Annotated in this window: 23 protein-coding genes and 5 pseudogenes; 21 read left to right on the forward strand and 7 right to left on the reverse strand. The window is 70.6% G+C overall.

Translation table 11 applies throughout. From position 1 onward, the window contains the following. The 8 genes from AB0C46_RS26285 to AB0C46_RS26320 all read left to right on the forward strand — a co-directional run. Window positions 1-6,299, forward strand: a 6,299-nt coding sequence (locus AB0C46_RS26285; RefSeq protein WP_362830732.1) for a type I polyketide synthase, incomplete at its 5' end; no start/stop codon positions are given. A 69-nt stretch (window positions 6,300-6,368) separates the two neighbouring features. After that, a complete protein-coding gene (locus AB0C46_RS26290) occupies window positions 6,369-22,199 on the forward strand; it encodes a type I polyketide synthase (protein WP_362830844.1) in 15,831 nt (5,276 codons plus the stop codon). Window positions 22,200-22,245: 46 nt separating this feature from the next. Continuing rightward, complete coding sequence (locus AB0C46_RS26295; RefSeq protein ID WP_362830733.1) at window positions 22,246-33,141, forward strand: type I polyketide synthase; 10,896 nt, start codon at window positions 22,246-22,248, stop codon at window positions 33,139-33,141. A gap of 307 nt (window positions 33,142-33,448) precedes the next feature. Continuing rightward, the gene (locus AB0C46_RS26300) at window positions 33,449-34,696 is read left to right on the forward strand and encodes an activator-dependent family glycosyltransferase (protein ID WP_362830734.1); all 1,248 of its coding nucleotides are present in this window, start codon (window positions 33,449-33,451) and stop codon (window positions 34,694-34,696) included. Window positions 34,697-34,762: 66 nt separating this feature from the next. Continuing rightward, a complete protein-coding gene (locus tag AB0C46_RS26305) occupies window positions 34,763-35,830 on the forward strand; it encodes a glucose-1-phosphate thymidylyltransferase (RefSeq protein ID WP_362830845.1) in 1,068 nt (355 codons plus the stop codon). Between the two features lie 108 nt (window positions 35,831-35,938). Next, window positions 35,939-36,940, forward strand: a complete 1,002-nt coding sequence (rfbB, locus tag AB0C46_RS26310) for a dTDP-glucose 4,6-dehydratase (protein WP_362830735.1) — start codon at window positions 35,939-35,941, stop codon at window positions 36,938-36,940. 26 nt (window positions 36,941-36,966) lie between these two features. Continuing rightward, on the forward strand, window positions 36,967-37,980 hold the full coding sequence (locus tag AB0C46_RS26315) for an NAD(P)-dependent oxidoreductase (protein WP_362830846.1): 1,014 nt from the start codon (window positions 36,967-36,969) through the stop codon (window positions 37,978-37,980). Between the two features lie 10 nt (window positions 37,981-37,990). Then, entirely contained in the window at window positions 37,991-39,220 is a 1,230-nt protein-coding gene (locus AB0C46_RS26320) for a macrolide family glycosyltransferase (protein ID WP_362830736.1), read from the forward strand. A gap of 73 nt (window positions 39,221-39,293) precedes the next feature. Here AB0C46_RS26320 and rfbH read toward each other — a convergent pair whose 3' ends face one another. Then, window positions 39,294-40,595, reverse strand: a complete 1,302-nt coding sequence (gene rfbH, locus AB0C46_RS26325; RefSeq protein WP_362830737.1) for a lipopolysaccharide biosynthesis protein RfbH — start codon at window positions 40,593-40,595, stop codon at window positions 39,294-39,296. 775 nt (window positions 40,596-41,370) lie between these two features. On the opposite strand from rfbH, the gene AB0C46_RS26330 reads away from it, so the two are divergent. From AB0C46_RS26330 to AB0C46_RS26340, 3 genes are all read left to right on the forward strand, one after another. Continuing rightward, window positions 41,371-41,808 (forward strand): cold shock domain-containing protein, encoded by a 438-nt coding sequence (locus AB0C46_RS26330; RefSeq protein WP_362830739.1) that lies wholly within the window; start codon window positions 41,371-41,373, stop codon window positions 41,806-41,808. Window positions 41,809-42,113: 305 nt separating this feature from the next. Beyond that, the gene (locus tag AB0C46_RS26335) at window positions 42,114-43,322 is read left to right on the forward strand and encodes a macrolide family glycosyltransferase (protein ID WP_362830740.1); all 1,209 of its coding nucleotides are present in this window, start codon (window positions 42,114-42,116) and stop codon (window positions 43,320-43,322) included. Window positions 43,323-43,449: 127 nt separating this feature from the next. Next, on the forward strand, window positions 43,450-44,475 hold the full coding sequence (locus AB0C46_RS26340) for a methyltransferase (RefSeq protein WP_362830741.1): 1,026 nt from the start codon (window positions 43,450-43,452) through the stop codon (window positions 44,473-44,475). 190 nt (window positions 44,476-44,665) lie between these two features. Here the strand turns inward: AB0C46_RS26340 and rfbC are convergent, their stop codons facing one another. Then, window positions 44,666-45,292, reverse strand: coding sequence for a dTDP-4-dehydrorhamnose 3,5-epimerase (gene rfbC, locus AB0C46_RS26345; protein ID WP_362830742.1), 627 nt, complete (start codon window positions 45,290-45,292; stop codon window positions 44,666-44,668). A gap of 776 nt (window positions 45,293-46,068) precedes the next feature. Between rfbC and AB0C46_RS26350 the strand changes: the two genes are divergently transcribed. Both AB0C46_RS26350 and AB0C46_RS26355 read left to right on the forward strand, forming a co-directional pair. After that, window positions 46,069-46,797, forward strand: coding sequence for a VC0807 family protein (locus AB0C46_RS26350; RefSeq protein WP_362830743.1), 729 nt, complete (start codon window positions 46,069-46,071; stop codon window positions 46,795-46,797). Between the two features lie 310 nt (window positions 46,798-47,107). Further along, the gene (locus AB0C46_RS26355) at window positions 47,108-47,878 is read left to right on the forward strand and encodes an alpha/beta fold hydrolase (protein WP_362830744.1); all 771 of its coding nucleotides are present in this window, start codon (window positions 47,108-47,110) and stop codon (window positions 47,876-47,878) included. Between the two features lie 263 nt (window positions 47,879-48,141). Here AB0C46_RS26355 and AB0C46_RS26360 read toward each other — a convergent pair whose 3' ends face one another. The 3 genes from AB0C46_RS26360 to AB0C46_RS26370 all read right to left on the reverse strand — a co-directional run bounded on the left by AB0C46_RS26360 (window position 48,142) and on the right by AB0C46_RS26370 (window position 52,510). Continuing rightward, window positions 48,142-49,245 (reverse strand): Gfo/Idh/MocA family oxidoreductase, encoded by a 1,104-nt coding sequence (locus tag AB0C46_RS26360; protein WP_362830745.1) that lies wholly within the window; start codon window positions 49,243-49,245, stop codon window positions 48,142-48,144. Between the two features lie 417 nt (window positions 49,246-49,662). Further along, on the reverse strand, window positions 49,663-51,078 hold the full coding sequence (locus tag AB0C46_RS26365) for a DEAD/DEAH box helicase (protein WP_362830747.1): 1,416 nt from the start codon (window positions 51,076-51,078) through the stop codon (window positions 49,663-49,665). Between the two features lie 481 nt (window positions 51,079-51,559). After that, window positions 51,560-52,510 (reverse strand): SDR family NAD(P)-dependent oxidoreductase, encoded by a 951-nt coding sequence (locus tag AB0C46_RS26370; RefSeq protein WP_362830748.1) that lies wholly within the window; start codon window positions 52,508-52,510, stop codon window positions 51,560-51,562. A gap of 313 nt (window positions 52,511-52,823) precedes the next feature. Here AB0C46_RS26370 and AB0C46_RS26375 point away from each other — a divergent pair, with 313 nt between their 5' ends. Further along, window positions 52,824-53,252, forward strand: coding sequence for a VOC family protein (locus AB0C46_RS26375; protein ID WP_362830749.1), 429 nt, complete (start codon window positions 52,824-52,826; stop codon window positions 53,250-53,252). 246 nt (window positions 53,253-53,498) lie between these two features. Here AB0C46_RS26375 and AB0C46_RS26380 read toward each other — a convergent pair whose 3' ends face one another. Continuing rightward, window positions 53,499-54,092 (reverse strand): helix-turn-helix domain-containing protein, encoded by a 594-nt coding sequence (locus AB0C46_RS26380; protein WP_362830750.1) that lies wholly within the window; start codon window positions 54,090-54,092, stop codon window positions 53,499-53,501. 100 nt (window positions 54,093-54,192) lie between these two features. On the opposite strand from AB0C46_RS26380, the gene AB0C46_RS26385 reads away from it, so the two are divergent. From AB0C46_RS26385 to AB0C46_RS26405, 5 genes and pseudogenes are all read left to right on the forward strand, one after another. After that, entirely contained in the window at window positions 54,193-54,882 is a 690-nt protein-coding gene (locus tag AB0C46_RS26385) for a nitroreductase (protein ID WP_362830751.1), read from the forward strand. A gap of 155 nt (window positions 54,883-55,037) precedes the next feature. Continuing rightward, window positions 55,038-55,190: pseudogene (locus tag AB0C46_RS26390) on the forward strand (IS701 family transposase); the annotation flags it as partial. Between the two features lie 187 nt (window positions 55,191-55,377). Continuing rightward, window positions 55,378-55,686 carry a hypothetical protein gene (locus AB0C46_RS26395; RefSeq protein WP_362830752.1) on the forward strand — a complete coding sequence of 103 codons (309 nt, stop codon included), beginning with the start codon at window positions 55,378-55,380 and terminating at the stop codon, window positions 55,684-55,686. Window positions 55,687-55,729: 43 nt separating this feature from the next. Further along, a pseudogene (locus tag AB0C46_RS26400) lies at window positions 55,730-55,981 on the forward strand (transposase family protein); the annotation flags it as partial. Window positions 55,982-55,986: 5 nt separating this feature from the next. Further along, a pseudogene (locus tag AB0C46_RS26405) lies at window positions 55,987-56,350 on the forward strand (IS1380 family transposase); the annotation flags it as partial. A 126-nt stretch (window positions 56,351-56,476) separates the two neighbouring features. Here AB0C46_RS26405 and AB0C46_RS26410 read toward each other — a convergent pair. Next, on the reverse strand, window positions 56,477-56,920 hold the full coding sequence (locus tag AB0C46_RS26410) for a cupin domain-containing protein (protein ID WP_362830753.1): 444 nt from the start codon (window positions 56,918-56,920) through the stop codon (window positions 56,477-56,479). A gap of 246 nt (window positions 56,921-57,166) precedes the next feature. On the opposite strand from AB0C46_RS26410, the pseudogene AB0C46_RS26415 reads away from it, so the two are divergent. Next, window positions 57,167-57,530 (forward strand): annotated as a pseudogene (locus tag AB0C46_RS26415) (transposase family protein); the annotation flags it as partial. Between the two features lie 27 nt (window positions 57,531-57,557). Beyond that, window positions 57,558-57,632: pseudogene (locus AB0C46_RS26420) on the forward strand (IS5/IS1182 family transposase); the annotation flags it as partial. Window positions 57,633-57,671 lie beyond the last annotated feature (39 nt).

Consider the following 57,671-nt stretch of genomic DNA (forward strand, 5'->3'; position numbering starts at 1 on the left):
CGTTTGAGCGGGCGGGGATTGTTCCTGGGTCGTTGCGTGGTTCGCGTACGGGGGTGTTTGCGGGGACGAATGGTCAGGATTACACGGGGTTGTTGATGGCGTCGGGTGAGGAGGATTTGGGGGGGTATATCGGTACGGGTAATGCGGCGAGTGTGGTGTCGGGGCGGTTGTCGTACACGTTTGGTCTTGAGGGTCCTGCGGTGACGGTGGATACGGCGTGTTCGGCGTCGTTGGTGGCATTGCATTTGGCGGTGCAGTCGTTGCGTGCGGGTGAGTGTGATGTGGCGTTGGCGGGTGGTGTGACGGTGATGTCGACGCCGGGGCTGTTTGTGGATTTCAGTCGGCAGCGGGGGTTGGCTGCTGATGGCCGGTGCAAGGCGTTTTCGGATGCTGCGGATGGTGCGGGGTTTTCCGAGGGTGTGGGTTTGTTGGTGGTGGAGCGGTTGTCGGATGCCCGGCGCAATGGTCATCAGGTGTTGGCTGTGGTGGCGGGTAGTGCGGTGAATCAGGATGGTGCGTCGAATGGTTTGACGGCGCCGAATGGTCCGTCGCAGCAGCGGGTGATCCGGCAGGCGCTGGCCGGGGCGGGACTGTCTGCGTCCGATGTGGATGCGGTGGAGGCGCACGGCACGGGGACGTCGCTGGGTGACCCGATCGAGGCACAGGCTCTTCTCGCCACCTACGGGCAGGACCGGGACGGGGACCGGCCGCTGTGGCTGGGCTCGGTCAAGTCGAATATCGGGCACACCCAGGCAGCCGCGGGCGTCGCCGGTGTCATCAAGATGGTGCTGGCCTTGCAGCACGGTGTCCTGCCGCAGACCCTGCATGTCGATGAGCCGTCGTCGCATGTGGACTGGTCGGCGGGCGAGGTGCGGTTGCTGACCGAGTCGGTGCAGTGGCCGGAGTCGGGTCGCCCGCGCCGCGCCGGTGTGTCCTCGTTCGGCATCAGCGGCACCAACGCCCACACGATCCTGGAGGAGGCCCCGTCCGGGGACGCCGCCCCTGCCGGGGACGCCGACCCGTCCGGGGACGCCGACCCTGCCGAGGACGCCGCCCCTGCCGGGGACGCCGACCCGTCCCGGGACGCCGACCCTGCCGAGGACATCGCCCCTGCCGAGGAGGTCCGGGCGGCAGCGGAGGTCTCTCCCGCCCCCTGGGTGATCACCGGTAAGACCAGGTCCGCCCTCCGTGCGCAGGCCGCCCGGCTGCTCGCACACGTGGAGAGCTTCCCGGCCCTGCGCACTGCCGATGTGGGGCTGTCGCTGGCCACCACCCGGTCGGTCATGGAACACCGCGCCGTGGTCCTCGGTACGGACCGGGACGAGCTGCTCCGCGGTCTGGCCGCCGTAGCGGCCGACGAAGCCGCGCCGAACGCCGTCACCGGCACGGCAAAGGCAGACGGCAGGCTGGCACTGCTGTTCACGGGACAGGGCGCACAACGGCTCGGAATGGGAGGGGAGTTGTACGGCGCGTTCCCGGCATTCGCGGACGCCTTTGACTCCGTCTGTGCCCACTTCGACAGTGAATTGGCATCGCCGCTGCGGAGTGTGGTCTTCGGTGACGAGGCTGAAGGGACGGGTAATGGGGATGCGGAGGCGCTGAACCAGACCAGTTTCACCCAGCCGGCGTTGTTCGCGATAGAGGTGGCGCTGTTCCGGCTCGCGGAATCGTTCGGAGTCCGGCCCGACTATCTGGTGGGGCATTCCATCGGCGAATTGGCGGCCGCGCATGTGGCGGGTGTCTTGTCGCTGGAGGACGCGTGCCGTCTGGTGGCGGCCCGTGGTCGCCTGATGCAGGCACTGCCGGCGGGTGGCGCGATGGTCGCGCTGCAGGCGACCGAGGATGAGGTGTTGCCGCTGCTGGAGGGCCAGGAGCAGCGGGTGAGTATTGCCGCGGTGAACGGTCCGAAATCGACCGTGATCGCCGGTGAGGAATCCGCCGTGGCGGAGATCGCCGGGCATTTCGAGTCCGAGGGGAGGAAGGTGAAGCGGCTCCAGGTGAGTCACGCCTTCCATTCCCCGCTGATGGATCCGATGCTCGACGAATTCCGTACGGTCGCGGAAAGCGTGTCGTACGAGGAGCCCCGTATCCCGGTGGTCTCGAACGTCTCCGGCACGCTCGCCACGGCCGGAGAATTGACCTCCCCCGACTACTGGGTGCGGCACGTCCGCGGCGCCGTCCGCTTCGCCGACGGCGTCCGGTGGCTGGCGGAGCACGAGGTCACCCGGTTCCTGGAGATCGGGCCGGACGGCACCCTGACCGCCATGGCACAGGGCTGCCTCGACGGCCACACGGACGCGGACCACCTCCTCGTCCCCGCCCTCCGCAAGGACCGACCGGAGGCGGCCGGACTGCTCACCGCCCTCGCCCAGGTGTTCACCGCCGGGACGCCGCTGACCTGGGAGGCCGCCTTCACGGACGGCGATGCCCGCCGCGTCGGTCTGCCGACCTACGCGTTCCAGCGGCACCGCTACTGGCCCAAGCCGCCCGTCTTGCCGACCGGCGACATCAGCTCGGCCGGACTCGGCTCGGCGGACCATCCGCTGCTCGGCGCGGCCGTCGAGGTGGCCGGTTCGGACGCCTTCCTCTTCACCGGAAGGCTGTCGCTGCACACCCACCCGTGGCTCGGCGACCATGCGGTGACCGGGACCGTCCTGTTCCCCGGCACCGGCTTCCTCGAACTGGCCGTCCGCGCCGCCGACGAGGTGGGCTGCGACCGCGTCGACGAGTTCACCATCGCCGCGCCACTCGTCCTGCCCGAGCACGGTGCGGTGCAACTGCAGCTCGCGGTGGAGCCGCCGGACGAGTCCGGACGGCGGACACTGAACCTGTACTCGCGTCCGGAGGATGACCTCGCCGAGCAGCCGTGGGTACTCAACGCCAGCGGCGTGGTGTCCACCGGAGCAGCGGCGGACCAGGACGAGCCGTACGACTTCACGGTCTGGCCGCCGCGTGACGCGGAAGCCACCTCGGTCGATGACTTCTACGGTCGTTTCGCCGAGGCCGGCTTCGCCTACGGTCCGGTCTTCCGCGGACTGAAGGCCGTCTGGCAGCGGGGTGACGAGATCTTCGCCGAGGTCGGACTGCCGGAGGAGCACGACGGGATGGCCGGTGCGTTCGGACTGCATCCCGCGCTGCTCGACTCCGCGCTGCACGCGATGATGTTTGTGTCCATGGAGGATGTCGGCCGCGGACGGCTGCCGTTCTCCTGGAACGGCGTGTGCTTGAAGGCCGCCGGAGCTATCGCCCTCCGTGTGCGCCTGGTGCAGGCCGGACCCGAGTCCGTCTCGCTCGAACTGGCCGACCCCTCAGGGGGTGTGGTCGCCTCCGTCGAGTCGCTGACGCTCCGTCAGGTATCCGGTGAGCAGATGAGCGGCGGCGCGGCCTACCACGATGCGCTGTTCCAGGTGGACTGGAACACCGTGCCGATGCCCACCGCGCAGTCCGACGAGCGGTGGGCGGTCGTCGGGGACATGGCTCTGGCCGTGGCCCTGGATGGCACCGGCGTACGGGTGGAGGCAACGGACGGCCTTGGCGAGCTCGCCGACGAGGTGCCCCCCGTGGTGCTGTTCAGCTCCACCAGGACAGCGGACCCGGCCGACGCGGCTGCGGGGGCGCACACCGCCGCCCACGACACGCTCGCGCTGCTCCAGAAGTGGCTGGCAGACGAGCGCTTCGCCGCCTCCCGGCTGGTCATCCTCACGCATGGCGCCGTGAGCACCTCGGACGCGGACCACCCGGACCCGGCGCAGGCCGCCGTCTGGGGCCTGGTGCGGGCCGCCGGGGTCGAAAACCCGGGCCGGTTCACGCTCCTCGACCTCGACGGCACGGCGGCCTCGGCCGAGGCCGTGCCCGGCGCGCTCGCGAGCGGAGAGCCCGAGGTCGCAATACGGGCGGGAGCGCTGCACGTACCGCGGCTGGCCCGGGTCGCGTCCACGGAGGCACTGCGCCGGCCCGACGCGGACGGGGACGCCTGGCGGCTCGACATCGCCGACAAGGGCACCCTGGACAATCTGCTCCTGGCCGAATGCCCGGAGGCGGAAGCCGAGTTGGCGGCCGGACAGGTACGCATCGGGGTGCGTGCGGGAGGCGTCAACTTCCGCGATGTGCTCAACGCGCTGGGGATGTACCCCGGCGAGGCCGGCGCACTCGGCAGTGAGGGCGCCGGGGTGGTGCTGGAGGTCGGTCCCGGAGTACCGGACCTGCAACCGGGTGACCGGGTGATGGGCATGTTCTTCGGCGCCTTCGGACCCCTGGCGGTGGCCGACCGCCGTCTGCTGGCCCGCATACCCGAGGACTGGTCGTTCGCGCAGGCCGCATCCGTTCCCGTTGTGTTCCTGACGGCGTACTACGCGCTGGTGGAACTCGGCGACGTGCAGGCGGGCGAGTCGGTGCTCGTGCACTCCGCAGCGGGTGGTGTGGGCATGGCTGCGGTGCAGTTGGCGCGGCATCTGGGTGCGGAGGTGTTCGGGACGGCGAGTCCGGGGAAGTGGGGGACGCTGCGCAGGTCGGGTCTGGACGAGGCGCATATCGCGTCCTCGCGTGATCTGGACTTCGAGGGAGCGTTCCTGGCGGAGACTGCGGGCCGGGGTGTGGATGTGGTGCTGGATTCCCTGGCGCGGGAGTTCGTGGACGCCTCGCTGCGGTTGCTGCCGCGGGGCGGGCGGTTCCTGGAGATGGGCAAGACCGACATCCGTGACCCGCAGGAGGTCGCGGCCGCGCACGAGGGCGTGCACTACCGGGCGTTCGACCTGTGGGAGGCCGGGCCCGAGCGGATCGGGGAGATGCTGACCGCACTCCTCGACCTCTTCGAGCGGGGCGCGCTGCGGCCCCTGCCGGTGACGGCCTGGGACGTACGCAGGGCCCCGGAGGCCTTCCGGTACCTCAGCCAGGCCCGGCACATCGGCAAGGTCGTGCTGACCGTGCCGGCTCCCCTCGACCCGCAGGGCACGGCCCTGGTGACCGGTGGTACGGGTGGTCTGGGCGCACTGGTGGCCCGGCACCTGGTGACAGAGCACGGCATCCGCCACCTCCTGCTGGCCAGCCGGCGTGGAGAGCAGGCGCCTGGTGTGGACGCACTGCGCGACGAACTCGCCGCCCTCGGCGCCGAGGTCACCGTCGCCGCGTGCGACAGCGCCGACCGCGAGGCACTGCGCGGGCTCCTGGACTCCGTACCGCCGCAGCACCCGCTGACCGCGGTCGTGCACACGGCCGGTGTGCTGGACGACGGCGTCCTGTCCTCGCTGACACCACAGAGGCTGGACACCGTGCTCGCGCCGAAGGTGGACGCGGTGAGCAACCTGCACGAGCTGACCCGGCACGAGGATCTGGCGGCGTTCGTCGTCTTCTCCTCGGTGGCGGGGACGTTCGGCAGCGCCGGGCAGGCCAACTATGCGGCGGCGAACGCCTTCGTGGATGCGCTGGCCTGCCGGCGCGGCGGGCTGGGGCTCCCCGCACAGTCGCTGGCGTGGGGTGCCTGGGCTCCCGGCGTCGGCATGACGGGCGAGCTGAGCGAAGCCGATATACAGCGCATGGCGCGCGGCGGCATGCTTCCGCTCACCCCGGAACAGGGGCTCGGCCTGCTCGACACCACACGGGACCTGGCCCGTCCCCTGCTGCTGCCGATGAACCTCGATACGGCGCCCCTGCGGGCGCATCCCGAGGCCGTACCGCCGCTGCTGCGCGGTCTGGTCCGGGCACCCGCCCGCCGCGGGACGGCGACCGCCGTTGCGGCGAAGGGTACGGAAGCATCGCAGGATCTCGCAGCGCGATTGGCCGCGCTGCCTCCGGCAGACCGCGAACAGCATCTGCTCGACCTGGTCTGCACCCAGGTGGCCCTCGTCCTCGGACACGGATCCGCCGAGGACATCGAACCCGACCAGGCCTTCAAGGAGCTGGGCTTCGACTCGCTGACGGCGGTGGAACTCCGTAACCACCTCAACGCGGCGACCCAGCTGAGGCTGCCCGCCACCCTCGTCTTCGACTACCCGACACCCCTCGTCCTGGTGCGCCATGTCCTGGACGAGATCGACCTGCCCGAGACCTCGGGGGCACAGCCGATCCTCGGCGAACTCACCCGGCTTGAGGCAGCGCTGGCCGGTGCCACGGTCGGTGACGAGGAACGGGCCGAGATCACCGACCGGCTGCGGGCGCTGACCGCGCAATGGCAGGGCGGAGGAAAGCAGGAGCAAGACGCGGATCCGTACACGGAAACCGATGAGGACGACGGCGAGCTGGCATCGGCATCGACCGCCGGCGAACTGTTCGACCTCATCGACAAGGAATTGGGAACGTCGTGACCGGACGCGGGGAACCGCTCGGCTCTGTTCGAGGATGTGACGTTGGTGGCTGCTGACGACGAGAAGTACATGGAGTACCTGAAGCGGGTGACGACCGAGCTCAAGCAGACCCGTCGCCAGCTTCGCGAAGCCGAGGGCAGGGACCAGGAGCCCATCGCCATCGTCGCGATGAGCTGCCGCTACCCCGGAAGCGTGCGTACTCCGGAAGACCTGTGGCAGCTGGTCGCCGAAGAAGGGGACGCTGTCTCCGGCTTCCCGGTCGACCGTGGCTGGGACGTCGACGCGGCCTACGACCCGGACCCGGAGAAGCCGGGCTCGATCAATGTGCGCGAAGGCGGCTTTCTCCACGACGCGGGGTACTTCGACCCGGCGTTCTTCGGGATGAGCCCGCGGGAGGCGCTGGCCACCGACCCGCAGCAGCGACTGCTGCTCGAAGTGGCCTGGGAGGCCTTCGAACGCGCGGGAATCGACCCGGCGTCGGTGCGCGGCTCCAACGGCGGAGTATTCGTCGGCGCCGCCACCTCCGGGTACGGCATCGGCGTCGCCGACCTGCCCGAAGGCGTTCAGGGGCTGCTCCTCGCCGGGAACGCCACCTCCGTGGCCTCCGGCCGGATCGCCTACACCCTCGGCCTCGAAGGCCCCGCCGTCACGGTCGACACGGCCTGCTCCTCCTCGCTGGTCGCTCTGCACTGGGCCTGCCATGCCCTGCGCCGCGGCGAATGCGATCTGGCGCTGGCCGGCGGGGTCGCCGTGATGTGCACCCCCGCCATGTTCTTCGAGTTCAGCAGGCAGCGCGGCCTGGCTGCCGATGGCCGCTGCAAGCCGTTCTCCGACGACGCGGACGGCACCGGCTGGTCGGAGGGCGCCGGCATGCTGCTCGTCGAGCGGCTCTCCGACGCGCGGAAGAACGGCCATCCGGTGCTGGCCGTCGTCCGGGGCACAGCCATCAACTCCGACGGTGCGTCCAACGGCCTGACCGCCCCCAACGGCCCCTCGCAGCAGCGGGTGATCCGGTCCGCGCTGTCCCGGGCGGGGCTGTCGGCGAGCGATGTCGACGCCGTCGACGCCCACGGGACGGGTACCTCGCTGGGTGACCCCATCGAGGCACAGGCACTGCTCGCCACGTATGGGAAGGACCGCGCGGACCACGGACCGCTGCGGCTCGGCTCGCTCAAATCCAACATCGGCCACACCCAGTCGGCGGCCGGTGTCGGCAGCGTCATCAAGATGGTGATGGCCATGCACCACGGGACGCTCCCGAAGAGCCTGCACATCTCCGAGCCGTCCCGCCACATCGAGTGGACGGCCGGCGAGGTCGAGGTGCTGAACGAGGCGATGCCCTGGCAGCAGGACGGTCGCCCGCGCCGCGCCGGCGTCTCCTCGTTCGGCATCAGCGGCACCAACGCACACGCCATTCTGGAGGAGGCACCGGAGGCCGAGGACGCCCCGGCAGCGGAGGACGGCGGCGAGCCCGCGCGCGCCCTGCCCCTCGTCCCCTGGGTGGTGTCCGCCCGCAGTGCGACGGCTCTTCGCGCACAAGCGGCACAGCTGCTGACGCGGGTCAAGCAGGACGAGCTGGACCTGACCGATGTCGGCCACTCCCTGACCACCACGCGGAGCGCATTCGAACACCGCGCCGTGGTACTCGCCGAGGACCGGGCCGCCGCCCTGCGCGGCCTGGAGGAACTGGCCACCACAGGCATCGAGGGACCGAACGCCGACGTCGTGGGCGGCCGCACGATGCGCGGTGCCACCGCCTTCCTGTTCACCGGTCAGGGCTCCCAACATGCCGGAATGGGGAGGGAGTTGTACGCGGCCTTCCCAGTCTTCGCCGCGGCATTCGACGAGACGTGCACGCTCCTCGACACCCATCTGGAGCGACGCCTGCGAGACGTCCTCTTCGGCGAGGACTCCGATGCTCTCCACCGGACAGCCTTCACCCAGCCCGCGCTGTTCGCCGTGGAAGTGGCGCTCTACCGTCTGATCGAGTCCTGGGGCCTCAAGCCCAAATACCTGGTGGGTCATTCCGTTGGTGAGTTGGTGGCGGCGCATGTGGCGGGTGTGTTGTCGCTGGAGGATGCGTGCCGTCTGGTCGCTGCCCGTGGGCGGTTGATGCAGGCGTTGCCGGCGGGTGGGGCGATGGTGTCGCTTCAGGCGTCGGAGGACGAGGTGTTGCCGCTGCTGGAGGGGCTTGAGCAGCGGGTGAGTGTTGCTGCGGTGAATGGTCCGGAGGCGGTGGTGGTGTCCGGTGAGGAGTCGGCGGTTGCTGAGATCGCCGGGCGTTTTGAGTCCGAGGGTCGGAAGGTGAAGCGGCTGCGGGTGAGTCATGCCTTCCACTCGCCGTTGATGGAGCCGATGCTGGACGAGTTCCGGGTGGTCGCGGAGAGCGTGGCGTATGCGGAGCCGCGTATCCCGGTGGTCTCGAATGTGACCGGTGAACTCGCCACGGCGGAGCAGCTGATGTCTCCCGATTACTGGGTGCGGCATGTGCGGGATGCCGTCCGGTTCGCCGACGGTGTCCGTTGGCTCGCAGAACACGGCGTGACTCGGCTCCTGGAGCTGGGCCCCGGAGGAACCCTGACCGCGATGGCACAGGCCTGCCTCTCGGACGCGGGGGACGACGACACCGAGCGGATGTTCCTCGCCTCCCTGCGGACAAACCGGCCCGAGACCACGTCGCTGATGTCGGCGATGGCCGGCGCCTTCGCGTCGGGCGCACCGATCGACTGGGCGGCGTACTTCGCGGGCACCGGGGCGCAGCGGGTGGATCTGCCCACGTACGCATTCCAGCGCGAGCGCTACTGGCTGGAATCGACGGGCGCCACACCCGAGCCGCGCGAGCAGTCCGTCGTGGACGGCTGGCGGTACCGGGTGGAGTGGAAGCCGCTGGTGGCGCAGCCGGGTGGGGTGCTGGGTGGTCGTTGGCTTGCGGTGGTGGGCGCGGGTGAGGTGTGGTCCGAGGCTGTGGTGGAGGGGTTGGCGGCGTGTGGTGTGGCGGTTGAGCGGGTGGAGTGTGTCGCGGGGGAGGTGGACCGGGGGTTGTTGGCTGAGCGGGTGCGTGAGGTGGCTGGTGGGGAGCCGGTTGCTGGTGTGTTGGTGGTGGGTGTCGCGGATGTGGTGCGTACTGCGGTGGTGGTGCAGGCGTTGGGGGATGCGTGTGTGGGTGGGCGTGTGTGGGTGGTGACGCGGGGGGCTGTCGCGGTGGGTCGGTCGGATGGTGGTCCGAATCCGGTGGGTGCTGCGGTGTGGGGTCTGGGTCGGGTGGCTGCTTTGGAGTTGCCGGATCGTTGGGGCGGTCTGGTGGATCTTCCGGAGACCGTGGACCGTAGGGCTCTTGATCGGCTCGTGGGTGTTCTGGCCGATGGTGGCGAGGATCAGGTGGCGGTGCGGTCGTCGGGTGTGTTCGGGCGGCGGCTGGTTCATGCTCCGGCTCCTGTTGTGGACGCGGAGGGTGGTTGGCGGCCGCGGGGGACGGTGCTGATTACGGGTGGTACGGGCGCGCTCGGTGCTCGTGTGGCGCGCTGGGTGGCCGAGCGTGGTGCGGAGCATGTCGTCTTGACCAGTCGTCGTGGTCTGGAGGCTCCTGGTGCGGTGGAGTTGGAGGCGGAGCTGTCGGCGCTCGGGGCGCGGGTGACGGTGGCGGCCTGCGATGTCGTGGATCGGGGTGCGGTTGAGCAGCTGCTGGCCGGGTGTGCCGTGGACGCCGTCGTTCATGCGGCGGGTGTGGTGGATTCCGTGCCGTTGGGGGATGCGGGTGCGGAGCATTTTGCTGAGGTGATGGGGGCGAAGGTTGCCGGTGCTGTGGTGCTGGATGAGGTGCTGGGTGACCGTGCGCTGGATGCGTTTGTGGTGTTCTCGTCGATCGCTGGTGTGTGGGGCAGCGGTGGCCAGGCGGCGTATGCGGCAGGCAATGCCTTCGTCGAGGGGTTGGTGGAGGCGCGTCGTGCGCGGGGTGTGGTGGGTTGTGCGGTGGCGTGGGGTCCATGGGCCGGCGGTGGGATGGCCGACGTGGAAGACGCGGAGGAGCACCTGCTGCGTCGGGGGCTGAGGGCTCTGGATCCGGCTCTTGCGGTGTCGGCGTTGGAGTCGGTGGTTGGTGCGGGTGAGGGTTCGGTAGTCGTGGCGGATGTGGAGTGGGAGCGGTTTGCTCCGGCGTTCACGAGTGCCCGTCCGAGTCCGTTGCTGGGGGAGCTGCCTGAGGTGCGGGCGGCGCTGGCTGACGGCGGCAATGCCGGTGGTGAGGGTTCTGGTGCTGGGGTGGTGGTGCGGGAGCGCTTGGCGGGGCTGTCGGTTGTGGAGCGGGAGCGGGCGCTGCTGGAGCTGGTACGTACCCACGCCGCAGCAGTCCTCGGCTACCACAAGCCGGAGTCGCTTGAAGCACGGTCTGCCTTCCGGGACTTGGGCTTTGACTCGCTGACCGCTGTGGAGCTGCGCGGCCGGCTGAACACCGAAACCGGTCTGCGGCTGCCCGCCACCGTCGTCTTCGACTATCCGTCGCCGGTCGATCTGGCGCGGTTCCTGGGCGATGAGTTGTTCGGGACCGGGACGGATGTGGTGTCCGGTCTGCCGGTGCTGGCGTCCACCTCGGACGATCCGGTGGTCATCGTCGGGATGAGCTGCCGGCTTCCCGGTGGGGTGGCCAGTCCCGAGGACCTATGGCGGCTGGTGGCCGGGGCCGAGGACGCGATCTCCGAGCTTCCTCATGACCGCGGCTGGGACCTCGATGCCCTCTATGACCCGACCCCGGGCCAGCCAGGGAAGAGCTATTCACGTCATGGCGGATTCGTCAGTGGCGTCGACCAGTTCGACCCGGCGTTCTTCGGTATCAGCCCACGTGAAGCGGTCGCGATCGACCCGCAGCAGCGACTGCTGCTGGAGTCCTCCTGGGAGGCGCTTGAGCGTTCCGGCATTGATCCGCAGACGTTGCGGGGGAGCCGGGCCGGGGTCTTCGTCGGCTCCAACGGCCAGGACTACCCCGCCCTGCTGCTGAGCACTCCGGAGGGCCAGGACGGCTACCTCGGTACCGGGAATGCAGCAGCTGTGGTGTCGGGTCGGGTGTCGTATGCGCTGGGTCTGGAGGGGCCGGCGGTGACGGTGGACACGGCGTGTTCCTCGTCGCTGGTCGCCCTGCACCTGGCCGTGCAGGCCCTGCGCTCGGGCGAATGTGATCTGGCCCTTGCCGGCGGTGTGACCGTGATGTCGACGCCGGGTGCGTTCATCGAATTCAGCCAGCAGCGTGGCCTTGCCGCTGATGGTCGGTGCAAGGCGTTCTCGGACGCTGCGGATGGCACCGGTTGGGCTGAGGGTGCTGGTGTGTTGGTGGTGGAGCGGCTGTCGGATGCGCGGCGTAACGGTCATCGGGTGTTGGCTGTGGTGGCGGGTAGTGCGGTGAATCAGGATGGTGCGTCGAATGGTTTGACGGCGCCGAATGGTCCGTCGCAGCAGCGGGTGATCCGGCAGGCGCTGGCGGGTGCCGGACTGTCGCCGTCGGATGTCGATGTGGTCGAGGCACACGGGACGGGGACGTCGCTGGGTGACCCGATCGAGGCGCAGGCGCTGCTTGCTACGTACGGGCAGGACCGGGACGAGGACCGGCCGTTGTGGCTTGGTTCGGTGAAGTCGAATATCGGGCATACGCAGGCGGCTGCGGGTGCGGCGGGTGTCATCAAGATGGTGCTGGCGCTACAGCACGGTGTGCTCCCGCAGACCCTGCATGCTGACGAGCCGTCGTCGCATGTGGACTGGTCGGCGGGCGACGTGCGTCTGCTCACCGAGGCTGTGGCGTGGCCGGAGGAGGAGCGGCTGCGTCGGGCCGGGGTGTCGGCGTTCGGAGTGAGCGGCACCAATGCGCATGTGGTGATCGAGCAGGCTCCGGTGGAGGAGAGTGCGGAAGCCGGGCCGTTGGATGTGCTCGGGGGTGTGGTGCCGTGGGTGGTCTCGGCGCGGAGTCGGGAGGGGCTGCGGGCGCAGGCGCAGCGGTTGTTGGCGCATGTGGAGGCCCGTCCTGAACTCGGCTTGTCTGAGGTGGGGTTCGCCCTGGCCACGACACGTTCGGCGTTTGAACACCGGGCTGTCGCCCTCGGCACCGAGCACAGTGCGCTGATTGACGGACTCAGGGCGTTGGCCACAGGGGGCGAAGCTGCTTCCGTAGTGAGCGGTCTGGCTGCGCCCGAAGCGCGACTGGCTCTGCTGTTCACCGGGCAGGGTGCGCAGCGGCTGGGGATGGGTCGCGAGTTGTATGACGCGTTCCCGGTCTTCGCGGATGCTTTTGACGCTGTCTGTGTGCACTTTGATGGCGAGCTGGCTTCGCCGCTGCGGGATGTGGTGTTCGGCGAGGATGCGGAGCGGCTGAATCAGACAGGGGTCACTCAGCCGGCGTTGTTCGCGGTGGAGGTGGCGCTGTTCCGATTGATGGAGTCGTTCGGTGTGCGGCCTGACTATCTGGTGGGTCATTCCATCGGTGAGTTGGTGGCCGCGCATGTGGCGGGCGTGCTGTCCCTCCCGGACGCGTGCCGTCTGGTGGCGGCGCGTGGCCGATTGATGCAGGCGCTTCCGGCGGGCGGCGCGATGGTCGCCCTTCAGGCCACCGAGGACGAGGTGCTGCCGCTGCTGGAAGGCCAGGAGCAGCGGGTGAGCATCGCCGCCGTGAACGGTCCGCGGTCGGTTGTGGTCTCCGGTGAGGAATCGGCGGTTGCCGAGATCGCCGGGCGTTTCGAGTCCGACGGCCGGAAGGTGAAGCGACTCAAGGTCAGCCACGCCTTCCACTCGCCGCTGATGAAGCCGATGCTCGACGAGTTCCGTGCCGTCGCGGAAAGCGTGTCGTACGCGGAGCCCCGTATCCCGGTGGTTTCGAATCTGACCGGCACGCTGGCCGCGCCGCAGGAGCTGACCTCCCCCGACTACTGGGTGCGACACGTCCGTGAGGCCGTCCGCTTCGCCGATGGCATCCGGTGGTTGGCGGAGCACGAGGTCACCCGGTTCCTGGAGATCGGGCCGGACGGCACCCTGACCGCCATGGCACAGGGCTGCCTCGACAGTGACGCGTACGCGGAGCCGGACGGGGAGCTCGACGCGGACTATGTCCTCATCCCCACCCTGCGCGGCGACGACCGCGGCGAGATATCCGCCGTACTCTCCGCCGCCGGACGGGCCTTCGCCCACGGCATCGCCATCAACTGGCAGACCTTCTTCCCCTCCACAGCCCCCGCCACCGAAAGCACTACCACCGAAAGCACCACCACCACTCCCACTCCCGCCCCCACCCCCATCGCCCTCCCCACCTACGCCTTCCAACACCAGCGCTACTGGCCCCGGTTCACGGGCCTGCCGGCCGGTGATCTCGGTTCTGCCGGGCTGGAGTCCGCCCAGCACCCCTTGCTGGGTGCTGCCGTCTCCCTGGCCGGCGGCGCGGACGGTACGGACGGCTTCGACTACGCCTACGGCTCAGCCGAGGGCGGCGCCGTGGTGTTCACGGGGCGGGTGTCCGTCGCTGCGCAGCCCTGGATCGCCGAGCATTGCGTCTCGGGCTCGGTCCTGCTCCCCGGTACCGCCTTCCTGGAGATGGCCGTCCGCGCCGGGGACCAGGTCGGCTGCGGGCAGGTGGAGGAACTGACGCTGCAGGCGCCGCTGGTCCTGCCGGAGCGGGGTGCCGTACAGCTCCAGGTGGCCGTCGGGGCCGCGGACGAGACCGGGCGCCGGACGCTGAACGTCTACTCCCGGCCGCAGGATGCGCAGGCCGGCCAGCCCTGGGTACGCCATGCCGTCGGTGTACTCGGCACGGACGGTGCGGCTCCCGGGGCCGACCTGTCCCAGTGGCCGCCCGCCGGTGCGGAGCCCGTCTCCGTCGAGGGGCTGTACGAGGGGCTGACGGCCGCGGGGTTCGGCTATGGCCCGGTTTTCCGTGGTCTGCGCCAGGTATGGAGCCGTGGTGACGAGTTGTTCGCCTCGGTCGAACTTCCGGAGAGCGCCGTCGCCGAGGCGGCCGGCTTCGGGCTGCACCCGGCATTGCTGGACTCGGTGCTGCACGCGCTCGGACTCGTGGAGTCGGACCGGGTGGACGAGGACCGGGTGGACGAGGACCGGGCGGACGAAGGCCGGGGCAGGCTGCCCTTCTCCTGGTCGGGTGCGACGCTGCACGCGTCCGGAGCGTCGGTGCTCCGTGCCCGGCTGACCGTGCACGGCCCCGACTCGGTCGCCCTGGAGCTGGCCGACGCCTCGGGCGGACCCGTCGCGACGATCGACTCACTGGTCCTGCGCCCCGTGTCGGCCGACGGGATCGCCCAGGCCAAGGCAGACGGGCAGGACACCGCGCTGCACACGATGGACTGGGTCCCGCTGCCGGAGCCCGCGGGGTCCGCCGGGTCCGCCGCACCCGCGGTAACCGTCGATGCGGCCATCGACCTGCGCGACGCCGCCGACCGCACCGACCGCACCGACCGCCGACTCGATCTCTCCGCGATCGGCGCGTCCGTCTACCCGGACCTCGGTGCGCTTCCCCAGAACGAAGTGCCTTCGCACGTCCTGCTGCGGTTGGATGCTCCTGACGGCGACCCGGCTGCCGCCGCACACACCGCGACCCATCGGGCGCTGGCGCTGCTCCACGCATGGCTGGCCGAGGAGCGGTTCGCCGCGGCCCGGCTGGTCGTCGTCACCCAGGGCGCGGTCACCGTGGACGAGCAGCGACCGGACCCGGCGCTGGCCGCCGTCTGGGGGCTCGTCCGGTCGGCGCGTTCGGAGAACCCGGACCGGTTCACGCTGGTCGATCTCGACGGGGCGGGCGAGTCCCTCGCCGCGCTCCCCGCCGCACTGGCCGGCGACGAGCCCGAACTGGCCGTACGTGCAGGCCAGGTGTACGTCCCGAGGCTCAGCAGGCACGTACGGCCCGATGCGCTGCCGGTGCCCGGGGAGAGCGGGGCGTGGTGCCTGGACATCGCGGAGAAGGGCACGCTGGCGAACCTGCGTCTCGCCGAATCACCCACGGCAGAAGCCGAGTTGGGCGCCGGGCAGGTGCGGATCGCGGTGCGTGCCGCCGGTCTGAACTTCCGTGATGTGCTGAACGCGCTCGGCATGTATCCGGGTGACGCCGTGGCCCTGGGGATCGAGGGTGCCGGAGTGGTCACCGAGGTCGGTCCCGGAGTGACCGGGTTCTCCCCGGGCGACCGGGTCATGGGACTGTTCACCCAGTCCTTCGGTCCGCTCGCGGTGGCCGATGCGCGGACCCTCGCCCGCATACCCGAGGGCTGGTCGTTCGCGCAGGCGGCGTCGGTTCCGGTGGTGTTCCTGACGGCCTACTACGCCTTGGTGGACCTGGGGGAGCTCCAGGCGGGCGAGTCGGTGCTGGTGCATGCCGCCGCGGGTGGTGTGGGGATGGCCGCGGTGCAGTTGGCGCGGCACCTGGGTGCGGAGGTGTTCGGGACGGCGAGTCCGGGGAAGTGGGGGACGCTGCGCAGTTCGGGTCTGGACGAGGCGCATATCGCGTCCTCGCGGGAGCTGGACTTCGAGGGAGCGTTCCTGGAGGCGACCGGTGGCCGGGGTGTGGATGTGGTGCTGGATTCCCTGGCGCGGGAGTTCGTGGATGCCTCGCTGCGACTGCTGCCGCGGGGCGGGCGGTTCCTGGAGATGGGCAAGACCGACGTCCGTGACGCACAGGAGGTCGCGGCCGCGCACGAGGGCGTGCGCTACCAGGCGTTCGATCTGTTCGACGCCGGTCCGGAGCGGATCGGGGAGATGCTGACGGCGCTCGTCGCCCTCTTCGAGCAGGGCGTGCTGCGGCCCCTGCCGCTCACCGCGTGGGACGTGCGGAAGGCGCCTGAGGCATTCCGTTACCTCAGCCAGGCCAAGAACGTCGGCAAGGTCGTACTGACGATGCCGGTTCCTCTCGATGCGGAAGGAACGGTCCTGGTCACGGGTGGGACGGGTGGACTGGGCGCGCTGGTGGCCCGGCACCTGGTGGCCGAGCACGGGGTCCGTCATCTGGTGCTGTCCAGTCGCCGGGGGCCGCAGGCTCCGGGTGCCGCCGCACTGCGCGACGAACTCGCCGCCCTCGGCGCCGAGGTCACCGTCGCCGCCTGTGACACCGCGGACCGCGAGGCACTGCGCGGGCTGCTCGGCTCCGTACCGCCGCAGCATCCGCTGACCGCGATCGTGCACACGGCCGGGGTGCTCGACGACGGTGTGCTGTCCTCGATGACGCCCGACCGGCTGGATGCCGTGCTCGTGCCGAAGGCGGACGCGGTGAGCGCACTGCATGAGCTGACCCGGGACGAGGACCTGGCCGCGTTCGTCGTCTTCTCCTCCGTCGCCGGTATGTTCGGCGGCTCGGGGCAGGGCAACTACTCGGCGGCGAATGCCTTCCTGGACGCTTTCGCCCAGGCCAGGCATGGTGCGGGGCTGCCCGCCACGTCACTCGCATGGGGGCCGTGGGCGCCCGGCGCGGGGATGACCGGCGAGCTGGCGGATGCCGATCTGCAGCGCATGGCGCGTGGCGGCATGGTGCCGTTCACCGCCGAGCAGGGCATGGCGGCGTTCGACGCCGCATTCCGTACGGCCGAAGCGGTCTACGCCCCCGTACAGCTCGATCATGCGGCGCTGCGGGCCCCGCAGTCCGCGCCGCCGGCACTCCTGCGTGGTCTGGTGACCGGGTCCGCCCGGCGCTCGGCCGCGTCGGCGGCCTCCGGTGACGCCGCGGAGGGCCTGCGGACCGGGCTGGCCGCGCTGCCGGCCGCCGAGCGGGAACCCGCGGTGCTGGAACTTGTGCGTGCGCAGGCGGCGCTTGTGCTCGGGCACGCCGGACCCGAAGCCGTCGAATCCACCCGGGACTTCCGTGGCCTGGGCATCGACTCGCTCACCGCCGTCGAGCTGCGCAACCGGCTGGGCGCCGCGACGGGTCTGCGGCTGCCGGCGACCCTTGTCTTCGACTACCCGTCGCCGACGGCGCTGGCCCGCCAGGTGTGCACCGAACTGTTCGGGGAGGACGAGGCGGCCGCCGCCCCGGGGGCCGTGGCCGGCCGACCGGCGACCGGCGAGGAGCAGCTCGCCGTGGTCGCCATGAGCTGCCGGTTCCCGGGCGGGGCGGGCAGCCCCGAGGAGTTCTGGCGGCTGCTGGCCGACGGCGTGGACGCGCTGTCGCCGCTGCCGGCCGACCGCGGCTGGCAGACCGGTGACGACGCGGCCCGCGTCGAGGGCGGATTCCTCTACGACAGCGGCGACTTCGACGCGGACTTCTTCGGGATCTCGCCGCGTGAGGCAGTCACCATGGACCCGCAGCAGCGGCTGCTGCTGGAAATCTCGTGGGAGGCACTGGAGCGGGCCGGCATCGACCCGGCGGCGCTGCGCGGCAGCCGCACCGGGGTGTTCGCGGGGACGAACTACCAGGGCTACGGCTCGGCCGCCCACACTCTGCCCGAGGGCTCCGAGGGGCAGCTGCTCACCGGCCACGCCACCAGTGTGACGTCCGGCCGGGTCTCCTACGCCCTCGGTCTCGAAGGCCCCGCCGTCACCGTCGACACGGCCTGTTCGTCGTCGCTGGTGGCGCTGCATCTGGCCGCCCAGGCCCTGCGGCTGGGGGAGTGCGATCTCGCCTTCGCGGGCGGGGTGACCGTGATGGCCACCCCCGGTGCCTTCGTGGAGTTCGGGCGGCAAGGGGGACTGGCCGGCGACGGGCGGTGCAAGGCATTCGCCGACGACGCGGACGGCACCGGCTGGGGCGAGGGCGCGGGCATCGTCCTCGTCGAGCGGCTCTCCGACGCGCGGCGCAACGGGCACCCGGTGCTCGCCGTGCTCCGCGGCTCCGCGGTCAACCAGGACGGGGCGTCGAACGGTCTCACGGCCCCCAACGGCCCGTCCCAGCAGCGGGTCATCCGGTCCGCGCTCGCCAACGCCGGCCTCGGGGCCCACGAGGTGGACGCGGTCGAGGCACATGGCACCGGGACATCGCTGGGTGATCCGATCGAGGCGCAGGCGCTGCTCGCCACCTACGGTCAGGACCGAGCGGCGGACCGGCCGTTGTGGCTCGGGTCGGTGAAGTCGAACATCGGGCACACTCAGGCCGCGGCCGGCATCGCCGGTGTGATCAAGATGGTGCTGGCCCTCCAGAAGGGCGTCCTGCCCCGCACGCTGCATGTCACCGAGCCGTCCTCGCACGTGGACTGGTCGTCCGGTGAGGTGCGGCTGCTGACGCGGGCCGTGGAGTGGCCGCAGTGCGAACTGCGGCGCCGGGCCGCCGTGTCCTCGTTCGGGATCAGCGGCACCAACGCGCATGTGGTGCTCGAACAGTACGGGTCGGTTGACGGCGGACCGGAGGGGACCACTTCGCTCGACGGCGTCGCGCCCGCCGATGTCGTGCGGGCCGGGGACGACGGGGACGACGGGGCCGGCGACCTGCCGGGGCCCGTGGTCTGGCCGCTGTCCGCCCGGTCCGGCGCGGCGCTCCGCGATCAGGCGAAGCGGCTGCGTGCCCACCTCACCGACCGCCCGGACCTGCCGGTAGGCGACCTCGGGTACTCGCTCGCCACCACCCGGGCCGCCTTCGACCACCGCGCGGCGCTGGTCGCCGAGGACCGGGACGCGTTCCTCAAGGGCCTCGCCGCGCTGGCCCGCGGGGAGGACACGGCGGAACTGGTGCGCGGGCGTGCGGACACCGGCGGGAAGCTCGCCTTCCTGTTCAGCGGCCAGGGATCCCAGCGCGCCGGCATGGGACGCGAGCTCCACGCGTGCTTCCCCGCCTATGCGGCGGCCTTCGACGAGGTCTGCGCGGAGTTCGACCGCCACCTCGAACGGCCGCTGCGCGAGGTCGTCTTCGCGGACGAGGGCACGCCCGAGGCCGCGCTGCTCGACCGCACCGCCTACACCCAGCCCGCGCTGTTCGCCGTGGGAACCGCGCTGCACGCGCTCGTCACGTCCTGGGGCATCCGGCCCGACGTCCTGATCGGCCACTCCATCGGCGAGCTGACCGCCGCGCATGCCGCCGGGGTACTGACCCTGGAGGACGCGTGCCGGCTGGTCGCCGCCCGCGGCCGGCTGATGCAGGCACTGCCGGAAGGCGGCGCCATGATCGCCGTACAGGCCGCCGAGGAAGAGGTCTCGCCCCTGCTGGCGGGCCTGGCGGACCGGGCCGGGATCGCCGCGGTGAACGGGCCGTCGGCCGTCGTCGTCTCCGGCGCGCAGGACACCGTCACCGAGATCGCCGGACAGCTGGCCGAGCGCGGGCGAAAGACTAGGCGTTTGCGGGTCAGCCATGCGTTTCACTCTCCACTGATGGACGCGATGCTGGCGGAGTTCGGCGAGATCGCGCGGGGAGCGCGCTATGCACCGCCGCGCCTGACCGTCATCTCCAACCTCACCGGGGAACCGGCGGCCGCCGCCGATCTGACCTCGCCCGACTACTGGGTGCGGCATGTCCGCGAGGCCGTCCGCTTCTGCGACGGCATCCGCCGGCTGGAGGCCGACGGCGTACGGACCTACCTGGAGCTGGGGCCCGACGGCGCGCTGGCCGCCACGGCATGGGAGAGCCTGCGCGCACCCGGCGAGGAGGCCGCCGCGCTGCCCGTGCTGCGGCGCGAACGACCCGAGGTGCGCAGCGCCCTGCTGGCCGCGGCGAGCCTGCACGTCCGCGGTCTCGGCACCGGGCCCGCCGCGCTGTACGGCGAGGGTGCGCGCCGCGTCGAGCTGCCCACCTACGCCTTCCAGCGCCGCCGGTACTGGCTGGAGCCGGCCGGCCCGCAGACCGGGGCCGAGGCGGCGCAGACGGTGGACGACCAGTTCTGGGCCGCCGTGGAGCACGCCGACCCGGGCGAGCTGGCCGAACGTCTCCACCTGGCCGGTGACGCTCCGCTGCGTGAGGTACTGCCCGCGCTGTCCTCGTGGCGCCACCAGCAGCGCGAACGCACCGTCGCCGACGGCTGGGAATACCAGGTCACCTGGCGGCCGGCCGGCGATGCACCGGCTCCCGTACTGTCCGGGACCTGGCTGCTCGCCCACCCCGCGGGCCACGGCGGCCGCGCCTGGGAGACAGCGATCGCGGCCGGGCTCACCGCCCACGGCGCGGCCGCGGTCGTCCCGGTCGAGGTCGACTGCGCCCGCGCCGACCGCACGTCACTCGCCGACCAACTGGGCACACTGCTGGGCGAGTCGGGCCCCGTCGACGGGGTGCTGTCCCTGCTGGGCACCGACGAGGAACCGCACCACAGCGGGCCCGCCACGCCCGGCGGACTCGCCGCGACCATGGCCCTCGTCCAGGCGCTCGACGACCTGGGCACCGGCGCACCACTGTGGTGTGCGACCACCGGAGCCGTCGCGGTGCGCGAGCGCGAGGCCGTGCCGTCCCCCGTCCAGGCCGCCGTCTGGGGCCTGGGACGGGTCGCCGCGCTGGAGCACCCGCAGAGCTGGGGCGGTCTGGTCGACCTGCCCGCGGAGCCCGATGAGCGGGCCGTGGAGCGGCTGTGCGCGGTCCTGGAGGCCGGGACGGGCGAGGACCAGGTCGCCGTACGCGGCTCGGGCGTGTTCGCCCGGCGGCTGGTCCGGGCCCAGTCCCGGGACGCCGCACCCGGCACCGACGAGCCGTGGGCGTGCGCCGGCACCGTACTGATCACCGGCGGCACCGGTGCGCTCGGCGCACACGTGGCCCGCCGGCTGGCAGACCGGGGCGCCGAGCACCTGATACTGGCGGGCCGGCGTGGCGCGCAGGCCGAGGGCGCGGCCGAGCTGCGGGCCGAACTGACCGCCCGGGGCACCCGGGTGACGCTCGCCGCATGCGACGCCGCCGACCGTGACGCGCTGGCGCGGCTGCTGGCCGAACACCCCGTCGACGCGGTGTTCCACGCCGCGGGAGTCCTCGACGACGGGCTGCTCACCGGACTCGACGGGGCCCGCCTGGACGCCGTGCTGCGGTCCAAGATGGCGGCCGCGACGCATCTGCACGAGCTGACCGACGGTCTGACGGCCTTCGTGCTGTTCTCGTCCTTCGCCGGCACGGCAGGGGCGACCGGCCAGGCCAACTACGCCGCCGCCAACGCCTATCTGGACGCCCTCGCCGAGCACCGGCACGCCCTCGGCCTCCCCGCCACCTCCCTCGCATGGGGCCCGTGGGCCGGCGCCGGAATGGCGGCCGGCGGCGCGGGCGACGAGCAACTGGCCGAGCGCCTCACCCGCGGCGGTATGGGCACACTCGACCCGCGGCTCGCGGTCGACGCGCTGGAGCGGGCCCTCACCCGTGGCGACACCACACTGACCGTGGCCGACGTGGACTGGGCGCGGTTCGTACCCGGCTTCACCTCGGTGCGGCCCAGCGCGCTCCTCTCCGACCTGCCGGAGGCCCGGCGGGCGGCCCCGGAACGCGAGCCCGCGGACGGCGACGGGCAGGGCGGTCTGCGGGCGCTGCGCGCACAGCTGGCCGGGCGGAGCGAGACCGACCAGGAACGCGTCCTGGTCACCCTCGTCCGCACCCATGTCGCCGGTGTCCTCGGGTACGACGCGGTGGACGCGATCGACCCGAAGCGGGCCTTCAGCGAACTCGGCTTCGACTCGCTCATGGCCGTCGAGTTGCGCAACCGGCTCGGCCTCGCCACCGGTACGCAGCTTCCGGCCACGCTGCTCTTCGACCACCCGACCGCCGTGGCCCTCGCCGGCCACCTGCGGAGGCGGGTCGCCGCAGGGGACGCGGCCGGAGGACTGCCCGCGCTCGCCGAGCTGGACCGGCTGGAAGGCGTGCTGGGAGAGGTGCCGCAGGACGATCCACAACGCGCCAGGATCGCCTCCCGGCTGCAGATGCTGCTCGCGAAATGGAACGAGCGGCAGGACACGGAAGCAGAGGCGGAGGACGACGCCGGGGTGAGCGACCGGATCAGCTCCGCCACCGCCGACGAGATCTTCGACTTCATCGACAACGACCTCGGCATGTCATGAGCTGCCGACCGCAAGAGCCCGGAAACCGCCGCGTGGATGAGGATGCATGAACGAGAAGAAGCTCCTCGAGTACCTCAAGAAGGTCACCAACGACCTTCACCAGACCAGGCAGCGCCTGCAGGAAGTCGAGGCCGGGCTGCAAGAGCCCGTCGCGATCGTGGGGATGAGTTGCCGTTTTCCCGGTGGGGTGGCCTCGCCGGAGGAGTTCTGGCGGTTGCTGGCGGGTGGGGGTGATGCGATCGGTGAGTGGCCTGCCGACCGTGGCTGGGATGCGGCGGCGTTGTATGACCCCGAGCCGGGGGTGCCGGGGCGTAGCTATACCCGGGCCGGTGGCTTTCTCGATGATGTGGGGGGCTTCGACGCTGCTTTCTTCGGGATCTCGCCGCGGGAGGCGGTGGCGATGGATCCGCAGCAGCGGTTGCTGTTGGAGACGTCGTGGGAGGCGTTCGAGCGGGCCGGGATCGACCCGGTGTCCTTGCGCGGCAGCCGTACCGGCGTCTTCGCGGGCACCAACGGGCAGGACTACACCGCGCTCCTGCTCGCTGCCGCGGAGGAGCTGGAAGGGCATGTCGGCACCGGCAACGCCGCCAGCGTCGTATCCGGCCGGGTCTCCTACGCGCTGGGCCTGGAGGGGCCCGCGGTCACTGTGGACACCGCCTGCTCGTCCTCGCTCGTCGCCCTCCATCTCGCGGCGCAGGCGCTCCGGTCGGGGGAGTGCGACCTCGCACTGGCCGGCGGTGTCACCGTCATGTCCACCCCCGGCCTGTTCCTGGAGTTCAGCCGCCAGCGCGGACTGGCCGCCGACGGCAGGTGCAAGGCGTTCGCGGACGCGGCCGACGGCACCGCCTGGGGGGAAGGCGCGGGCATGCTCCTGGTCGAGCGGCTGTCCGACGCCCGGCGCCACGGGCACCCCGTACTCGCCGTCCTCCGTGGCTCGGCGGTCAACCAGGACGGCGCGAGCAACGGTCTGACGGCCCCCAACGGACCCTCCCAGGAACGTGTCATCTGGCAGGCCCTCGCAGGCGCAGGCCTGGCCACGGCGGACGTCGACATGGTGGAGGCACACGGCACCGGCACGACACTCGGGGACCCCATCGAGGCCCAGGCGCTCCTGGCGACGTACGGGCAGGACCGGGACGCGGAACAGCCACTGTGGCTCGGCTCGGTGAAGTCGAACATCGGACACACCCAGGCCGCCGCCGGAGCAGCGGGCGTCATCAAGGTCGTGCTGGCCCTCCGCGAAGGGCTGATGCCCAGGACCCTGCACCTCGACCGGCCGTCGTCACACGTCGACTGGTCGGCGGGCGAGGTGTCGCTGCTCGCCGGGGCCGAACCGTGGCCCGACCGTGGGCAGCCACGCCGGGCCGGAGTCTCCTCCTTCGGCGTCAGCGGCACCAACGCCCATGTCATCCTCGAACAGGCCCCGGTGCAGGATCCCGCCCCCGGGGCGGACGGTGCCCCCGGGGCGGACGCTGCCTCCCGTGAGCTTGCCTTCCTCGTCTCCGCGCGCACCCCGGAATCGCTGCGCACGCTCAGTGCCCGGTTGCGCGAGCGGCTGTCCGACGAGCCGCCGGTGCCGCTGCCGGACGTCGCCTGGTCGCTGGCCACCACGCGCTCGGAGTTCGCACACCGGGCGGCCGTGATCGCCGGCGACCGCGACGAACTGCTCCGCGGCCTGGACATGCTCGCCCGTGACACCCCGGCCGCGGGAGTCGTACGCGGCACGAGCGGCAGGGATGGCCGTACCGCCTTCGTCTTCCCCGGCCAGGGCTCCCAGTGGGCCGGGATGGCCACCGAACTGCTCGATACGGACGCGGAGTTCCGGGCCGGATTCACCGAGTGCGCGGAGGCCGTGCAACGGTTCTCCGGCTGGTCCCTCCACGAGGTGTTGCGCGGTGCCGAGGGAGCGCCGTCGCTCGACCGCGTGGACGTCGTCCAGCCCGCGCTGTTCGCCGTGATGGTCGCCCTGGCGAGGCTCTGGCGCGCCCGGGGTGTGGAGCCCGACGCCGTCGTGGGGCACAGCCAGGGCGAGATCGCCGCCGCCTGTGTCGCAGGGGCGCTGACCCTGGAGGATGCCGCCCGCGTCGTCGTCCTGCGCAGCCGGGCACTGACCGCGCTCGCCGGGCGCGGCGGCATGCTGTCCGTACTGCTTCCGCTGCCCGACGTGGAGGAGCGGCTCGCCCACTGGGGCGACCGGCTGTCGGTCGCCGCCGTCAACGGTCCCCGCTCCGTGGTCGTCTCCGGCGACGCGGACGCCCTCGACGAACTGTTCGCCGCCCTCGAAGCCGACGGCGCACAGGTCCGGCGGATCCCGGTCGACTATGCGTCCCACTCGGTGCATGTCGAGGAGATACGCGAGCAGTTGCTCACCGAGCTGGCACCGGTCAGGCCGCGCAGCAGCACGACTCCGTTCTTCTCGACGGTGACCGGCGACTGGATCGACACCGCCCGGCTGGACGCCGAGTACTGGTACCGGAACCTGCGCCGGACCGTACGCTTCGAACACGCCGTTCGCGCCCTCGCCGAACAGGACTACCGCGCATACATCGAGACCTCGCCGCACCCTGTGGTGACGACGGCCGTACGCGACACACTCGACGCGCTCGACATCGCGGATGCCGCCGTCGTCGGCACCCTGCGCAAAGGGGAGGGCGGCCACCGGCGTTTCCTCACCTCGCTCGCCGAACTGTGCGTCGCCGGCGGACCTGTCGACCGGCGCGCCGTCCTCGGCCCCACCCCGGCGGACCGCGCCCCCCAGCGGATCGACCTGCCGACCTACCCCTTCCAGCGGCGCCACTACTGGCCCCGGCCCGCTCCCGAACTCCCCGGCAGCCCCGGCTCTTCCCTCGACACCCGCTTCTGGGAGGCCGTCGAGTCCGGCGATGCGGAGACGCTCAGCGCCGCGCTGGCCGTGGACTCCGGGACCCTCACCGGGATGCTGCCCGCCCTGTCCGACTACCGCAGGCGCAGCCGCGAGGGAGCCCTGACCGACTCGTGGCGCTACCGCGTCACCTGGAAGCCGGTCCCCGTCGGCGCGGCTCCGGCGGCCCTCAGCGGCACCTGGCTGGTGGTGGCAAGCGGCGACGACGCACTGGCCGACGGCGTGGTGGAGGCACTCTCCACCGCGGGAGCACACCCGGTGACCGTGCCGGTGGAACCCGAGCAGGACCGGGCGGCATTTGCCGACGCGATCGGCGGAGCCCTGCGGGGTACGGCATCCCCGGACGATCCGCTGCCCTCGGTCACCGGCATCATCTCCCTGCTCGCCCTGGACGAGGACGACCACTCCGCCCATCCCGGCCTGCCCCGAGGTTTCGCCGCCAGCGTCGCGCTCGTCCAGGCACTGGACGACAGCGGCGTCGCGGCCCCGCTGTGGTTCGTCACCCGTGGCGCCGTGGCCACCGATCCGCAGCAGGGCGTTGCCGCGCCGGGGCAGGCCCTGGTGTGGGGCTTCGGCCGCGTGGTCGCCCTGGAGGAGCCGGAGCGCTGGGGCGGACTGCTCGACCTGCCCGAAACCCTGGACCCGACCGCGGGGACCGCCATGGTCCGGGCGCTCGCCGGGATCGGCGACGAGGACCAGCTCGCGATACGGCCGAACCGTGTACTCGCCCGGCGGCTGGTCCGCGCCGCCACCGCCGAACTCGACACCGCGCGGCGGTGGACCCCCACGGGCACCGTCCTGGTCACCGGCGGAACCGGTGCGCTGGGGCGGCACGTGGCCCGCTGGCTCGCCCGAAATGGCGCACCGCACCTGCTGCTCGTCAGCCGTCGTGGCGCCGACACCCCCGGCGCCGCAGAACTGGTCGCAGAATTGGCGGAGTTGGGCACCCAGGCCGAATTCGCGGCCTGTGACATCGCCGACCGGGACGCGCTCGCCGCGCTGCTCGACGAGATCCCCGCCGACCGGCCGCTCACCGCAGTCCTGCACACCGCCGCTGTACTCGACGACGGGACCATCCACTCCCTGACGCCAGATCAACTCGCGGGTGTGCTCCGGGTCAAGGCAGGCGGCGCACGCAATCTCGACGAACTGACCAGGCAGCACTCCCTGTCGGCGTTCGTGCTGTTCTCATCCACCGCCGGCACCATCGGCGCGCCGGGACACGCCAACTACGCCCCCGGTAACGCCTACCTCGACGCCCTGGCCCAGCAGCGCAGGGCAGCCGGGCACCGGGCCACCTCCGTCGCCTGGGGGCCCTGGGCGGAGAGCGGCATGGCCGAGGGCACCGTGGGCGAGCGACTGCACCGGCACGGCGTACGGGCCATGGACCCGCAGTTGGCCGTGGCCGCATTGCAACGGGCTCTCGACCACGATGACACCGCACTGGCCGTCACCGACATCGACTGGGACACCTTCGCGCATGCCTTCACCACGGCCCGCGCCCGCCCCCTGATCGCCGACCTGCCCGACGCCCAGCGGGCACGTACCGCCGCCGAACCGACGACGGAGGAAGCGGCCGCAGGACCGGCACTCGCCCGGCAGCTCGCCGCGCTCGACGCGGCGGAGCAGCGCCAGGCCCTGTCGGAACTCGTCCGCGCCCACGTCGCCGCCGTCCTCAACCACACCGACACCGACGAGATCGCCCCCCATCGAGCCTTCCGCGAGCTGGGCTTCGACTCCCTCATGGCGGTCGAGCTCCGCAACGCCCTCAGTGCGGCCATCGGCACCCGGCTCCCGGCCACGCTCATCTTCGACCACCCGACCCCGGCCGCGCTGGCCGGCCGGCTGCGCACGGAACTGAGCCTCGACGAGGCGGCCGCGCAGCCCGCGCCGGCGCCCACCGCACCGGCGGCCCACGAGGACGACCCCCTTGCCATCGTGGGGATGAGTTGCCGTTTTCCCGGTGGGGTGGCCTCGCCGGAGGAGTTCTGGCGGTTGCTGGCGGGTGGGGGTGATGCGATCGGTGAGTGGCCTGCCGACCGTGGCTGGGATGCGGCGGCGTTGTATGACCCCGAGCCGGGGGTGCCGGGGCGTAGTTGTACCCGGGCCGGTGGCTTTCTCGATGATGTGGGGGGCTTCGACGCTGCTTTCTTCGGGATTTCGCCGCGGGAGGCGGTGGCGATGGATCCGCAGCAGCGGTTGCTGTTGGAGACGTCGTGGGAGGCGTTCGAGCGGGCCGGGATCGACCCGGTGTCGTTGCGCGGCAGCCGTACCGGCGTCTTCGCGGGCACCAACTACCAGGACTACAGCTCCCGTTCCCTCGCCCCGGCGCCGGACGCGGAGGCACACCTCGGCACCGGCAACTCGGCGAGTGTGATGTCCGGCCGCCTCTCGTACACCTTCGGCCTGGAGGGGCCCGCGGTCACCGTGGACACCGCCTGCTCGTCCTCGCTCGTCGCCCTCCATCTCGCGGCGCAGGCGCTCCGGTCGGGGGAGTGCGACCTCGCGCTGGCGGGCGGTGTCACCGTCATGTCCACCCCGGGGCTCTTCCTGGACTTCAGCCGCCAGGGGGGTCTGGCGGCCGACGGACGGTGCAAGGCGTTCGCCGACCACACCGACGGCACCGGCTTCTCCGAGGGCGTCGGTGTCGTGCTGGTCGAGCGGCTCTCCGACGCCCAGCGGAACGGGCACGCGGTACTGGCTGTGCTGCGCGGCTCCGCGGTGAACCAGGACGGCGCATCGAACGGCATCACGGCGCCCAACGGTCCTTCGCAGCAGCGGGTGATCCGGGCAGCCCTGAGCGGCGCCGGCCTGTCCGGCACGGACGTCGATGCCGTCGAGGCACACGGCACCGGCACGACACTCGGGGACCCCATCGAGGCCCAGGCGCTCCTGGCGACGTACGGGCAGCGACGGGAGACCGAACAGCCGCTGTGGCTCGGCTCGGTCAAGTCGAACATCGGGCACACGCAGGCCGCTGCCGGCGTGGCCGGCCTGATCAAGATGGTCCTGGCGCTCCAGCACGGCCTCCTGCCGCCCACCTTGCACATCGACCGGCCTTCGACGCATGTGGACTGGTCGGAGGGGAATGTACGGCTGCTCACGGACCCCGTGGAGTGGCCACGGACGGACCGGCCGCGACGGGCAGGTGTGTCCTCGTTCGGCATCAGCGGCACCAATGCGCATGTGATCCTCGAACAGCCCCCCGCCGAAGCCACGTCCGCCGAAGCCTCGTCCGACGCAGCCCCGTCCGACGAGGCACCGTCCGGCCCGGTTCCCTGGGTGATCAGCGGCACCACAGAGGACGCGCTCCGGGCCCAGGCCGGACACCTGCTCGCGCACCTGCAGTCCAGGCCCGAACTCGGCCTGCACGACGTGGGTCTGTCGCTGGCCACCACCCGGTCTGCGTTCGAGCACCGCGCCGCGATCGTGGGCGAGCACCGCGACGAACTGCTGAGCGGCCTGAGCGCCCTGGCGACCGGTGAGCCCGCGGCGCATGTCGCCACCGGAGTGGTGCGGGGCGAGGGCGCAACCGCCTTCCTGTTCGCGGGGCAGGGTGCCCAGCGGTTGGGGATGGGCCGGGAGTTGTACGAGGCGTTTCCGGTTTTTGCGGAGGCGTTCGATGAGGTGTGCGGGCACTTCGATGGTGCGGGGGAGCCGGCGCTGCGGGACGTGGTGTTCGGTGATGATGCGGAGCTGCTGCATCGGACGGTGTTTACGCAGCCTGCGCTTTTCGCGGTGGAAGTCGCGCTCTACCGGTGGGTGGAGTCGTTGGGTGTCCGGCCGGATTTTCTGATGGGTCATTCCGTTGGTGAGTTGGTGGCCGCGTATGTGGCGGGGGTGTGGTCGCTGGAGGATGCGTGTCGTGTGGTGGCGGCGCGGGGCCGGTTGATGCAGGAGCTGCCGGCGGGTGGGGCGATGGTTTCGCTGCAGGCCACGGAGGCCGAGGTGCTGCCGCTTCTCGATGCGCACGCGGTGAGTATCGCCGCGGTGAACGGTCCGCAGGCGGTCGTGATTGCCGGTGCGGAGTCCGCGGTGGCGGAGCTTGCCGGGCACTTCGCGTCCGAGGGGCGGAAGGTGAAGCGGCTGCGGGTGAGTCATGCGTTCCACTCGCCGCTGATGGAGCCGATGCTTGCGGAGTTCCGTGCCGTCGCGGAGAGCGTGAGCTACGCGGAACCCCGTCTCCCCGTGGTGTCGAATCTGACCGGCGAACTCGCCATGACGGCGGACCTGATGTCCCCCGGCTACTGGGTTCGGCAGGTGCGGGAGGCGGTCCGCTTCGCTGACGGCATCCGGTGGCTGGAGGAGCAGGGGGTGACCCGGTTCCTGGAGATCGGGCCCGACGGCACCCTGACCGCCATGGCCCAGGGCTGCCTCTCCGCCCTTGACCGTGCGCTGGTCCCTGCACTGCGCAAGGACAGGTCCGAAACCCACAGTCTCATGACCGCGGCCGGCCGGCTCCACACGTCGGGCGTCCGCCTCGACTGGTCCGCGCTGCTTCCCGGCACCCGCCGCGTCGAGCTGCCGACCTACGCCTTCCAGAAGCGGCGCTACTGGTGGGACGCCGTGGCCGGGGCGGGCGACCTCGACGCCGTAGGGCTGTGTGCGGCCGACCACCCGCTGCTCGGCGCGGCCGTCACCGTGGCCGGTTCGGATTCCATGGTCTTCACCGGGCGGCTCTCCCTGGCCACCCACGCATGGCTCGCCGACCATGCGGTGCTGGGCAGGGTGATCCTCCCGGCGACGGCCTACCTCGACCTGGCGGTCAGCGCCGGTGACCGGACCGGATGCGACCATCTCGCCGAACTCACCCTGGAAGCGCCGCTCGTCGTTCCGGAGCACGGCGCGGTCCATCTCCAGGTCGCCGTGAGCGCACCCGACGCCGCCGGATGGCGGCCGTTCACCGTGCACTCCCGGCCCGTGGCGGGGGACGACGGCACTCCGTGGACACGGCACGCACAAGGCGTGCTGGCCACCGCTCCCGGCAAGGAGCCGGGCAACCTCAGCAGTTGGCCGCCCGAGGCCGCCGAGCCCGTCGGGCCGGGCGACTGGTACGAGGCCTTCGCCGAAGCCGGGTTCACCTACGGGCCCGTGTTCCAGGGGCTCGGTTCCGTATGGCGGCGCGGTGACGAGCTGTTCGCCGAGGTCGCGCTGCCCGAGCAGTACCGGGGCGACGCCGCACGGTTCACGCTGCACCCCGCGCTGCTCGACGCGGCCGTCCAGACGCTTCTCGTCGGCGGCCGGGACGAGAGCGGCGCAGGCGACGGCGGGGCGATGCTGCCGTTCGCCTGGCGGGGGGTGACCCTCCACGCCGAGGGGGCCACCGCGCTGCGGGTGCGTCTGACGCCCGCCGGGGACCCGGCCACCTTCTCGGTGCTGGTCACGGACACCGCCGGCCGGCCCGTCGCCAGTGCCGACGCGCTGACGTTGCGCACGGTGACCCGCGCACAGCTTCCCGACGCCCGTCCGGCCGGGCCGGCCGCCCTGCTGCGCCTCGACTGGCGCGCCGCACCCTCCCTGCCGCCGCGACCCGAGGTGGCACGGTGGGCCGTGCTCGGCAGCCCGTCCGGCGGCGGTTCGGCGGACGCCGGGATCGCGGAGGCGCTGGACGACGCCGGTGTGCACGCGGAGTCGTACGCCGACCTCGACGCGCTGGCCGCCGCCGCGGCCACGGGGATGACGATGCCCGACACCGTCCTGCTGGTGTGCGGTCCGGAGTCCCGTGAAGACGCCCTGAGCGTCCGGGAACTGCTTGCCACCACCCTCGCCACCTGCCGTCACTGGCTCGCCGAGGAACGGTTCGCCGGCTCCCGGCTGGTGCTCGTCACCCGGGGCGCGGTCGCCGCCGAGGCCGGCGAGGACGTCAGGGATCTTGCGGGCGCGGCGCTGTGGGGACTGGTGCGCTCCGCGCAGCTGGAACACCCCGACCGATTGCGGCTCCTGGACCTCGACGACAGTGCGGCGTCCGGGGGTGTCCTCGCGGACGCCGTGGCCGCCGCTCATCCGCAGGCAGTTCTCCGTGCGGGCGAACTGCGCCTGCCACACCTCGGCCGCGTCGAAGCTCCGGGGGCTCCGGGCTTCGCGTTCGACCCGGAGGGCACGGTGCTGGTCACCGGGGCCACCGGCGCGCTGGGACGGCTCACGGCCCGTCATCTCGTCACCCGTCACGGTGTACGGCATCTTCTGCTGGCCAGCCGCAGCGGGCCTGCGGCCGACGGGGCCCAGGCGCTGCTCGCGGAGCTGGCCGAGGAGGGCGCCGAAGCCTCCCTGGTGGCCTGTGACCTCTCCGAACGGGAAGCCGTGGCGGGGCTGCTCGACTCGATTCCGGAAGACCACCCGCTGACCGCCGTCGTGCATATCGCCGGGGTCGTCGACGACGGCGTGCTGACGACGCTCAGCGACGAGCAGTTCGATCGGGTGCTCCGCCCGAAGGCCGATGCTGCCCGGCTGCTGCACGAGCTGACGAAGGACCGGAACCTGTCGGCGTTCGTGCTCTTCTCCTCCGCGGCCGGCACCTTCGGCTCGGCGGGACAGGCCAACTACGCGGCGGCCAACGCGCTCCTGGACGGTCTGGCCCACCACCGGGCGGCCCAAGGGCTGCCGGCGACCTCGCTGGCGTGGGGACTGTGGGCCGAACGCAGCGGGATGACGGCAGGACTCGCCGACACCGACCGGTCGCGAATGGCCCGGGACGGCATGCAGCCACTCTCCGCCGACGACGGTCTGGCACTGTTCGACGCCGCGCTGACGGCGGGTGACCCCGCCCTGGTCACCGTAGGCCTGGGCAGGGGCGGACTCGGGCCGCTGACGGGCAGTGCGGCTCCCGGTCGTCCCCGGCGTACGGTCCCCGCCGCCGGAGAGGACAAGGACGACCTGCTCGCACGGCTTTCGGCCGCCGGCCCCGCCGAACGGGAAGCGCTCCTGCTGGAGGTGGTACGGCGCCGGGTTGCGGGAGTCCTGGGCCACGGGTCGTCCCAGGAGATCGAACCGGACCGTGGCTTCACCGAGTTGGGCTTCGATTCGCTGACCGCGGTGGAGCTGCGCAACCAGCTCGGCACGCTCACCGGCACGCGGCTCCCGCCCACGCTCGTGTTCGACTTCGCCACCCCGCGGGAGCTTGCCTCCCGGCTGGGGAAGGAGCTGGCCGCACCCGCCCTCCCGCAGCCCGGCTCCGGGGAATCCGGCGACCGGCCCTCCGGGACGGAACCGGCGCAGGACACGATCGGCGCCCTCTTCCGGACGGCGTGCGAGTCGGGACGGATGGACGAGGGGTTCGCCCTGCTGCAAGCAGCCGCCCGGCTGAGGCCGACCTTCGACACGCCGGAGGAGTTCGGGGCCGATTGTGCGCCCGTGCGACTCGCCCGAGGCGGTGAATCCTCGGACGCGGGTGCGCCGGGCCTGATCTGCTTCAGCTCGTATGTGGCACTCGCCGGCGTGCACCAGTACGCCAGGTTCGCCACCGCGCACCAGGGCCGACGCGACGTATGGGCGCTGCCGACACCCGGCTTCGGCCGGAGCGAGCCGCTGCCCGCCTCCTTCGATGCGGTCGTGCGGCTGCAGGCCGAGGCAGTGGTGCGGTGCGCCGGCGGCGCCCCGTTCGTGCTCCTCGGCTCCTCGTCCGGTGGCATCCTGGCACTCGCCGTGGCGCACTACCTGGAGCAGTCGGGGACTCCGCCGGCCGGTGTCGCGCTGCTGGACACCTATCTGCCGCGCGAGGACTCGCCCTTCACCCGATTCGCCGGAGAGATGATCGGCGGCATGTTTGACCGGGAGTCCCTGTTCGCGCACATGGACTCGGACCGGCTCACCGCAATGAGCTGGTACATCCACGTCGTCGGCGCATGGTCGCCGGACCGCCTCTCCTGCCCCGTGCTGTTCGTGCGCTCCAGCGAGCCGCCGGTGACCGTCGAGCAGGCGGGACCGCTCGCACCGGACGAGTGGCAGGCCTCCTGGGACGGCGCGGACACCGTGGCCGACGTGCCGGGCAACCACTTCACGATGATGGAGGCCCATGCGGGCTCCACGGCGAGGACCGTCGCCGCATGGATGGACACCATCTGAAGCCCGGCAGCCGCACGCGGTCCCCTGGCATGGGCGAGGCAACGGAGAGGTGTGTCCGGTGTCCGGCTCCGTCCTCACGTCGGACTCCACCGGGGCAGGTGTTCCACCCGGAGGCAGCGACCTGCCCGGATCCGATTCCCGGCCCGGCCGCCATTGTCTGGAGGAATCCCCAGACCATGGCGGCGGCGCACCACAGCGCACTGCCGGAGAGCAAGGATGAGCAAAGGCGCCCTCCGCGATCCGGCCATGAAGGTGCCTGACGGTCACATCGAGGCCACCCAACTGTTCGATACCGAGAGGGGATCCCATGCGTGTGCTGTTCGCCGGACTGTCGGAGAAGTCGCATCTGTATTGCATGGTGCCACTGGCCTGGGCGCTGACCGCGGCAGGGCATGAGGTACGGATGGCGAGCACACCGGCGCTCACCGACGTCATCACCGGCACCGGTTTGGCCGCGGCTCCCGTGGGCCGCGATCATGGAGTGCACGAGGCCATGGCGCAGGCCCGCGGCTCGCAGGACGAGGAGTTCGCCAACTGGAGCCGACTGGGCCCGGGCGAGGTGGACTGGCCCTCCCTCCGCAGCCGCTACGAGATCAGCGTCCCTTACGGGTTCGCGCTGTACAACGACCCGGTGATCGACGATACGGCCGCACTGGCGCAGAGCTGGAAGCCCCATCTGGTCGTCTGCGACCCGCTCGCCTATGCCGGTGCCATCGCCGCCCGCGTCAGTGGTGCCGTCGATGTCCGGCTGCTGTGGTCCGCCGATGTGTACGGGAGGGCACGGCGCACCTACGTGGACCTGATGAGCCAAGTCCCTCCCGATGAGCGCGTGGACCCGCTCGCCGACTGGCTCGACAAGCGCGGCGCACCGTTCGGCGTCTCCTGCGACGAAGAACTGATCAACGGGCACTACACCATCGACACTCTGCCTCCGAGCCTGCGGCTGCCCAGCGCGCTGCAGGAGCTGTCCATGCGCTACGTGCCGTACAACGGCGCCGCGGTGTGGTGGGACTGGCTGCGCGAGGCACCCGAGCGGCCGAGGGTCTGCGTGACCTTCGGCCGGAGCAACGCCGAGGCGTACGGTGGTGACTACGTCTCCGTTCCGGAGGTCCTCGGCGCGCTGGCCGGCCTCGACATCGAGGTGGTCGCCGCGCTTCCTCCAGAGCAGCGTGCGGCGCTCGGCGACATACCGGCCAACGCGCGCGCCGTCGAAGGCGTGGCGCTGGACACGCTGCTGCCCAGCTGCTCGGCCATCATCCACCACGGCGGCTGGGGCACCTACTCCACCGCCCTCGTCCACGCGGTACCCCAGCTCGCCCTCTCCACCAAGGTCGCCGACCTGGAGTGGCGGGGCCAGTCCCTGGAGCGCGCCGGCGCGGGGATCTTCGCGCACCACAGCGAGGTCACCGCCGACCTGGTGCTCCGTCACACCCGGCAGATCCTCGACGATCCGGGCTTCGCCTCCGCCGCGCGGCGGCTCGGCGACGAGTCCGCGGCGATGCCCAGCCCACGCGACATGGTCGCCACATTGGAGCAACTGGTCGCGGAGCGCTGACCAGGCCGAGTCGGCCCGCGACCGACAGGCTCTCCCCCCGACACTACTCGCCCTTGGATGGAAACCGTGAAGGCTCTCGTGCTCTCGGGAGGCGCTGGTACGCGCCTGCGGCCCATAACCCACACCTCCGCCAAACAACTCGTCCCGGTCGCCAACAAGCCCATCCTCTTCTACGTGCTGGAGGCCATCGCCGACACCGGCATCACCGAAGTCGGCATGATCGTCGGTGACACCGGACCGGAGATCCGCGAGGCGGTCGGGGACGGCTCACAGTTCGGTCTCCAGGTGACCTACCTGCCGCAGAGCGAGCCGCTCGGCCTCGCCCACGCCGTCCTCATCGCCCGCGACTTCCTGGGCGAGGACGACTTCCTGATGTACCTCGGGGACAACTTCATCTCCGGCGGCATCACCGATCTGGTCGAGGGCTTCCGCAAGGAGCGCCCCGACGCCCAGCTCGCCCTCAGCCGGGTCCCCGATCCCACCGCCTTCGGCGTGGCCGAGCTGGATGCCGACGGCCGGGTGGTGGGGCTGGAGGAGAAGCCATCGCATCCCAAGAGCGATCTGGCGCTGGTCGGCGTCTACCTGTTCACCTCCGCGGTGCACGAGGCGGTGCGGGAGATCGAGCCGTCCGCGCGGGGCGAGTTGGAGATCACCGACGCGGTGCAGTGGATGGTCGAGGAGGGCCGGGACATTCGTTCCGGTGAGCTGTCCGGCTACTGGCGGGACACCGGCAGCGTCGCCGACATGCTGGAGGTCAACCGCATGCTGCTGGAGAGCGAGGAACGCTGCATCGAAGGCTCGGTCGACAGCGCGAGCGAACTCCTGGGCCGGGTGCGGATCGAGCCTGGTGCGACGGTCCGCGGCTCGCGGATCGTCGGGCCGGCCGTGATCGGTTCCGGCACGGTCCTCACCGACTCCTACATCGGGCCCTTCACCTCGATCGCGGAGGACTGCCGCATCCATGACAGCGAGCTGGCCTCCTCGATCGTGCTGCGCGGCGCGTCGTTCGAGAGCGTGCGCCGAGTCGAGGCCTCGCTCGTCGGACGCAACGCGCAGGTCACGCTCGCACCCCGGCACCCCGTGGCACACCGGCTCGTGCTCGGCGACCACGCGAAGGTGCACATCCAGTCCTGAGACCGCCCCTGCGGGGTCGGCCGACCCACCTCACCCGTACCGAACAACCGGAAGGGAGGAGGGCGCTGTTCACCGGCCTGGGTCCCAGGCCGCCGCGCCACATCCTCGATGAGCCCCACGAGACTCCTGGTGACCGGCGGCGCCGGCTTCATCGGTTCGCACTACATCCGTACGCTGCTGGGTTCCCCCGGGGCGGACGACCTCCACCTCACCGTCCTCGACAATCTCACCTACGCGGCCAGCCCGGAAAACCTCGACGAGGTCCGCCACCTGGACGGCTTCCGGTTCGTCACCGGAGACATCTGTGACGAGGCGCTCGTCGCTGAACTGGTCGCCGGACACGACCAGGTGGTTCACTTCGCCGCCGAGTCGCACGTCGACCGCTCCATCCGCAACTCCGCGGAATTCGTCCGCACCAACGTCCTGGGCACCCAGGTCCTGCTCGACGCCGCGCTCCGGCACGGGCTGCAGTCCTTCGTCCACGTCTCGACCGACGAGGTCTACGGCTCGATCGCCACCGCATCGAGTTCGGAGGCCCACCCCCTCAGCCCCAACTCGCCGTACGCAGCCTCGAAGGCCGCCAGCGACCTGATCGCCCTGGCCTACCACCGCACCCACGGCCTCGACGTACGGGTAACGCGCTGTTCCAACAACTACGGCCGGCGTCAGTTCCCCGAGAAGGTCATCCCGCTCTTCGTCACCAACCTCCTGGACGGCAAGAAGGTCCCGCTGTACGGGGACGGGCTCCACGTCCGCGACTGGCTGCACCTCGATGACCACGTCCAGGGCATCGAATTGGTACGCACCCGGGGCCGCGCGGGCGAGGTCTACAACATCGGCGGCGGCACCGAGCTGAGCAACCGGGAGCTGACCGAGCTGCTGCTGGAGGCTTGCGGGGCATCGTCCACCATGGTCGAGTACGTCACCGACCGGAAGGGACACGACCGGCGCTACTCGGTGGACTGGACCAAGATCCACACCGAGCTGGGCTACGAACCGCGCAAGGACTTCACCGACGGCCTGGCCGAGACGGTCGCCTGGTACCGGGACAACCGGGACTGGTGGGAACCGCTCAAGGCACGCGCCGAACGGCTCGCCGAGACATGCTGAGCGCGGCGGGCAACTTCGTGAGCGACATGAAAGACCCGGACGGCACGCACCGCAGGGTGATGGTCCTGGGGGCGACCGGGTCCGTCGGCCGTCATATCTCCGCGGCGGTCCGCGCCGCCGGCGAGGAAGTGCTGATGGTGGCGCGCCGGCCGGGCACCGCGACCGGGGCAGGGCGGTTCTTCCCGATGGACCTGATCGGCGAGGGACCGGACGGCCTGGCCCGCCTCATCGACGCCGAGCGGCCCTATGCCGTGGTGAACGCGGCCGGCGCCGCATGGGTGCCTTCGCCGGACGTCATGCAGCAGGCCAACCACGCCCTGGTCGGCAACGTGCTCGCGGCCATGGCCGCCGCGTCCTGGCGTCCCCGGCTGGTCCACGTGGGCTCGGTGCTCGAATACGCCCCGCAGCCGCCGGACACCTGGTTGGACGAGCGGGCGCCGACCCGGCCGACCTCGCTGTACGGACGGACGAAGCTGCAGGGCACCGAAGCGGTCCTCACCGCCGCCGCGGCCGGGCAGGTGGAGGCGGTCGTACTGCGGGTGTCGAATGTGATCGGTGCCGGCAATTCACCGGGCAGCCTGCTGGGGCAGGTCGCGGCGCAACTGCGCGCCGCGGAGGCGGACGGCGAAGCGGTGGTCCGGGTCAGCCCGCTGCGGGCGAGCCGGGACTTCGTCGACGCCCGGGACACCGCGGACGCGGTGCTGGCCGCGGCAGCCTTGCCGGTCGGCGAAGAGGTCATCAACATCGGTCGGGGCGAGGCGATCCCGGTGCGCACCATGGTGGAGCGGCTGATAGCCGCCAGTGGAAAGCAGGCACGGATCGTCGAAAAGGCGGAACCCGGGGGAGTGCGGGCCCACACCGACCTGAACTGGATGCGGGTGGAGACCAGCAGGGCCAGGCGGCTGCTCCACTGGACGGCGCGCCGCAGCATCGACAGCTCGGCACGCGATCTGTGGGAGGGCACCGCCCCCGGCCCGGCCCCCCGTCCCCCGGACCGCCCGGCAGCCCACCGTGCCCGCCCCGCCCCGACCAATGAGTGAAGGTATCGAAGTGTCAGCATTCGCAGACGGCCCCCCGCGGCATGTCGCCGTGTTCCTGTTCGCCGACTTCGGGCACATCGGCCCGACGCTCGGGCTGACCCGTGAACTCGTCCGCCGTGGCCACCGGGTGACGTACTTCGTCGACCACCAGTACAGCGAGGTGATCGAGGCGACCGGCGCTCGGGCCGTGGGCTACACGTCCCGGCGCGGTGCGTTCTTCAAGGAGCCCTACGCCGATGCGGCCCGCCTGGCCGCCGAAGGTCTTGACCTGCTGGTCGAGTCGATGGAGCGGGTCCATCCGCTCGCGCTGTCCACCCTGGCGGCCGACCCGCCGGACATCGTGCTCTACGACTTCGAGTCGTTCGCGGCCGCGCGGATGACCGCGCATGTCCTCGGCTGCGTCACCACCGTGCAGCTGGGCGTCAGCCACGTGTCGAACGAGGTGTTCTCCCTGCGAGAGATGCTGTTCGACCCCGACGACCCGTCGATACGCGAGGGCGGGACGGCAGTGATGCGGTTCGCCCAGGACAACGGCATCGCCCCGGACGGGCTGGGCCGCTTCGTGCGGGAGTGGGACGAGCGCAACCTGGGCTTCCTGCCGCGGGAGTTCCAGATCGAGGGCTCCACGTTCGACGAGCGCTTCGCCTTCGTGGGACCCACGGTCACCGAGCCCGAGGAGGATGCGCCGTGGTCGCCGCCGGCCGACGGCAGGCGGCTGGCGTTGGTCTCGCTGGGGACCGAGGCCAACCAGCAGCGCGACTTCTTCCGTACCTGTGTGGACGCCTTCGACGAAGCCGACTGGCACGTGGTGATGACGCTCGGCCGCGACGGGGACCTCGCCGGCCTCGGCGCCCTCCCGCCGCATGTGGAGGCCCACCAGTGGCTACCGCACCCGGTGGTACTGCCGCACGCCGACGTTCTGGTCTGCCATGCGGGCATGGGCAGCGTCATGGAGGCGCTGTCCTTCGCCACACCGGTGGTCGCGGTGCCCCCCCAGACCTTCGAACTCACCCTGACCGCACGGCGCCTGGCCGAGCTGGGCCTGGGCCGGATGATCAATGGCGACCAGCTGACTGCGGATACCCTCGCCGCGGCCGTGGGCGACATCGTGGCCGACCCGGAGAGCCCGGAGCGGATGGCGCGGATGCGGGCGAGCATACGCGGGGCCGGGGGTGCGGTCCGGGCAGCCGGCTTGCTGGAGCAGTGGGCCGTCCGGGCCGACGCGGACGTTCCGAGCTGACACCGCGCATCGACAGCGGGCGGCCGGTGCCCACTACCCCCGAGGGGTGGTGGGCACCGGCCGCCCGGGTATGTCAGGTGCGGCTGGTGACGAAGTCGGTGACGCTGCGGATGCTGTGGTCGATCATCTCGTCGGTCAGCCCGGGGAAGACCCCGATCCAGAAGGTGCGCTCGGCGATGATGTCACTGTTGGTCAGCGGCCCGCTCACCCGGAACTCCCGTTCCAGGTAGGCCGGGTGGCGGGTGAGGTTGCCGGCGAAGAAGCGGCGGGTGGCCACCCGCTGGGACTCCAGGTGGTCGATCAGCTCGGCAGCCGAGAAGGGCGCGCTGTCCTTGACCGTGATCACAAACCCGAACCAGCTCGGGTCGCTGTCCGGCGTGGGCTCGGGAAGCAGAAGATGGGGCAGACCGTCCAGCCCGGCACGCAGCCGTGCCCAATTGTGCCGACGGGCGGCACCGAACTCCTCGATCCTCGCGAGCTGGGTGAGCCCCAGCGACGCCTGCAGATCGGTCGACTTCAGGTTGTACCCGATGTGCGAGAAAATGTACTTGTGGTCGTAGCCGTGCGGCAGGGTGCCCATCTGCTGGTCGAACCGCTTGAAGCAGCGGTTGTCCTCACCGGGCTCGCACCAGCAGTCGCGCCCCCAGTCCCGCAGCGACTCCACGAACCGGGCCAGCACCATGTTGTCCGTCACCACGCACCCGCCCTCGCCCATGGTGATGTGGTGGGCCGGATAGAAGCTCTCCGTGGCCAGGTCCCCGAAGGTGCCGGTCAGCTTGCCGCGGTAGGTGCTGCCCAGCGCATCGCAGTTGTCCTCGATGAGGAACAGCCCCCGATCGCTGGCGATCTTCGCGACCTCCTCGACGGGGAACGGGTTGCCGAGCGCATGGGCGATCATGATGGCCCGGGTGCGCGGGCCGATGGCCTCCTCGATGCGCTCCGCGGAGGCGTTGTAGGTGCCGAGTTCGACGTCGATGAAGACCGGCACCAGACCGTTCTGAATGATCGGGTTGACCGTCGTGGGGAAACCGGCTGCCACCGTGACGACCTCGTCGCCGGGCACCAGCCGCAGGTCCTCCAACTGATGCGAGGTCAGTGCACTGAGCGCCAGCAGGTTGGCTGACGAACCGGAGTTGGTCAGATGCGCCTTCCGCAGCCCGAAGTGCTTGGCGAGCGCACGCTCGAAATTCCGTGAGCTGGCGCCGGCCGCGATCCGGAAGTCGAGGGCCGCCTCGACCAGGGCGACCCGGTCGTCCTCATCGAGGACCGCGCCCGACGCCCCCACCGGCGTCACCCCTGGCACGAATCCGGACGCGACGTTGTCCTGGTGGTAGCTGCGTACCAGTTCCAGAATGTCGCTCTTGCTGTACCCCATCGGTTGCCGCCTCCTGTGAGTGTCCTGCGGGATGATCCGTCGCGCCGCCGCGGGGCGCGATCCGTGATGCGCGGCGCGGAGCACGAATGGCCGACGATTGCGGGGCCACCCGGCGCACCGGTTGTGTGAATCCGGTCGGCTGGTCGGGCAATTCACTTCAGCACGCCCTTCCGGCAGGGGGCCAGGGCGGCTGGCGAAGTCTAGGAATTGCCATAGAGCCGGAGCAGTGCCCCTCACGCGGGGTAACACCGGCTGTGCACACTGGGGAATCTCCCCCCCGCTGGGCACCCGTACTGGCGCCGGACAGGGGCAGGACCGCGCACGGTCGGTGTGCCGAAGCAGGTGTGCCGAAGCAGGTGTGTCAAAGCGGGACGTCGAAGCCATCGACGGACGTCTCCACAGCGCTGTCAATTACCAGGGGTGTGGGGGGATTTCCCGCCGGGCTGCATTAAGCGTGAGCCCGGCATCGGCAAGGTCCCGGCGCAATCCTCCAGCGGGGTGCGGGTGATAATGTCCTGTTGATTTCTCAGGCACCCGGATGGCTCCGTACGGCGAGCGGGGTGACCATACTGAATCCCCCCAGGGCCGCGTGACACCACGATGAACGGCCGTGCGAGGGGGCCGCGGAAGGGACGGGGCGGCGGTCATGTGCCGTGCTCTGTCCCGCGCCGGATGCCCGGCCCGAGGACTGACCGGTGTCCGGTGCAGGATCTGGAGCCTGGCTCCGGGGCGTGAGGGGATCGTGTGCAAGTTGGTTGAGGCGAGGGGAGTTGTGGTGGCTACAGGTACGGTGGTGCGTTTTGACGAGGTGCGCGGTTATGGCTTCCTCGCCCCCGACACCGGCGGTGAGGACGTCTTCGTCCATGTCAACGACTTGAGGGACGACAAACATCTGTTCCGCAGTGGAATCAGGGTGGAGTACACCGCGGAGGCCGGGGACCGCGGGCTCAAGGCCAGCGACGTACAGCTGCTGGAGCCCGTGCGGACGACCGCGGTGCGGCGGCAGGCTCCGGTGGCCGGCGGGCCGGAACGGCCGGGGAGCGCAGAGTCCGACGAGGACCTGCTGTGCGATGTCCTGTCGCACACCGAATTCCGGAACGAACTGACCGAGGCACTGCTCGACGCGGCTCCCTCGCTGACCGCGGCGCAACTCGTGCAGGTGCGCAGGCGTGTCCTGGAACTGGTCCAGGCGCACAACTGGATCGAGGCCTGATCCACCGCCCCGGCGGGGCGGAAAAGACAGGGCGGCGGAATCGTACCGTCCAGGTGCCGCGAGCGCCGGACACACGGATTCCTCCGCCCTGTGGCTTTCTCTCCACCCTCCTTATGACATCCGGCACCGTGTGACCGCTTGCGGAAACTGAGGAATAAACCAGTCTTCCAGCACGGTCGTTGACTCGGCGTTCCGGCGCCAGCACTCTCGCACTGTCCCTGAATCCGGGCATTGGCTCGCACCGGGATACCTGTGCTCAGCCGGGACTTCCGTGCGTCCCGCACTCAACGAGGAGAACCGCCGCCGTGTCCAGCCATATTGCCGTTTTCTGCATTCCTGCCCACGGACATATGCGTCCCGCCTTGGCAGTCACCGAGGAACTGGTGCGCCGCGGTCACCGCGTGACCTTTGTGGCGCCGGAAGGATTCACCCTGGCCGTCAGGGAAACCGGGGCGAGCGTGGTGCCCTACACCTCACCGATGGCCGAGGCGTACGCCGCCATGAAGGATGCGGATCTGCCCCCCGACCACCTGGCCTGGTACGCGGTCTTGCTCCAGATCGAGAGTGAGGAAGTGATCCGGGCGGCCGAGGAGCACTTCACCGATGGTCTGCCCGATCTCCTCTTCCACGACATGTCCCTCGCCTTTGCGGGCCGGACCCTGGGAACGCTCTGGAACCGCCCCGCCGTTCAGTCCACCCCCGCCATGGCGTCCAACGCCCACTACTGGGAGTTCGGCACCATGTTCGCCATGATGGGCTTCCCCGAGGATCACCCGGCGGTACCTGAACTCTTCCGCCGCGCCTCGGAGTTCGCCGAGGAACGCGCGCTCTCCGTTCCCACCGAGGAACTGCTGGGTTGGCAGATGCCCGTGGAGAGCGTGGTCTACGCACCCCGGGCGTTCCAGCCCGCCGAGGAGACCTTCGGAGACGAGACCGCCTTCGTCGGACCGTGCTTCCTCACCGAAGACCTCACCCTCACCTGGGACACCCCGCAGGACGACACCCCCCTGGTCGTGATCTCCATGGGCACCTTGTCCCATGCGCAGTCGGAATTCTTCCGTACCTGCGTGCGTGCGCTCACCGGCCAGCCCTGGCGCGCCGTCATCACCGTGGGCAACGGCTTCGACACCGCCACACTGGGGACCGTACCGCCCAACATCGAGGTGTATCCATGGGTCCCCCAGATCGCCGTCCTGGAACACGCCGATGTCTTCGTCACCTCCGGAGGCCTGGGCAGCCTCATGGGCGCGGTGCACACCGGCACCCCGATGCTCATGGCCCCCCACCTGCCGGAACACCGGATCACCTGCCTACGCGCGGCGGAGCTGGGGCTCGGGGTGCTGCTCGACCCGGGGGAGGCCACCGAGGAGCACTTCCTCACCACGCTGCAGCACCTGATCACCGACGAGGCCACGCGGACACAGCTGCGCCGTATGCGGGAACTGACGGAGGCGGCCGGCGGGGCGACGCGGGCGGCGGACGTGCTGGAATCGCGGATCCGGGCGGCTCGCTGAGCCGCGTTCCGCACCGCCGGCGCGGCCCGGACGGACAGCGAACGGACCGCGCCGCCTGCGGCGCCCTCTCCACATCCGCCGGGCGCCGTACGGATGTGTCTCGTGACCTACCCCAGGAGGACCGGGAATGGGAAACTCCAACAACCTGGACGATGCGACCATCGGGCCGCACTACAAGGCTCACTACCAGTTCCAGTACCTGACTGCTGCCTTCCAGTTCGGGCTGTTCGACATCCTGGAGAAGACTCCCGGCATCACCTTGGACGAGCTCTCCGTACGCCTGGGCCTGGCATGCCGGCCGACCCGGATCCTGCTGCTGGGCTGCACCACGATGGGCCTGGTGTGGAAGGAGGGGGACGGCTACCACAACGCCCCGTACATCCAGCCGGTCAGTGCCCTCTCCGATCAGCCGTCGGCCACCTACCTGCACTGCATCTACCGTGCCGCCGGCTGGTTCTGCGAGTCCCTCAAGGAGGACACCAACGTCGGCCTGCAGCGCGAGATCCCCGGCACGGCACCCAGCCTCTACGGCCGGCTCGCGGAACACCCGGAACTGGAGTCCGCCTTCCACACCATGATGGGTGCCGCCAGCCACCCCGTCCCCGAGGGCATCGCCGCCAAGGTCGACCTCTCGGAGTACCGGTACCTGCTCGACATCGGTGGCGGCTCAGCGATGAACGCGGTGCACCTGGCCCGCTTCTGGCCCGGCCTGGAAATCACGATCGGCGACCTGCCCTCGGTCGCGCCCCGGGCCAACGAGAAAATCGCAGAACTGGGCCTGGCCGACCGGGTCCGCGCCGTCAGCCTCGACGCCTTCCACGACGAATTCCCCATCGGCCATGACGCGGTGCTCTTCGCACACTTCCTGGAGATCTGGTCCGCCGACCGCATCCGCGGACTGCTCACCAAGGCGTCCCACGCACTGCCGTCCGGAGGCGGGGTCTTCGTGATGACCCACTACCAGGATGACGACGAAACCGGATCGGAGCGTGCGGCCTACCTCTCCGCCTACTTCCACACGGTCGCGTCCGGCGAAGGCATGGTGTACACGGCCAAGGAGTACGAGCAGTGGTTCAGCGAGGCGGGGATTGACCCCGTGCAGCGCGTGATGTTCGGGCCGGACACCGTGGTGATCTGCGGCCGAAAGCGCTGAGGCGGAGCAGAGCACCCGGGCAGCCCCACCGTGGGCTCGCCCGGGTGCTCGGGGTTCGGGGCACGGTGGGCTCCTCAGGCGGCGGTACCTGGAAACGGCTGGTCCGCCGACCGCCACTCCACCCACTGCACGTTGGTGGAGTGGGGTCCGCCCCCAGTCCAGGGCGGTGTCGACCACCACCCCGGAACCCTCACGGGCCCAGGAGGCCGGGTACCGCCGCCGGGTCGCCGGCCGGCTCCGCGGGCAGACAGTCGGCGTACCGGGGCAGCATGCCCCGGGCCTCGGCCTCGGCCAGGCTCGGCGCGACGGTGTCCCGTTCGGAGAGGCAGAACTCCGTCTCGCGCGGCCAGGGCAGGCCGATCGCGGGGTCCAGCGGATCGATCGCATGCTCCAGCTCGGCCCGGTAGGGAGTGCTCACCAGGTACGACATCACCGTGTCGTCCTCAAGCGCGAGGAAAGCGTGCGCAAGTCCGTCGGGAAGGTACACGGCCCGGAAGGACTCCGAGTCCATGTCGACGAGGTCCCAGCTGCCGAAGGTGGGGGACCCCACCCGGATGTCCACGACTGCGTCCAGCGCCCGACCCCGTGCACAGTAGACGTACTTGGCCTGGCCAGGGGGAGTGGCCGTGAAGTGGAGTCCACGCAGGACGCCCCTGGCCGACCTGCTGTGGTTGGTCTGCGCCAAGGGGAAGCGGCGGCCGACCGCCGCGATGAATGCCTGCTCCTGCATCGGCGAGACGAACAGCCCGCGACGGTCCGAGTGAGTATCCGGCGTGAACTCGAATCCGCCGGCTACGGCGAGCTTTCGGGTATGCATCAGCGATCACCTGCCTGTCGCGTCGTCAACGGGCGATGGCGCCACGGAGGCGGGCTCGCCGGACCGGACACGCATGGCGTCTGCCGACTGCGCGCGGATATCCGGCTTGAGTGCGGCGGGGCTCGGAACGGCCCGTGCTACAGGTCGGTCCAGGGAAGGCGGCACGCCAAGCACCCCCGTCCGGCGCGCTGTTGCCTGTGGGGCCCGTATGGGGCCAGTGCGGCCGGATCAGTTCGGTGCGCATCATGCCATTCACGTTTTTGCGTCCCACCACGTTCGGAATCACGTTCTTTCGTCCAGGGCCCGTCCGTTGGGCGGGCCGAGGTGCAGCCATTGCCGCGCCCGGGCGCATACCCGCCTGCCCTGCCGGGCCGCCCCAGCCGTGGCGCTCCTCAGCCAAGAGCCGGGAATTCTGCCGTGCCACCGCAGCGGAGAGCACGGTCCCGGTGTTCCGGCAGGAGCGACGGGCTGAACCCGGATGCCACAGCATCAGTATGGGCAGAACCGATATGAAAGATTCCCTAATGCTGGACCCAGCCTTGAGAGGGCTCAGGCCTTGAGAGGGCTCAGGCCCCCGTGGTTCCCGAACGCATTCTGGTAAATGATCTAGAACTTGCTCGCCGAAGTCACCTCCGTGCCTGCCTGGGTGCTAACTCTTACGTGACTGTGCAACTCGTACGGTGTTCAAGGCTGGCCGATCCCCTCGTGACGCAGGCCCCGGAGAGCGGTCCTGACTCGACAACGACGGTCGGCAACCGACAGCTCAAGGAGTAGCGATGGCTGCACCACCTGACGAGAAAGAATCGGCGACGGACGGCAAGCAGAGAGAACAGACGGCTGCCCGCTGGCAGTTCGCGATCACACTGCTCTGCGACGTCGTCCTTCCTGCGGGTCTCTACTACGTGCTGCGCGCAGCGGGCTGCAGCGAGCTGCTGTCGCTGCTGTGCAGTGCCGCCGCGCCGGCGCTCAGCACCGGGTACTCCATCGTCACGCGACGCAGAATCGACAGCGTCGGCGTCTTCGTCATCGCCATCCTCGTGCTGGTCGGCCTCGGTTCCTTCCTCTCCGACTCCCCGCGCCTGGTCCTGGCCAGAGGCGGCTGGTTCACCGGGCTCGTCGCCCTGGGGATCCTCGCCACGCTTTTCACCGCCCGTCCGTTCACCTACCGGGCGCTCAAGTCTCTGCTGCCGGGCAAAGCAGAGGCCCTGGAACAGTTTTGGCTCACCGAGCCGATCTTCCGCCGGGTCTGGCGCGGTCTGACCGTGCTGTGGGGGTGCGGGCTGCTGGTCGACGCGGCACTGCGCTTGATCATGGCCTACACGCTGCCCGTCGACTCGGTGCCGGCGCTCGACGGTCTGCTGTATGTCGTGACCTACCTCGTGCTGCAGGTGATCACGCACTTCATCCTGCACAGGACCGGTGTCTTTCGCATGATCTTCCCCAGACGTGCCAAGCCGGCCGAGTCCGCTGAAGCTGCGGAGGCGGAAGAGACCGGGAGGGCATGAGAAGAGTCGGCAGGATGGCCCGGCACGTCGGCAGGTGACCACGCAAGGGTGCGGCGCGCCGTCATCCGTGTCCGGTACGCCGAGGTGAGGTCAGGCCGCGTGTCTGCCGATGCGGCCACCGTCCCGGTTCCCGGCCCCTGAGAACCAGGTAAACGACCAGACTTCCGGTGCATCGAGTCGACAGGCCTTGCGCCGGCCGTCCGGGCTCCATGGATAGTGGCGGCAGTACGCACCTTCCCGATCCGCTCGGGATGACGGCGCCGGCAGTGGTTCGGCTGTGCCGGCCCACTGGAAAGGACTGATCAGACCCATGAGTTCACCCCTTGCGGACGACGGCCTGTGGTGCCGGCGCTTCCACCCGGCCCCGGACGCGGGCCGCCGCCTGGTGTGCTTCCCGCACGCCGGCGGTTCCGCGAGTTTCTACCACCCCGTCTCGGCTGCGCTCAGTCCCGACGTGGATGTCGTCGCCGTGCAGTACCCGGGGCGACAGGACCGTCGCCAGGAAGAAACGATCGACGACATCGGCCTCCTGGCGGACCGGATCGCCCAGGCGCTGGGCGCCTGGGCCGACAGGCCGTTGACCTTCTTCGGCCACAGCATGGGCGCGCTGGTGGCTTTCGAGGTGGCACGGCGTCTGGAACGTGCTGGGAACGGGCCCGTGCGGCTCTTCGCATCCGGGCGCCGGGCGCCGTCCGCCTACCGTGACGAGGATGTTCACCGGCGCGATGACGACGGCATCGTCGCGGAGCTACGGGCGCTGAGCGGGACCGACTCGCGGGTCCTTGAGGACGACGAGATGCTTCGCATGGTGCTGCCCGCCCTCCGCAGCGACTACAAGGCGGTCGAGACCTACCGAAGCGAGCCCGGAGCCGTCGTGCGCTGCCCCGTCACCGTGCTCGTCGGCGACCAGGACCCCAAGACCTCCGTCGCGGAGGCCCGTGCCTGGGAAGGGCACACGAACGGCGATTTCGCTCTGCGGGTCTTCCCCGGCGGGCACTTCTACCTGGCCGACCGGCAGGCAGAGGTGATGAACGTACTCCACGATCACTTCACCTCGGCTGCCCTGCAGGGTCCTGCCTAGGTATCGTCCTACCGCCCTGACCGACCTCCTCGAATCCACCCACGCACCCCGACGGCCTGGTGGCGCTGGGCGCCCGTCAGGTGCCCTGCGTGTCAGGGCGGTGCTGCGGATATGACCCTGCCCGGGAGGCGGCCCCGACCGGTGATTCCGACGGTGCGGCGGTTGCCCTCCGGGCAGGGCGGGTTCCCTGACGGTGACCTCCGGAGGCCTGCCACAGACCCTCTCGGAGCAGTCGTGGCGAGCCCCCGGTCACGGCCGTATCGCTACTCGTCGACGGTCACGGGCACGGCCTGGTCGCGGATCGCGTCGACCAGCTGCATGGTGGCCACCGCGTCCTCGCGCCATTGAGCCTCCCGCGGGCCGGTGGCCGCGCCACCGGTGACCACGGCTGCGGCGAAACCGGCGAGGCACCGGCCCAGTTGGTCCGCCGCCGGGAGCGTGAACCGCTCCGTGTGATCCTGCTCTTCGAGCAGCAGCTCCGGCTGATACCCGGCCGGTGGGGTGAACACCCGGTCCACTGTGACCTTCGCCCGGTCGCCCCACAGGCAATAGGACGATCCGTAGGCGTGCTCGAATCCGAACTCGAGGCACGCCAGCACACCGGAGGGAGACACCAGCAACGCCTGGCCCGACAGATCGAGCCCGTCGGACCGCCGCACGCGCGTCGTGGCGCCCGCCACACGCAGTCCGGGGCCCAGCAGCATCCTCGCCGCCCGCAGCGGATACACGCCGGCATCCAGCAGCGCACCGCCACCCAGCCCCGGAACGTAGCGGATGTCCTGTGACGGCAGCGGAGGGAAACAGAACACACTGCGGAACGAGCGCAGCCCACCGAGCCGCCCTTCGGCGACCAGGGCCGCTACCGCGTCATGCTGCGGATGGTGCTGGAACATGAAGTTCTCCCGCAGCACCAGGCCGCGGTCCTCAGCCAGCGCCACCACTTCACGGGCCTCGGCTGCCGTCGTGCCAATCGGCTTCTCGACCAGCACATGCTTGCCTGCGCGCAGCGCTTTGGCCGCCCATTCGGCGTGCAGCGCCGGCGGCAGGGACACATAGACGGCGTCGATGTCTTCGCGTTCCAGCAGCGCCTCGTAGGAGGAGGCGGCGCAGCCGAACCGGTCGGCGAACCGCTGGGCCCGCTCCGGGCTGCGGCCGGCCACCGCGACGAGTTCCGTCTCCGGGCAGCCCGCCATCGCCGGCAGCACCCGCCGCCAGGCGATGGACGAGGTGCCCAGCGCGCCGAAGCGCACCGGTGGTGTCACGTCGGCATCCGCGGCGTCGCGATCAGGGGCCGAGCCGGTACGTCCGGACAGTGGCTGTGCTTGGCGCTTGTCAGGGATCACCGGCACGTTCGGCTCGTAAGCCATGACTCCTCCGTTGTCAGGGGTGGCTACTGGGGCGCTGCGACCTGAGCCCGTGCACCGCCATGGGCCGGGCCGGTCGCGTCGGCAGCCGTCGCAGACCGACGACGTCGGTCCGGTGGCGAAGCAGGACGGCCCGACGCCGTGGTCCACAGCGATGGCGGTGAACGGGTCGAGCATCGGGTCGGAAGGAGACCCGCGCTTCGAGGCATGCGCGGCACCCAGCGGCGGTGGCGGATCCCATGGCGCGTCCCCATTCGTGTGGCCCAAGGCAGTTGAGAGCCCAGCCCAGCACGTACCGGTGGGAGGAGGCGAGAGTGGCGGGGCAAATCTAGGGAATCGCTGGTTGGGGGAACGGCCCCCGGTGCCTTGGCTCAGGGAGCGGCCGAGCGCCGGCCGGCTGCCGCCCGCGGGATCCGGCGCTCAGTCGCCGCGGCGCACCCGGGCCGCCTTGCGGGCCTCGGCGAGCTTACGGGCCTCACTGGCCTTGCGGGACCTGCCGCCGGTGCCGCGGGAGGCGTCCTTGCTCGTGCCCAGGCCACGGAAGGGGATATTGGTGTTCTTGGCCCGGGGTGCGGCGGGCCCACTGTCGAGCGGGGTACCGGAGGGAGCCTTGGCCCCGGTGATCCGGCTCAGCTCCGCCTCACCCGAGCGCACCTTGGTGGTCGTCGGCTCGATGCCGGCCTCGGCCATCAGGCGGCTCATCTCTCGGCGCTGGCCCGAGAGGACCAGCGTGACAACGCGGCCGGACTCACCGGCCCGGGCAGTGCGGCCCGCGCGGTGCACATAGTCCTTGGGGTCGGTGGGCGGGTCGACGTTGACCACCAGATCGAGGTCGTCGATGTGCAGGCCACGGGCCGCGACATTGGTCGCCACCAGGACGGTGATCTGGCTGTTCTTGAACTGTGCCAGGGTCCGGGTGCGCTGCGGCTGGGACTTTCCGCTGTGCAGGGCCGCGGCGTGCACTCCGCTGGCCCGCAGATGCCGGGTGAGCTGGTCGACCGCGTGCTTGGTGTCCAGGAACAGCAGCACGCGGCCGTCGCGGGCGGCGATCTCCGTGACGACGGCATACCGGTCGGGGCCATGGACGACCAGCACATGGTGGTCCATGGTCGTGACCGCGCCCGCGGACGGGTCGACCGAGTGGACGACGGGGTCATGGAGGTAGCGCCGGACCAGGTGATCGACGTCGCGGTCCAGCGTGGCGGAGAACAGCATCCGCTGGCCGTCGTGGTGCACCTGGTCGAGGACCTCGCTGACTTGCGGCAAGAAGCCCATGCCGCACATCTGGTCAGCCTCGTCGAGGACGGTGATCCGTACCCGTCCGAGGCGGCAGGCCTTGCGCTCGATGAGGTCGTGCAGGCGGCCAGGGGTGGCGACGACGACCTCGGCCCCGTCGCGCAGCGCAGCGGCCTGCCGGCCGATCGACAGGCCGCCGACGACCGTGGCCATCCGCAGCCGGAGCGCGTCGGCATACGGCGCGAGCGCCTGGGTGACCTGTTGGGCCAGCTCCCGGGTGGGCACCAGGATCAGGGCGAGGGGCTGCTTGGACTCCGCGCGCCGCCCGGCCGTCCGTGCGAGCAGCGGCAGGCCAAAGGCGAGCGTCTTGCCCGATCCGGTGCGTCCGCGCCCCAGGACGTCGCGTCCTGCGAGGGCGTGGGGCAGGGTGGCCGCCTGGATCGGGAAGGGCTCGCGCACGCCGAGCTCGGTGAGCGTTCGCAGCACCTCGGCCGGCAGGTCCAGGCCGGCGAAGGAGGCGACCGGGGACACCGTCGGGGTCACGGGCACTGGCTGGGCGAGGTCGCCGTGCGAGGTGCCGGGGCGGTCCGGGTGGTTCATGAAGAGCCTTCCGCATGGGGAACGTACCGAGGAAGGCCCGGCAGGAATGAGCAGCCGACGAACAACAGGAGGAGCAGCCGACCAACAACAGGGAGGAGCAGGCGACGAACAAGGGGAACCCGACGGACGGAATCGCCAGCCGTCACGCCCGTCCAAACGTTTGAGGCTAACACAACGTGACAGTTCGGCCCGACGCTGTGGTACTGATCGTCGGCCCGACGCTGTGGTGCTGATCGTTCCGCCTGGGTAGGCGACGTGACACGGGCCGAGACCGATTCCCGGCGTGCCCGGCCGGGCTTCCCACACGACACTGAGCCGCTGAACGCCGCCTCGCAGCATCGGTCCGGCCGCACAGTCGGCATCTGACGCGCGGTATGCCGTAGAGCGCTGTTTCCCCCTTCGGCACGGAGACCAGGCGACCGTGCTCGTCGAGGCCGGACAGATCGGTACCGACGACGGCACGGCCCGCAGGCTGCGGAGGCTATCCGGGGATGGTGCCGAGGTCGACGCCGGTCAGATCACAGCTTGCCTCCCACAAGCGCGCCGCGACGGAGGTGTCGGTGAGGTGGTTCCACACCGGCTCGCGTCGGGGTTCGCCGCGCAGGCCGAAGACGCGCGGTCCCCACAGTTGGCCTCCACGCACGGCCGGGTCGAGCACCGCCCGGACCGCGGGCCATGCGCCGGCGTGCTTGCCCTGGACGAGGAGGGTCGCCGGTGCCGCGCTCAGCCGTGCGCCGGTGGTTCGCACATGGACCGGCGGCAGTGACGGGGTGAGGGAGTCCAGCGCACCACCGGGATGGACCACCACGCTCGCCACCGTGCTGCCGGCAGCACGCAGGCGGCGGTCGAGTTCGACGCCGAAGTACATCTGTGCCAACTTGGAGCGTCCGTAGGCGCGTTTGGGCCGGTAGTCCTTCCGGGACTGCAGGTCGTCCAGGTCGAGCCGCTCGGACTTCGCCGCGAAGCTGCCCATGGTCACCATGCGGGCCGCCGGCGCAGCCGACAGCAGCGGCATCAGCCACCGGGTCAACGCGAAGTGCCCGAGGTGGTTCGTGCCGAACATGAGCTCGTGACCGTCCCCGGTCTCCCTGCGCGGCGGGTCGTCAAGCGCGACACCGGCGTTGTGGACCACGGCGTCGAGGCATTCCACCTCCAGTGATTCCACCGCTGTGGCGAGCGACGAGAGGTCGGCGAGGTCCAGCCGTACGGCCCGCACCCGCGCGCCAGGGACATGCGCACGGATCGAGGCCGTCGCGACCTCGGCCTTCGCGGGATTCCGGCTGCCGAGTACGACGGTGGCTCCGGTTGCCGATAATTGCTCCGCGACGAAGTACCCGATGCCGGCGTTGCCGCCGGTGACCAGGAAGACGCGGCCATCGGCCCGCGGCAGCCGTTGGACATCCCAGGGCAGGGCGGAGGACGTGGACGACATGGCTATGGGGCTCCCTTGCGTTGAAGGCGGCTGCGGCTGCTCCGCTGGGCAACTCGCCACCCATGGTTCCAGGGGCCACCGACACATCGCCTATGGATCACCGACAGTCCCGCCGGAGAGCCGACATCCCGGGTAAGTGGGCGGTCAGGACTGGATCCTGGGACCACTGGTGCGCTCCGCCGCCACGGTCGCGTCGTTCTCGTGGACTGTCCGGTTTGATCACTTGGCGTCCCATGCGGCCCAGGGCGCGACGGATGGCGGGCAGATCCACCTACGGAAATGAGCGACAGAGTTGCCCTGCTATCGTGCGCCGATGTCAGCGATCAAGAAGTTCCAAGTCACCTTCGACTGCGCGGAACCTGAGCGCCTCGCCCGTTTCTGGTGCGAGGTGTTGGGGTACGTCGTACCGCCGCCACCGGAGGGGTTTGCCACCTGGGACGACTTCAAGGGCTCGCAGCCACCTGAGCAGCGGGATTCATGGTTCGCCTGCATAGATCCCTCAGGAGTGGGTCCGCGACTGTACTTCCAGCGCGTCCCCGAAGGGAAGGCTGCCAAGAACCGGCTGCACCTTGATGTGCGGGTCGGCACCGGTCTCGTGGGTCAGGAGCGCCTCGCCGCACTTGAGGCCGAATGCGCGCGACTGGTCCCGCTCGGCGCGGTACACCTGCAAACGCTGTATGACGGCAACGATTCGTGTATCCCCATGCTGGACATCGAGGGCAACGAGTTCTGTATCGACTGAGCAATCTCCGAGCCGGAGATCTGGGAAGCCGCCTGGACCTCTCTGGTCTCGCACGGGGCGGGAGTTGTCCCGTGAGGGCGAGGTTGTGCAGCCGGGCGATGCCAAGCATGGCTAACATGCGTGCCCGATTCCGTGACACCGTCGGCATCACGCCCGCTGCGTATCCCCGTGGGTGTCGATGGGGGGCAGCCGAACGGCAACGGAGGGATGTTCAAGCGTCCGCCGCAAGGCCGGCCGTAACCTTTCTTAACTCATCGGCGTGAGAGCCCGGTCGAGCAGGATTTCCGCCGCGGCGCGCACGTGTCGACCGTAGTCCGGCCGATTCAGCACCATCGCGCGGCTGGCCGCGCCGTCGGCGAGCGTGACCAACTGCTCGGCGAGCGTGGCAGGCTCGGCAGCGCCCAGCTCCGCAGCAAGCTCGGTGACGAGCTGCGCCATCAGCAGCTTCTGCTCGCGTGCGTACGTGTGGATCGCGCTTTGCGGGTCGGGGAACTCGGCCGCGGCATCGATGAACGGGCACCCGCGCACCGGGGACGCGTCCGGTGCCGGGAGGTCGAACAGCTGGAGAATCCGCTCCCGAGGACCGAGATCCTCGCGGGTGAGCACGCTCTCCAGGGTCCGTCCGGATGCGGCCAGCTCTTGCAAGTGGGCGATCACCAGGTCGCTCTTGGCCGGGAAATGCGCGTAGAGAGTGCGTTTGGATACCGGCGCGGCCTCCGCAACCTGCTCCATACCGGTCGCGTTGATCCCCTGGTTCGCGAACAGCACGGCGGCTGCGGCCAGGATCCGTTCACGCCCGCCGCGCCCCCGGCGTTGGGTCTTCGTGGTCGTTGCCTCCATGGCTCAAGTATACGCGAACGTTTACTTTAGGCGGAGTCGCCATTACGGTCGAGCTCAAGTACACGTTTCCGTTTACCTAAGACGTCCGAGGAGTACCACCATGAGCCCGTCCCACCCGACCGAGCTGAGCGGCTACGCGGAGAAGCTGATCCGAGGCCGCCGCGCGACCCGCGCATTCCGGCCCGACCCGGTGCCCGAGCAGACCTTGCGCGCGGTCTTCGCGCTCGCCGGCGCCGCACCGTCCAGCTCGAACACACAGCCCTGGCAGGTCGAGGTGGTGAGCGGGTCGCTTCGGGACCGCCTCGCCGACGCGCTTCAGGCGGCCCACGCCGAGCGGCGCACCACGGTCGACTTCCCCTACCACGAGGACATGTACTCGATAGCCCAGCAGCGTCGCCGCGCCGCGTTCGGCACAGCGCTTTACGGCGCGCTGGGCATCGGCCGGAACGACCACGCGGCCCGCGCCGCCTTCGACGCCGAGAGCCTGCGCTTCTACGGCGCCCCGCACATCGCGTTCCTCTTCACGGCCGGGGGCGCCGGGGCACGACTGGCCGCGGATGTCGGGATCTACACCCAGACGCTGCTGCTGGCTATGACCGCGTACGGCTTGGCCAGTTGCCCGCAGGGACTGCTGAGCTTCTACGCCGACACCGTTCGTGGCGAACTCGGCGTGGACCGCGGGAAGCTTCTGGTAGGGATCTCCTTCGGTTACGCCGACGAGAGTGCGCCGGTCAACCACATCACGACCGACAGGGCCGCCCTCGACGCGACCACGACCTTTCGCTGTTAGTGCTCCTGCAGAGATCGTGATCTCGCTGGTCGGGCCGGCGCGAAGAAGGGCGCGGCCACCGTTGATCATCGTGAGTTGTGCGGACTGACGATGAGACGGTGGCCGCAGGCCATGGTGCAGTTCCCGCCCGATGGCGCGAGGCGTTTTAGGTGGTCATGAGCCGGATCGCGGGCCGGTTCGCCCGGTACGAATCCCACCTGCGTGCCGGGCGGTTGGTGATGAACCTGTTGTTGGGCCTACCGCGCAAGAACTGCTGGACGATCGCGCAGTGGGCCGGGGAGGCCGGCCCGCACGGCATGCAACACCTGCGGTGCGACCCCAACACTCCATGTGTTGCGACGACTTGTTGAATGCGCCCCCGGGCGGGGCGTCGCCTTGGCGGCCCCGGGCGGGGCATCGCCTTGGCGGTGAGTGCCGCGTCCATTCGTTTAGTGATCGTTTATTGAGGCTCGGCAGGATGCGAAGTGTCGAGAAGGATCCTTCACTGGGGACGGTATGGCCAAGCTCTATCTGGAGAAGCTCAAGTGCGTCACGACTGAGGACTGGAGCGGCTTCGACGAGCCGAGGCTTGTCGTCCAGAATCGTGGCACTGTGTGGAATGGGACGGTGCTGGGAGACCGGATGTACACCGTCAAGTACGACTGCGACTTCACGGGAACGATTGCCGTCTCTCTGGGGGACGACGGCGGAACAGCCGGGGATGGCAAGCTCGGGGAGCAGTGGATCACGGATACGCCTGGTGAGCGCAGTCTGCGCTTCAGAGCGGATGGCGCTGAGTACAATCTGCTGTATGCGGTGGAGTAGAGGTTGCCCCGTAACCGCTGGTCACAGATGAGATGACCTTGGTGTGGCGGGTGTGATCACGGTGTCGGAGCTGTCCTGGACAGCCCCGTTCACCGGGCTGAGCCCGCGCTGTTTCGGCAAGTTGGTGACGGTGGTGCGTCGCCAGATCGCGGAAGAAACGCGGCGCGGGCGGCCGTGGGGCCTGCCGTTGGAGGAACCGGTGCTGCTGGTCGCGGCGTAGTGGCGCACGAACTTGATGCTGCGTCGGCTCGCCCCGCTGTTCAGCGTCTCCAAGTCCGCCGCTGACCGGATCATCTGGACGTCGCTCTCGGCGGGGACTGTCTCGCGGACGTCGCGATACTGCGGTGTGAGCCGGCCGCCTTCGGCCCGGTCGCCTCCGCCCCGACCATCTCCCGCCTGATCGACACGCTCGCCGCCTCCGGCGAGAAAGCTCTGCAGGCCGTCCGGTCCGCACGGGCCGAAGCCCGTGGCCGGGGCTGGTCGCTGACGGGCGACAATGCCCCGGAGACCGACGGGACAGGTCACGGTCGACCTCAAGGACGACCTCGCGATCGCCCACTCCGACCAGGAGGACGCGACCGCGACCTGGAAGCCCGCCAGGGGCTGTACGGTCTCCGGCGGGAGTTCGCGTGACCCGGTCGCACGAGTCGCGCTTCCGGGGTCGCTGCGTCTGGCTCCTCCGTGAGTGACGGTGGAGTCAGCACCGATCATCCACACGGTAGGAGTCCTACCGGAGTGTCTGGAACGGGGCGCGGGTGCTTCACCCGATCAACCGGTCCACGTCTTCTTCCTACCGCGTGCCTGTCTCCTTGACTTGGTACAGCTCGGGCACGGAGACCTTGATCGGCTCTTGCGTGGTCCGTGCGATCACGACGACCACGGGCTCGTTCGGGTCGGGATGCTCCTCGCGATGCGGGACGAACGGGGGGACAAGCAGGAAGTCGCCAGGATCGGCGGAGATCCGTACCTCCTGTACGCCGTCGTGGAAGACGAACACGGGGTGACCGCTGACCACGTAGATCCCCGCCTCAGATTCGCCGTGATGATGGTTGTCCGTTGCACTCAACGGCGCATTCTCCACCAGGCCCATCCAGAGCTTCTTCGAGCCGACTGTGCCGCCACTGATGGCGGCATGGCCATCCAACTCGCCAGCTCGAACGTGGTGCACGCGGTTGCCCAACGGCCCGTTGCCGTCCTCGCTCAGTGCGGATCCGACGCCTTCATGGGTAGCCATCGTGTGGCCTCCTGGTTGTTGTCGACGACCTTTGGTCCAGCATCAGGCTGCGACCACCGCGCCCAGGACGGCAACTATTGTTGCTGTAATGGCAACGCGCACCTCTGGGGCGAAGGCTTCCCGCCCGGGCAATCGCTAGCCGTACACCGGGCAGCCAACGGCAGGTCAGACACCTCGGAGAGGGCAGGCGATGGAGGTCGGCCAAGGGGTTGCCCCATAACCGGTCACAGGCGAGATGATCTTGATGTGGCTGGTGTGATCACGGCGTCGGAGGCTTCCTGGATAGCCCCGTTCACCGGGCTGAGTCCGCGCTACTTCGGCAAGCTGGTGACTGCGTTGCACCGCGAGGGTGCGGATGTGGCACGGCGGGGCAGGCCGTGGAGCCTGTCGCTGGAGGACCGGACGCTCCTGGTGGCGGCGTACTGGCGCACGAACTTGACGATGCGCCAGCTTGCCCTGCTGTTCGGAGTCTCGAAGTCCGCCGCTGACCGCATCATCGACCACCTCGGGCCCATGCTCGCGCTGCACCCGCGGCAGCGGTTCCGCTAGGACACCGTGCTCATCGTGGACGGCACCCCTGATGCCCACCCGCGACCACACGATCGCCGAACAGTGCTGCGTGATCGCGACCCGGGCTTTCGTCCTGCTGGTCGGCACCCTCGCCGAATGCGACCGAGTCGGCGACAGCCGCGGCGGCTACTCGACCAAGCACGTACCCCGACCCAGCACACGGTCACCGTGCTCTCGCCCA

The organism is Streptomyces sp. NPDC048637 (assembly GCF_040650675.1).
Lineage (GTDB): Bacteria > Actinomycetota > Actinomycetes > Streptomycetales > Streptomycetaceae > Streptomyces.

What these genes read in the sequence shown, in the direction of transcription:
- AB0C46_RS26355 (WP_362830744.1), top strand. Translation starts at nt 47,108, where the DNA reads ATGAGTTCACCCCTTGCGGACGACGGCCTGTGGTGCCGGCGCTTCCAC.
- AB0C46_RS26340 (WP_362830741.1), top strand. Translation starts at nt 43,450, where the DNA reads ATGGGAAACTCCAACAACCTGGACGATGCGACCATCGGGCCGCACTAC.
- rfbC (WP_362830742.1), bottom strand. Translation starts at nt 45,292, where the DNA reads ATGCATACCCGAAAGCTCGCCGTAGCCGGCGGATTCGAGTTCACGCCG.
- AB0C46_RS26290 (WP_362830844.1), top strand. Translation starts at nt 6,369, where the DNA reads ATGGAGTACCTGAAGCGGGTGACGACCGAGCTCAAGCAGACCCGTCGC.
- AB0C46_RS26300 (WP_362830734.1), top strand. Translation starts at nt 33,449, where the DNA reads ATGCGTGTGCTGTTCGCCGGACTGTCGGAGAAGTCGCATCTGTATTGC.
- AB0C46_RS26295 (WP_362830733.1), top strand. Translation starts at nt 22,246, where the DNA reads ATGAACGAGAAGAAGCTCCTCGAGTACCTCAAGAAGGTCACCAACGAC.
- AB0C46_RS26410 (WP_362830753.1), bottom strand. Translation starts at nt 56,920, where the DNA reads ATGGCTACCCATGAAGGCGTCGGATCCGCACTGAGCGAGGACGGCAAC.
- AB0C46_RS26360 (WP_362830745.1), bottom strand. Translation starts at nt 49,245, where the DNA reads ATGGCTTACGAGCCGAACGTGCCGGTGATCCCTGACAAGCGCCAAGCA.
- AB0C46_RS26315 (WP_362830846.1), top strand. Translation starts at nt 36,967, where the DNA reads ATGAAAGACCCGGACGGCACGCACCGCAGGGTGATGGTCCTGGGGGCG.
- rfbB (WP_362830735.1), top strand. Translation starts at nt 35,939, where the DNA reads ATGAGCCCCACGAGACTCCTGGTGACCGGCGGCGCCGGCTTCATCGGT.
- AB0C46_RS26350 (WP_362830743.1), top strand. Translation starts at nt 46,069, where the DNA reads ATGGCTGCACCACCTGACGAGAAAGAATCGGCGACGGACGGCAAGCAG.
- AB0C46_RS26375 (WP_362830749.1), top strand. Translation starts at nt 52,824, where the DNA reads ATGTCAGCGATCAAGAAGTTCCAAGTCACCTTCGACTGCGCGGAACCT.
- AB0C46_RS26365 (WP_362830747.1), bottom strand. Translation starts at nt 51,078, where the DNA reads ATGAACCACCCGGACCGCCCCGGCACCTCGCACGGCGACCTCGCCCAG.
- AB0C46_RS26380 (WP_362830750.1), bottom strand. Translation starts at nt 54,092, where the DNA reads ATGGAGGCAACGACCACGAAGACCCAACGCCGGGGGCGCGGCGGGCGT.
- AB0C46_RS26370 (WP_362830748.1), bottom strand. Translation starts at nt 52,510, where the DNA reads ATGTCGTCCACGTCCTCCGCCCTGCCCTGGGATGTCCAACGGCTGCCG.
- AB0C46_RS26395 (WP_362830752.1), top strand. Translation starts at nt 55,378, where the DNA reads ATGGCCAAGCTCTATCTGGAGAAGCTCAAGTGCGTCACGACTGAGGAC.
- rfbH (WP_362830737.1), bottom strand. Translation starts at nt 40,595, where the DNA reads ATGGGGTACAGCAAGAGCGACATTCTGGAACTGGTACGCAGCTACCAC.
- AB0C46_RS26385 (WP_362830751.1), top strand. Translation starts at nt 54,193, where the DNA reads ATGAGCCCGTCCCACCCGACCGAGCTGAGCGGCTACGCGGAGAAGCTG.